At 39.4% G+C, this 57,671-nt stretch carries 52 protein-coding genes and 8 pseudogenes (1 of these 60 cut by a window edge); 36 read left to right on the top strand and 24 right to left on the bottom strand.

From position 1 onward, the window contains the following. The 9 genes and pseudogenes from purD to NSQ44_RS16535 form a co-directional block, all read left to right on the top strand. Window positions 1–26: the end of a phosphoribosylamine--glycine ligase gene (gene purD / locus NSQ44_RS16575; protein WP_340858289.1), read on the top strand. It extends 1,225 nt beyond the left edge of the window; 26 of the gene's 1,251 nt are visible here — the last part of the coding sequence; the start codon falls outside the window, past its left edge; its stop codon occupies window positions 24–26. A 372-nt stretch (window positions 27–398) separates the two neighbouring features. Then, the gene (locus NSQ44_RS16570; RefSeq protein WP_340857712.1) at window positions 399–2,138 is read left to right on the top strand and encodes an adenine deaminase C-terminal domain-containing protein; all 1,740 of its coding nucleotides are present in this window, start codon (window positions 399–401) and stop codon (window positions 2,136–2,138) included. A gap of 37 nt (window positions 2,139–2,175) precedes the next feature. Then, a complete protein-coding gene (locus NSQ44_RS16565) occupies window positions 2,176–3,213 on the top strand; it encodes a DUF3048 domain-containing protein (protein WP_340857710.1) in 1,038 nt (345 codons plus the stop codon). Between the two features lie 3 nt (window positions 3,214–3,216). Next, on the top strand, window positions 3,217–3,522 hold the full coding sequence (locus NSQ44_RS16560) for a YerC/YecD family TrpR-related protein (protein WP_063388817.1): 306 nt from the start codon (window positions 3,217–3,219) through the stop codon (window positions 3,520–3,522). Window positions 3,523–3,726: 204 nt separating this feature from the next. Then, the gene (locus NSQ44_RS16555) at window positions 3,727–4,413 is read left to right on the top strand and encodes a heptaprenylglyceryl phosphate synthase (protein WP_117017201.1); all 687 of its coding nucleotides are present in this window, start codon (window positions 3,727–3,729) and stop codon (window positions 4,411–4,413) included. Between the two features lie 27 nt (window positions 4,414–4,440). After that, window positions 4,441–5,124: pseudogene (locus NSQ44_RS16550) on the top strand (UvrD-helicase domain-containing protein); the annotation flags it as partial. 887 nt (window positions 5,125–6,011) lie between these two features. Further along, window positions 6,012–7,511, top strand: a pseudogene (locus NSQ44_RS16545) (3'-5' exonuclease); the annotation flags it as partial. 26 nt (window positions 7,512–7,537) lie between these two features. After that, complete coding sequence (ligA, locus tag NSQ44_RS16540; protein WP_327856604.1) at window positions 7,538–9,541, top strand: NAD-dependent DNA ligase LigA; 2,004 nt, start codon at window positions 7,538–7,540, stop codon at window positions 9,539–9,541. A gap of 15 nt (window positions 9,542–9,556) precedes the next feature. Then, window positions 9,557–10,708 (top strand): CamS family sex pheromone protein, encoded by a 1,152-nt coding sequence (locus NSQ44_RS16535; RefSeq protein ID WP_063388809.1) that lies wholly within the window; start codon window positions 9,557–9,559, stop codon window positions 10,706–10,708. A gap of 84 nt (window positions 10,709–10,792) precedes the next feature. On the opposite strand, the gene NSQ44_RS16530 is transcribed toward NSQ44_RS16535, so the two are convergent. Beyond that, entirely contained in the window at window positions 10,793–10,951 is a 159-nt protein-coding gene (locus tag NSQ44_RS16530) for a YjcZ family sporulation protein (protein WP_082829587.1), read from the bottom strand. A gap of 274 nt (window positions 10,952–11,225) precedes the next feature. Here NSQ44_RS16530 and gatC point away from each other — a divergent pair, with 274 nt between their 5' ends. The 4 genes from gatC (at window position 11,226) to NSQ44_RS16510 (ending at window position 15,628) form a co-directional block, all read left to right on the top strand. Then, on the top strand, window positions 11,226–11,516 hold the full coding sequence (gatC, locus tag NSQ44_RS16525; RefSeq protein WP_063388808.1) for an Asp-tRNA(Asn)/Glu-tRNA(Gln) amidotransferase subunit GatC: 291 nt from the start codon (window positions 11,226–11,228) through the stop codon (window positions 11,514–11,516). A 16-nt stretch (window positions 11,517–11,532) separates the two neighbouring features. Continuing rightward, the gene (gene gatA, locus NSQ44_RS16520; RefSeq protein WP_066250781.1) at window positions 11,533–12,990 is read left to right on the top strand and encodes an Asp-tRNA(Asn)/Glu-tRNA(Gln) amidotransferase subunit GatA; all 1,458 of its coding nucleotides are present in this window, start codon (window positions 11,533–11,535) and stop codon (window positions 12,988–12,990) included. Between the two features lie 13 nt (window positions 12,991–13,003). Beyond that, on the top strand, window positions 13,004–14,434 hold the full coding sequence (gatB, locus tag NSQ44_RS16515; protein ID WP_144597463.1) for an Asp-tRNA(Asn)/Glu-tRNA(Gln) amidotransferase subunit GatB: 1,431 nt from the start codon (window positions 13,004–13,006) through the stop codon (window positions 14,432–14,434). 264 nt (window positions 14,435–14,698) lie between these two features. Beyond that, a complete protein-coding gene (locus NSQ44_RS16510; RefSeq protein WP_339210475.1) occupies window positions 14,699–15,628 on the top strand; it encodes a diacylglycerol kinase in 930 nt (309 codons plus the stop codon). A gap of 196 nt (window positions 15,629–15,824) precedes the next feature. Here NSQ44_RS16510 and NSQ44_RS16505 read toward each other — a convergent pair whose 3' ends face one another. Next, a complete protein-coding gene (locus tag NSQ44_RS16505) occupies window positions 15,825–15,980 on the bottom strand; it encodes a Fur-regulated basic protein FbpA (protein WP_082829588.1) in 156 nt (51 codons plus the stop codon). A 180-nt stretch (window positions 15,981–16,160) separates the two neighbouring features. On the opposite strand from NSQ44_RS16505, the gene rlmD reads away from it, so the two are divergent. Next, on the top strand, window positions 16,161–17,537 hold the full coding sequence (gene rlmD, locus NSQ44_RS16500; RefSeq protein ID WP_340857709.1) for a 23S rRNA (uracil(1939)-C(5))-methyltransferase RlmD: 1,377 nt from the start codon (window positions 16,161–16,163) through the stop codon (window positions 17,535–17,537). A 25-nt stretch (window positions 17,538–17,562) separates the two neighbouring features. On the opposite strand, the gene NSQ44_RS16495 is transcribed toward rlmD, so the two are convergent. The 3 genes from NSQ44_RS16495 to NSQ44_RS16485 all read right to left on the bottom strand — a co-directional run bounded on the left by NSQ44_RS16495 (window position 17,563) and on the right by NSQ44_RS16485 (window position 20,055). After that, window positions 17,563–19,041: a recombinase family protein gene (locus NSQ44_RS16495; protein WP_340857708.1), complete on the bottom strand. Its 1,479-nt coding sequence runs from the start codon at window positions 19,039–19,041 to the stop codon at window positions 17,563–17,565. Further along, on the bottom strand, window positions 19,038–19,208 hold the full coding sequence (locus NSQ44_RS16490; RefSeq protein ID WP_340857707.1) for a hypothetical protein: 171 nt from the start codon (window positions 19,206–19,208) through the stop codon (window positions 19,038–19,040). Before NSQ44_RS16490 ends, NSQ44_RS16495 begins: the two co-directional genes overlap by 4 nt. Before the next feature lie 415 nt (window positions 19,209–19,623). After that, window positions 19,624–20,055: a hypothetical protein gene (locus NSQ44_RS16485; protein WP_340857705.1), complete on the bottom strand. Its 432-nt coding sequence runs from the start codon at window positions 20,053–20,055 to the stop codon at window positions 19,624–19,626. Window positions 20,056–20,258: 203 nt separating this feature from the next. Between NSQ44_RS16485 and NSQ44_RS16480 the strand changes: the two genes are divergently transcribed. Beyond that, on the top strand, window positions 20,259–21,926 hold the full coding sequence (locus tag NSQ44_RS16480; RefSeq protein ID WP_340857704.1) for an IS1634 family transposase: 1,668 nt from the start codon (window positions 20,259–20,261) through the stop codon (window positions 21,924–21,926). Here the strand turns inward: NSQ44_RS16480 and NSQ44_RS16475 are convergent. The 5 genes and pseudogenes from NSQ44_RS16475 to NSQ44_RS16455 all read right to left on the bottom strand — a co-directional run bounded on the left by NSQ44_RS16475 (window position 21,903) and on the right by NSQ44_RS16455 (window position 26,404). After that, window positions 21,903–23,084 (bottom strand): recombinase family protein, encoded by a 1,182-nt coding sequence (locus tag NSQ44_RS16475; RefSeq protein ID WP_340857703.1) that lies wholly within the window; start codon window positions 23,082–23,084, stop codon window positions 21,903–21,905. The genes NSQ44_RS16480 and NSQ44_RS16475 overlap by 24 nt on opposite strands. Next, complete coding sequence (locus tag NSQ44_RS16470; protein ID WP_340857702.1) at window positions 23,081–24,469, bottom strand: recombinase family protein; 1,389 nt, start codon at window positions 24,467–24,469, stop codon at window positions 23,081–23,083. The genes NSQ44_RS16475 and NSQ44_RS16470 overlap by 4 nt, the downstream gene beginning before the upstream one ends. Window positions 24,470–24,472: 3 nt before the next feature. Further along, window positions 24,473–24,661 (bottom strand): hypothetical protein, encoded by a 189-nt coding sequence (locus NSQ44_RS16465; protein ID WP_340857700.1) that lies wholly within the window; start codon window positions 24,659–24,661, stop codon window positions 24,473–24,475. Window positions 24,662–24,721: 60 nt separating this feature from the next. Then, complete coding sequence (locus tag NSQ44_RS16460) at window positions 24,722–24,868, bottom strand: hypothetical protein (RefSeq protein WP_160299137.1); 147 nt, start codon at window positions 24,866–24,868, stop codon at window positions 24,722–24,724. Between the two features lie 300 nt (window positions 24,869–25,168). After that, a pseudogene (locus tag NSQ44_RS16455) lies at window positions 25,169–26,404 on the bottom strand (IS256 family transposase). 168 nt (window positions 26,405–26,572) lie between these two features. On the opposite strand from NSQ44_RS16455, the gene NSQ44_RS16450 reads away from it, so the two are divergent. The 8 genes from NSQ44_RS16450 to NSQ44_RS16415 all read left to right on the top strand — a co-directional run bounded on the left by NSQ44_RS16450 (window position 26,573) and on the right by NSQ44_RS16415 (window position 33,088). After that, window positions 26,573–26,923 carry a DUF2200 domain-containing protein gene (locus tag NSQ44_RS16450; RefSeq protein ID WP_340857698.1) on the top strand — a complete coding sequence of 117 codons (351 nt, stop codon included), beginning with the start codon at window positions 26,573–26,575 and terminating at the stop codon, window positions 26,921–26,923. Window positions 26,924–27,106: 183 nt separating this feature from the next. Next, window positions 27,107–27,364 carry a hypothetical protein gene (locus tag NSQ44_RS16445; protein WP_340857697.1) on the top strand — a complete coding sequence of 86 codons (258 nt, stop codon included), beginning with the start codon at window positions 27,107–27,109 and terminating at the stop codon, window positions 27,362–27,364. 644 nt (window positions 27,365–28,008) lie between these two features. Then, a complete protein-coding gene (gene erm / locus NSQ44_RS16440; protein ID WP_340857696.1) occupies window positions 28,009–28,872 on the top strand; it encodes a 23S ribosomal RNA methyltransferase Erm in 864 nt (287 codons plus the stop codon). A 288-nt stretch (window positions 28,873–29,160) separates the two neighbouring features. Continuing rightward, the gene (locus NSQ44_RS16435) at window positions 29,161–30,276 is read left to right on the top strand and encodes a recombinase family protein (protein WP_445659513.1); all 1,116 of its coding nucleotides are present in this window, start codon (window positions 29,161–29,163) and stop codon (window positions 30,274–30,276) included. A gap of 141 nt (window positions 30,277–30,417) precedes the next feature. Next, a complete protein-coding gene (locus NSQ44_RS16430; RefSeq protein WP_027622094.1) occupies window positions 30,418–30,651 on the top strand; it encodes a single-stranded DNA-binding protein in 234 nt (77 codons plus the stop codon). 62 nt (window positions 30,652–30,713) lie between these two features. Continuing rightward, window positions 30,714–31,283 (top strand): hypothetical protein, encoded by a 570-nt coding sequence (locus tag NSQ44_RS16425; RefSeq protein ID WP_340857694.1) that lies wholly within the window; start codon window positions 30,714–30,716, stop codon window positions 31,281–31,283. A 22-nt stretch (window positions 31,284–31,305) separates the two neighbouring features. After that, window positions 31,306–32,373, top strand: coding sequence for a hypothetical protein (locus tag NSQ44_RS16420; RefSeq protein WP_340857693.1), 1,068 nt, complete (start codon window positions 31,306–31,308; stop codon window positions 32,371–32,373). A 19-nt stretch (window positions 32,374–32,392) separates the two neighbouring features. Further along, complete coding sequence (locus tag NSQ44_RS16415) at window positions 32,393–33,088, top strand: DUF6994 family protein (RefSeq protein WP_340857690.1); 696 nt, start codon at window positions 32,393–32,395, stop codon at window positions 33,086–33,088. A 151-nt stretch (window positions 33,089–33,239) separates the two neighbouring features. Here NSQ44_RS16415 and NSQ44_RS16410 read toward each other — a convergent pair whose 3' ends face one another. The 3 genes and pseudogenes from NSQ44_RS16410 to NSQ44_RS16405 all read right to left on the bottom strand — a co-directional run. Continuing rightward, entirely contained in the window at window positions 33,240–34,490 is a 1,251-nt protein-coding gene (locus tag NSQ44_RS16410; protein ID WP_340857688.1) for an IS4 family transposase, read from the bottom strand. 520 nt (window positions 34,491–35,010) lie between these two features. Then, window positions 35,011–35,106: a hypothetical protein gene (locus NSQ44_RS19100; RefSeq protein ID WP_445206689.1), complete on the bottom strand. Its 96-nt coding sequence runs from the start codon at window positions 35,104–35,106 to the stop codon at window positions 35,011–35,013. Between the two features lie 195 nt (window positions 35,107–35,301). Next, a pseudogene (locus NSQ44_RS16405) lies at window positions 35,302–35,544 on the bottom strand (IS3 family transposase); the annotation flags it as partial. Here NSQ44_RS16405 and NSQ44_RS16400 point away from each other — a divergent pair. The 5 genes and pseudogenes from NSQ44_RS16400 to NSQ44_RS16380 form a co-directional block, all read left to right on the top strand. Further along, window positions 35,539–35,898, top strand: a pseudogene (locus tag NSQ44_RS16400) (phosphomannomutase/phosphoglucomutase); the annotation flags it as partial. The pseudogenes NSQ44_RS16405 and NSQ44_RS16400 overlap by 6 nt on opposite strands. A 462-nt stretch (window positions 35,899–36,360) precedes the next feature. Further along, window positions 36,361–36,708: a DUF3147 family protein gene (locus NSQ44_RS16395; RefSeq protein ID WP_066250803.1), complete on the top strand. Its 348-nt coding sequence runs from the start codon at window positions 36,361–36,363 to the stop codon at window positions 36,706–36,708. Window positions 36,709–36,723: 15 nt separating this feature from the next. Then, window positions 36,724–37,107, top strand: a complete 384-nt coding sequence (locus NSQ44_RS16390) for a DUF3147 family protein (protein WP_066250805.1) — start codon at window positions 36,724–36,726, stop codon at window positions 37,105–37,107. A gap of 151 nt (window positions 37,108–37,258) precedes the next feature. Next, window positions 37,259–38,424, top strand: a protein-coding gene (locus NSQ44_RS16385; RefSeq protein ID WP_339197115.1) for an IS3 family transposase whose coding sequence is annotated in 2 segments (ribosomal slippage) — window positions 37,259–37,535 and window positions 37,535–38,424 — 1,167 coding nt in all. Because the reading frame shifts where the segments join, the coding sequence is not laid out codon by codon here. Window positions 38,425–38,464: 40 nt separating this feature from the next. Further along, a pseudogene (locus tag NSQ44_RS16380) lies at window positions 38,465–39,016 on the top strand (DDE-type integrase/transposase/recombinase); the annotation flags it as partial. 45 nt (window positions 39,017–39,061) lie between these two features. Here the strand turns inward: NSQ44_RS16380 and NSQ44_RS16375 are convergent. The 4 genes and pseudogenes from NSQ44_RS16375 to NSQ44_RS16360 all read right to left on the bottom strand — a co-directional run bounded on the left by NSQ44_RS16375 (window position 39,062) and on the right by NSQ44_RS16360 (window position 42,766). After that, window positions 39,062–39,475 (bottom strand): DUF4304 domain-containing protein, encoded by a 414-nt coding sequence (locus tag NSQ44_RS16375; RefSeq protein WP_339197112.1) that lies wholly within the window; start codon window positions 39,473–39,475, stop codon window positions 39,062–39,064. A 107-nt stretch (window positions 39,476–39,582) separates the two neighbouring features. Continuing rightward, a complete protein-coding gene (locus NSQ44_RS16370; RefSeq protein WP_328101957.1) occupies window positions 39,583–40,944 on the bottom strand; it encodes an IS4 family transposase in 1,362 nt (453 codons plus the stop codon). Window positions 40,945–41,166: 222 nt separating this feature from the next. After that, window positions 41,167–41,430, bottom strand: a complete 264-nt coding sequence (locus tag NSQ44_RS16365; RefSeq protein WP_340857685.1) for a hypothetical protein — start codon at window positions 41,428–41,430, stop codon at window positions 41,167–41,169. A 272-nt stretch (window positions 41,431–41,702) separates the two neighbouring features. Further along, window positions 41,703–42,766, bottom strand: a pseudogene (locus NSQ44_RS16360) (IS4 family transposase). 340 nt (window positions 42,767–43,106) lie between these two features. Between NSQ44_RS16360 and NSQ44_RS16355 the strand changes: the two are divergent. The 3 genes from NSQ44_RS16355 to NSQ44_RS16345 are packed head-to-tail and all read left to right on the top strand — an operon-like array spanning window position 43,107 to window position 45,089. Further along, complete coding sequence (locus tag NSQ44_RS16355) at window positions 43,107–43,457, top strand: lmo0954 family membrane protein (protein WP_340857684.1); 351 nt, start codon at window positions 43,107–43,109, stop codon at window positions 43,455–43,457. A 12-nt stretch (window positions 43,458–43,469) separates the two neighbouring features. Then, window positions 43,470–44,624, top strand: a complete 1,155-nt coding sequence (locus NSQ44_RS16350) for a radical SAM protein (protein WP_340857683.1) — start codon at window positions 43,470–43,472, stop codon at window positions 44,622–44,624. A 15-nt stretch (window positions 44,625–44,639) separates the two neighbouring features. Beyond that, entirely contained in the window at window positions 44,640–45,089 is a 450-nt protein-coding gene (locus NSQ44_RS16345; RefSeq protein WP_340857682.1) for an NUDIX domain-containing protein, read from the top strand. Between the two features lie 40 nt (window positions 45,090–45,129). On the opposite strand, the gene NSQ44_RS16340 is transcribed toward NSQ44_RS16345, so the two are convergent. Further along, window positions 45,130–45,564: an NUDIX hydrolase gene (locus NSQ44_RS16340; protein WP_340857681.1), complete on the bottom strand. Its 435-nt coding sequence runs from the start codon at window positions 45,562–45,564 to the stop codon at window positions 45,130–45,132. A gap of 406 nt (window positions 45,565–45,970) precedes the next feature. Here NSQ44_RS16340 and NSQ44_RS16335 point away from each other — a divergent pair, with 406 nt between their 5' ends. After that, window positions 45,971–46,210 (top strand): 3'-5' exonuclease, encoded by a 240-nt coding sequence (locus NSQ44_RS16335; protein WP_340857680.1) that lies wholly within the window; start codon window positions 45,971–45,973, stop codon window positions 46,208–46,210. 384 nt (window positions 46,211–46,594) lie between these two features. On the opposite strand, the gene NSQ44_RS16330 is transcribed toward NSQ44_RS16335, so the two are convergent. The 3 genes from NSQ44_RS16330 to NSQ44_RS16320 form a co-directional block, all read right to left on the bottom strand. After that, window positions 46,595–47,350, bottom strand: coding sequence for a hypothetical protein (locus tag NSQ44_RS16330; protein ID WP_340857678.1), 756 nt, complete (start codon window positions 47,348–47,350; stop codon window positions 46,595–46,597). Window positions 47,351–47,471: 121 nt separating this feature from the next. Continuing rightward, entirely contained in the window at window positions 47,472–48,284 is an 813-nt protein-coding gene (locus NSQ44_RS16325) for an ImmA/IrrE family metallo-endopeptidase (RefSeq protein WP_340857676.1), read from the bottom strand. Then, the gene (locus NSQ44_RS16320; protein ID WP_340857674.1) at window positions 48,274–48,684 is read right to left on the bottom strand and encodes a hypothetical protein; all 411 of its coding nucleotides are present in this window, start codon (window positions 48,682–48,684) and stop codon (window positions 48,274–48,276) included. Before NSQ44_RS16320 ends, NSQ44_RS16325 begins: the two co-directional genes overlap by 11 nt. 595 nt (window positions 48,685–49,279) lie before the next feature. On the opposite strand from NSQ44_RS16320, the gene NSQ44_RS16315 reads away from it, so the two are divergent. Then, entirely contained in the window at window positions 49,280–49,594 is a 315-nt protein-coding gene (locus tag NSQ44_RS16315; protein WP_339211674.1) for a hypothetical protein, read from the top strand. A gap of 53 nt (window positions 49,595–49,647) precedes the next feature. On the opposite strand, the pseudogene NSQ44_RS16310 reads toward NSQ44_RS16315, so the two are convergent. Beyond that, window positions 49,648–49,952, bottom strand: a pseudogene (locus NSQ44_RS16310) (transposase); the annotation flags it as partial. Window positions 49,953–50,047: 95 nt separating this feature from the next. Here NSQ44_RS16310 and NSQ44_RS16305 point away from each other — a divergent pair. Further along, complete coding sequence (locus NSQ44_RS16305) at window positions 50,048–50,521, top strand: hypothetical protein (protein ID WP_094244402.1); 474 nt, start codon at window positions 50,048–50,050, stop codon at window positions 50,519–50,521. A 234-nt stretch (window positions 50,522–50,755) separates the two neighbouring features. Beyond that, window positions 50,756–51,157 carry a hypothetical protein gene (locus NSQ44_RS16300; RefSeq protein ID WP_144598294.1) on the top strand — a complete coding sequence of 134 codons (402 nt, stop codon included), beginning with the start codon at window positions 50,756–50,758 and terminating at the stop codon, window positions 51,155–51,157. A gap of 1,879 nt (window positions 51,158–53,036) precedes the next feature. Here NSQ44_RS16300 and NSQ44_RS16295 read toward each other — a convergent pair. Both NSQ44_RS16295 and NSQ44_RS16290 read right to left on the bottom strand, forming a co-directional pair. Further along, window positions 53,037–54,263: an IS110 family transposase gene (locus NSQ44_RS16295; protein WP_340856590.1), complete on the bottom strand. Its 1,227-nt coding sequence runs from the start codon at window positions 54,261–54,263 to the stop codon at window positions 53,037–53,039. A 465-nt stretch (window positions 54,264–54,728) separates the two neighbouring features. Next, window positions 54,729–56,051, bottom strand: coding sequence for a short-chain fatty acid transporter (locus tag NSQ44_RS16290; RefSeq protein WP_340857673.1), 1,323 nt, complete (start codon window positions 56,049–56,051; stop codon window positions 54,729–54,731). 216 nt (window positions 56,052–56,267) lie between these two features. On the opposite strand from NSQ44_RS16290, the gene NSQ44_RS16285 reads away from it, so the two are divergent. Continuing rightward, window positions 56,268–57,146, top strand: coding sequence for a LysR family transcriptional regulator (locus NSQ44_RS16285; protein WP_340857672.1), 879 nt, complete (start codon window positions 56,268–56,270; stop codon window positions 57,144–57,146). Window positions 57,147–57,671 lie beyond the last annotated feature (525 nt).

Raw genomic sequence — 57,671 nt, 5'->3', positions numbered from 1 at the left:
AAGACATCGGCTATCGCGCACTATAACGAATTTGGCTTTCAATATTCCGAACCGATGAATACTAATAAATAAAAGACATATCTACCACATATTTTATAAACCTTTCCAATGGGACAGGAGGTTGTTCCTGTCCTTTTCATTTTATAAAGGAATGTAATCGGCATTTTTGACATAGCTTCTTCTTAAACAACTTCCTATCTTGACCGCTCATTATTAAAAATAAACCAGCGTTTCTTCTATTAGGAAACGATCAATCAAGAAAGCCTCTGCACCGTTATCCCAAGTTCAAAATTTTGTAAGAAACTTTAGTGCTTTAATATTTTTCATATGTTAATATATAAAGTAACAGAGTCACTATTTTGAGTAATTACTTTTAATTGAGGAGGACTGAGCAGATCATGCGATCTGGTGCTTTTTGGAAAGCCCATGAAATTCGTGAACATATAGATGTCGTTTCAAATAGATTAGCACCAACCTTGTGGCTGAAAAATGCAGTATTTTTACATCCATATTTAAACCAGTGGGTGAAGTCAAATATTTGGATTTATAAAGACCGCATTATTTATGTCGGCAATGAGGAGCCGGAAAAAACAGCAAATACGGAAATATTTGATTGCAAAGGACTTTATTTAGTTCCTGGCTATATTGAACCGCACGCCCATCCGTTTCAATTATATAATCCTCATTCGCTTGCACAACATGTATCGCAAACGGGAACTACAACACTAATATGCGATAACCTATTTTTGCTATTACAATTCCCAAAAAAGAAAGCGTTTTCTTTTGTTGAAGATATGCAATCTTCTCCAGTTCAGTTTTTTTGGTGGGCCCGCTATGACTTGCAAACGGAATGCAGAGAAGAAGATCAACTCATTCCGCCAGATATCGTGAAACAATGGATCGAGCATCCAGCCGTTATTCAAGGAGGAGAATTGACAGGCTGGCCAAAGCTTCTTTTAGGGGATGACTTGTTTTTACACTGGATTCATGAGACAAAAAAGGTCGGGAAGCGTGTAGAAGGCCATTTTCCAGGGGCTTCTCGAAAAACATTGACAAAAATGAAATTATTTGGTGTCGATTCCGATCACGAATCTATTAGCGGAGAAGAAGTATACAATCGATTGTTATGCGGATACAGCGTGCCGCTCCGCTATTCTTCAATACGGCCGGATTTGCCGAAATTGTTGGAAGAGCTGCTTGCATTTGGAGTTAATCGTTTTGACGAAATGTTTTTTACAACGGATGGTTCAACGCCTGCTTTTTATGAAAATGGAATGATTAATCAGACCATTCAAATAGCGCTGGAGGCCGGAATTCCAGAGTTTGAGGCTTATAAAATGGCAACGTACAATGTTGCTAGATATTATATGCTTGATTCAAAATTGGGAGTAATCGGTCCTGGTAGGTTAGCCTCCATCAATTTCCTGGAAGCGAAAAATAACCCGAACCCAGTGGCTGTTTTGGCGAAAGGGAAATGGATTCATAAGGACGGTCAGGTGTTTGATCATTTCCCTCAAGCAGACTGGAACAAATATGAAGTTGCACCGCTTGAAATTGATTGGGATTTGACAATGGATGATCTTCAATTTTCTATGCCGATGGGATTAAAAATGAGAAACACGGTTATTATTGAGCCGTATTCCATCACTATTGACAACTTCGTTGATGAACTTCCGCTAGATCATGACGAAAGCTTCCTCGCTGTCATCGATAAAAAAGGGAAATGGCGGATCAATACAATGTTAAAAGGCTTCGCAAAGGGGATAAAAGGCTTTGCAAGCACTTATTCAACGACTGGAGATGTGGTGTTGATAGGGAAAAACAAACAAGATATGATGCATGCATTTTCCAGATTGAAAGAAATTGGCGGGGGAATAGTATTAACGGAAAATGGCCAAGTGATTTATGAAATGCCTCTTAACATTAACGGCGCTGCGTCATCGAAAGAATTTAAAGAGGTCATTAAGGAAGAAAATGGTTTGGTCCAGATTATGAGAGAAAAGGGCTATAAATTTTTAGACCCGATTCACAGCCTGCTCTTTTTATCTTCCACACATTTACCATATATTCGGATTACACAGGAAGGAATTTATGATGTTATGAAAAAAACAATACTCTTTCCGACAATAATACGTTAAAATATAAAAGGGATAAATTAGTTAAGGTTGTGAATGAATGAAAAGGACATTGATTTTATTTACGATGCTTTTCTTTGTCTTTATAACAGCTTGCACGAATGAAAAAGAAAAAGAGAAAACAAATGACGAACCGTCATCATCTGAAAATCAGCCAATTGAAAAAGAAACAGCCGTAAGCCCTTTGACAGGAAATGCTGCGACCGGAAATATTGACAGCCGCCCAATTGCTGTCACGATTAACAACCATCCGAAAGCGAGGCCTCAATCAGGATTAAATAAAGCGGATATTGTTTACGAGGCTTTAGCTGAAGGCACGATCACGCGCTTTTTAGCCATTTATCAAAGCGAGAAGCCAAAAATTATCGGTCCAGTCAGAAGTGCTCGGGAATATTTTGTCGATTTGAGTAAAGGGTATGAAGCAATTTATATCAGCCACGGCTGGAGTCCCACTGCTAAAGAAATGCTGGAGTCAGAGCATCTAGACTATTTAAACGGTCTGTTTTATGATGGTACGCTGTTTTGGCGGGATTCAACCCGGAAAGCTCCTCATAACTCGTATATTTCTTTTGAAAATGTCGTAAAAGGAGCAAAAGAAAACGGGTATTCAATGACAAAGGAAGTTGCCCCGTTGCCTTTTCTTTCAGATGAAGAAATAAGCGGCATTTCTGGAGAAGAAATGTTAGAAGCTGTTGTTTCCTATGGTTCTAAACCGGAATGGCGCATTAAATATGTATTCGATCAGCAGCTAGGCCGCTATAAGCGGTATTCCGGGGACGAACTGACAGTCGATCGGGAAACGGAAGAACCTGTTCTTTTAGACAACATTTTTATTGTCCAAATGGATCATCGTTTCCTTGATGATTACGGCCGCAGAACAATTGATTTAAACTCTGGGGGCGAAGGGATTCTTTTGCAAAAAGGTATGATGAAAAGGGTCGATTGGAAAAATGTGAACGGACGCATCCTTCCTTATGAAAATGAAGAACAAGTAAAATTAGTTCCCGGCCATACTTGGATCAATATCGTGCCAGATTTGGATAAGGCTTTTCAAAATTCAGCTGAGAAAGGAGAATGATGCATGCAAATTGACAAGCTGCGGGGGAGAGAGTTAGACCAATTGTTCCGGGCTATCCTTTCTTTAAGAGATTTGGAGGAATGCTACCGTTTTTTTGATGACCTTTGCACCGTCAATGAAATCCAATCGCTTGCCCAACGGTTTGAAGTTGCAAGAATGCTTCAGGAAGGCTATACGTATCATAAAATTGAAACAGAAACAGGTGCATCGACAGCGACAATCTCCCGGGTAAAGCGGTGCTTGAATTACGGAAATGATGCTTATGCAATGGCGCTTGAAAGAATTAAAGATGACAACGCTTCGTCATAAATTGGGCTGCTGGGTGAAATCAGCAGCTCTTTTTTAGTTTAGAACTTTTAAAACTCTGAAAGGCTTCTTCAATTTAGCTTGAAAATCCCCTCCCATTAAAAAAACTCTTTCTAAACATCTACAGACTTTCATTGATTCACCATTTTTTTGTCCTATTATAATTTGATATAATAATGAAATGGTATATGAAATGGAGGATTATGTATGTATGATGTGAACGAGTGGAGACATGTGTTTAAGCTCGATCCGGATAAAGCCATTTCCGATGAACAGCTTGAAAAAATTTGTGAATCAAAAACGGACGCTGTTATCATTGGAGGAAGCGACAATGTAACGGAAGATAATGTTCTTTCTTTGCTTTCGCGGGTGCGGCGTTTTCTCGTTCCATGCGTGCTGGAAGTATCGAATTTAGAATCGATTGTTCCAGGATTTGATTTGTATTTTATTCCGACGGTTTTAAACAGCCGAAATACTACATGGATTACAGAGCTGCATCACCAAGCAATGAAAGAGTTTGGTGACATTATGAACTGGAATGATATTTTAATGGAAGGTTATTGCATTTTAAATGGAGAGTGCAAAGCGGCAAAATTGACCGAAGCAAAGACGGAGCTTGATTTGGATGATATTAAAGCGTATGCGAGAATGGCGGAGAACATGTTTCATCTTCCGCTCTTTTATTTAGAATATAGCGGAACGTACGGCAATGTTGAAGCAGTAAAAGCAGCGAAATCGGTTTTAACGAATACTAGGCTTATTTATGGGGGCGGCATTCAAAATGCTGCGCAAGCAAAAGAAATGGCCGAGCACGCTGACATCATCGTTGTCGGGAATGCCATTTATGAAAATTTACAATCAGCGCTTGAAACCGTCCGCGCTGTTAAAGGGTAAAGAAAGTGAAAATGAGGTGAGTGTTGAATGCATTTTTTGACTGAGCAGCTCCTCTCAGGTTTGAATGAACAGCAGCAAAAAGCGACGAAGCATACGGAAGGTCCTCTTTTAATCATGGCGGGTGCAGGCAGCGGCAAGACAAGGGTTCTCACCCACCGGATCGCTTATTTAATGGCAGAAAAAGGGGTAGCACCTTGGAATATTCTTGCTATTACCTTCACAAATAAAGCAGCGAGGGAAATGAAAGACCGGATTGAACAACTGCTTGGCCCTGGTGCTGAGGAAATATGGATTTCCACTTTTCACTCGATGTGCGTGCGAATCCTTCGCCGAGATATTGACCGGATCGGCGTCAATCGCAATTTTACGATATTGGATACATCAGACCAATTGTCTGTCATCAAAGGGATTTTAAAAGAACGAAACATTGATCCTAAAAAATATGATCCTCGAGCTATTCTCGGCACTATCAGCAGCGCGAAAAACGATCTCATTTCCCCGGAGGAATTTGCTCGTCAAGCAGGAGATGTGTGGGAGCAAATTGTCAGCGATATATATATCGACTACCAAAAAAAATTGTTGAAAAACCAAGCTCTTGATTTTGATGACCTCATTATGTCAACGATACTGCTTTTTCAACGTGTTCCAGAAGTACTCGAATATTATCAGCGGAAATTTCAATACATTCATGTTGATGAATATCAAGATAGTGCGACACGTTCCTAACTGAAAAGGTTAGGCACTAGCTTTGAAGCTAGGAGAACTGATGGTTCGAAGAGTCGAATGAGAGGGTAACGCCTCGAAAGGCTCTCCCTAATACTCCGAATAGCGACAAGATGGGTAAGCATCTTGTGGTTATAAGCTCGGTGAAGTCGGCTGAACGCTGCCGTAACAAGTAAGGTTGACGAAAGCTCTCCAGAGGTGGAGGGTGCAGCGGATAGGCCGGGGGTCTATAAAGCACTCATGGTGAGAATGTTGGTGCACAAAAACCAACTGACGAAAATCCGAATGTACGGCTCTAGAGGTATAGGTACCAGAAATGGTATCGCCACGGTTCGTGGTGCTGGTGAGGTGGAGTAAGAATTGTCTTTATGAAACACCTTACAGCGTTACAGGCGCTGTCCAGCCAGCAGGGCCAGAGGATTCACCTAAAAGTGCATATGTACAGATAGAACCATCGGAACGTGGAAAGCTGGCAACGTGGAGGTCTTACCCACCAATGAAACGGTGATGAGGAAAGGCGGAAAGCTATAACTCATCTTTATGCCAGTGAGAGCGGTGGCACAGTACCGAAGAAGTGATGGAAACATCATGGAGGGATAGCCACTAGTCAATCGGTTGCCATAGCTACATTCATCGTCTTATCAGGTTCGAGTATGACTAAGAGAAACGAAACCTACCATTTTATCATGAATGGTGGTGATTCGTTGACTGATAACAACCAACGTAGGAAGCAAACTTCGCAAATTGGTTGGAAACGATGAAATAGTAGCTTAGATGACAACCGATTGGTGGAACGCCGTATGAGGGGAAACTCTCACGTACGGTGTGAATGGGGGGAAAAGCTGGAGATAACTTCAAAGGCTTACCTATCCATATCAAACCGCGCACAATACACGCTTGTAAAGATGCTGGCATCCCGTTTTCAAAATATTTGTGTTGTCGGCGATTCGGATCAATCGATTTATCGCTGGCGAGGGGCGGACATCGGAAACATTTTATCGTTTGAAAAAGATTATCCGAACGCTAAAGTGATTTTGCTTGAACAAAATTATCGTTCTACCAAGCGTATTTTGCATGCGGCCAATGAAGTCATTAAAAATAATATGAACAGAAAGCCGAAAAATTTATGGACGGAAAACCCTGAGGGGAAAAAAATTATTTACTACCGGGCTGATCACGAAATTGGGGAGGCCCAGTTTGTCGCCAAGCAAATTCAAGAGCTCGTCCAATCAGGCAAAAGAAAACTTTCCGATATTGCTGTATTGTACCGTACAAATGCACAGTCCCGTGTCATAGAGGAAGTGCTGTTAAAATCGAATATTGATTATAAAATTGTCGGCGGCATAAAGTTCTATGACCGGAAAGAAATCAAGGATATTCTTGCATACATGCGTCTAGTGGCAAACCAGAATGATGATATTAGTTTGGTGCGAATCATCAATGTTCCGAAACGGGGCATCGGTGCATCAACCGTTGAAAAAATAATGAATTATGCAGCCCAGCAAGGTATCTCGATGTTTGCTGCTTTAGAAGAAATGGAACATATCGGGGTCAGCACTCGTGCTATGAAAGTGTTGACGGAATTCCGTGAATTGATCCAGCAGCTGTCACAAATGCAAGACTATGTGTCCGTTACTGAGCTTGTGGAAGAGATTCTTGACAGAACCGGCTACAGGGAGATGCTTAAGCAGGAAAAAACATTGGAAGCCCAAGGTCGTTTAGAGAACATTGATGAATTTTTATCTGTAACTCAAAACTTTGAAAAACAAAATGAGGACAAAAGCCTTGTCGCCTTTTTAACGGATTTGGCCTTGATTGCGGACATTGACCGCATTGATGAAGAGCAATCGGAGCAGAAAGATTCCGTGTTATTGATGACGATCCATTCGGCAAAAGGTTTAGAGTTTCCGGTTGTATTTATGATCGGGATGGAAGAAGGTGTATTTCCTCACAGCCGAGCTTTGATGGAAGAGGCGGAAATGGAGGAAGAGCGCCGGCTGGCATACGTCGGGATAACGCGGGCAGAGGAAGAATTGTATGTAACAAATGCGAAAATGAGGACCCTTTTTGGAAGAACAAACATGAACCCGGAATCTCGTTTTATTGAAGAGATGCCGAAAGAGGTTTTAGAAGACTTAAATGAAAAGAAATCTCCAAAGCCGAAACTAAATAGAACAATCGGAGCGAAATCAACGGGAGGAGATGTAAAGGCTTGGTCAGTAGGTGATAAAGCCGTGCACGGAAAATGGGGTGTCGGTGTTGTCGTCCGAGTGAAAGGCGATGGGGAGGATCAAGAACTTGACGTGGCATTTCCAAGTCCTGTCGGCATAAAACGGTTGCTTGCTAAATTTGCACCAATTGAAAAAGTACAGTAACTATTTGAAGGAAGGAATTGACACATATGGACAAACGTACGGCAGAAAACCGTGTAAAAGAATTGCACAAGCTTTTGAATCAATATAATTATGAATATCACGTTCTTGACAATCCGTCTGTTCCTGACGCAGAGTATGACCGCCTCATGAGAGAACTAATAGAACTTGAAGAAAAATATCCAGAGCTGAAAACCCCTGATTCTCCCTCCCAGCGGGTGGGGGGCGCTGTTTTAGATGCTTTCCGAAAAGTGGCGCACCGCGTGCCGATGCTAAGTTTGGCAAACGCTTTTAATGAGCAGGACTTGCGTGACTTTGACAGGCGAGTCCGCCAAGCAGTTGGGGATGTCGAATATGTAGTGGAGCTGAAAATTGACGGGCTTGCGGTTTCCCTTCGATATGAAAACGGCCTGTTTGTACAAGGATCAACACGAGGAGACGGCACGACGGGGGAAGATATCACGGAAAATTTAAAAACGATCCGCTCGATCCCTTTGAGACTAAAGAAAAATTTATCGATGGAAGTGCGCGGGGAAGCATTTATGCCGAAAGCATCATTTGAGAAATTAAATGAGGAGCGCATTGCAAAAGGGGAAGTTCCGTTTGCCAATCCGAGAAACGCTGCGGCTGGTTCCTTGCGCCAGCTAGACCCAAAAATTGCCGCGAAACGAAATTTAGATATTTTCGTCTATAACATAGCAGAGCTTGGCGATACCGGAGTGTCTTCTCATAGTGAAGCATTGGACTTGCTTGATGAACTCGGCTTTAAAACAAATCGTGAACGCAGAAAATGCAAAAACATCGACGAAGTGATCGAGCTGCTTGATCAATTGTTGGAAAAGCGCTCTCAGCTTCCGTATGATATTGACGGAGTTGTAATTAAGGTTGATAGTTTGCGTCAGCAGGAAGCGCTCGGGGCAACTGCGAAAAGCCCGAGATGGGCGATTGCCTATAAGTTTCCGGCAGAAGAGGTGGTGACGAAGCTGCTGGATATTGAACTCGCTGTCGGACGCACCGGCGTCATTACCCCAACAGCGATCTTAGAGCCTGTAAAGGTTGCCGGGACAACCGTCAAACGAGCTTCCCTTCATAATGAAGATTTGATTCGGGAAAAAGATATTAAGCTTGGGGACTTCGTCGTCGTGAAAAAAGCCGGGGACATCATTCCTGAAATTGTAAATGTTCTTGTTGACAGAAGAACAGGCAATGAACAGGATTTTCGGATGCCTTCGCACTGTCCTGAATGCAATAGCGAGCTGGTCCGGTTGGAAGGAGAAGTTGCGCTTAGATGCATTAATCCAAAATGTCCGGCGCAAATTCGCGAAGGGCTCATCCATTTTGTTTCCCGAAATGCGATGAATATTGAAGGACTAGGGGAGCGCGTCATCACCCAATTGTTTAAAGAAGGCTTGATTCAAGATGTAGCGGATTTATACAAATTAACAAAACCCCAATTGCTTCAGCTTGAACGGATGGGTGAAAAATCAACGGATAATTTGTTGCACGCGATTGAACGGTCGAAGGAAAATTCGCTGGAGCGCCTTTTATTCGGTTTAGGCATTCGCTATGTTGGGGAAAAAGCCGCCAAGATTTTAGCAGAGCATTTTGAAACAATGGATCGGCTGCAAAGCGCGACAAGAGAACAATTAATCAACATACCGGAAATCGGAGAAAAAATGGCTGATTCCATCGCTACTTTTTTTGAACAGCCTGAAGTAAAAGAATTGATTGAAGAATTAAAGTCGTTCGGCGTCAATATGACGTATAAAGGTCCGAAACGGACAAATTCAGATGAAGGGGATTCGTATTTTGCCGGTAAGACAATCGTTTTAACAGGGAAGCTTGCTGAAATGTCCCGCAATGAAGCAAAAGAACAAATTGAAGCAAGAGGCGGAAAAGTTACTGGCAGTGTGAGCAAAAAAACAGATCTTGTAATCGCTGGTGAAGATGCCGGCAGCAAGCTTGCAAAAGCTCGCGAATTAAACATAGAGGTTTGGGATGAGTCTCGTTTACTTGAAGAACTAAGGAAATAGGAGAGGGAAGGTACCTTGAAAAAACTTTTGATCATAGCGGCAGCGTGCATGGCTGTGCTCAGTGCATGCTCGCAGGACATTGGAGAACCGGAGCAAATTGTACAAGAGACGGAAGAATCAACGGAAGAAAAAGCAATTATTCCGAAATACAGAATTTCGGAAGATTATTATAAGATGCTCGTGCCTTTTAAAACGAGTGAAGCGCGAGGGCTTGTGGCAAGCAATCTCAATACAAGATTTGATGTTGATGAATTTGAAACTGGTCTTATGCGGATGGCCAGCGACAAGTTTCCAACGGATAAATATGTGTTTCAAGAAGGACAATATTTAGACAAAAAAACTGTCCAAAACTGGCTTAGCCGCAAGCTGGAAGGAAAAGATTTAGAAGAAGCGAAAAGGAAGGATAAATCTTTCAAAAATGAAGGTTTAAATCCGCCAGAAAGCTCCGAAAAAAGTCCCATTTATGTAACGCATATACTTGAACATAATTACCTTGTAAAAAAAGATGAAAAAACACTTGAGCTTGGCGGAGTGTCGATCGGTTTGGCCTTGAATTCTGTTTATTATTACCGCACGGAAGACGGCATCCAAAAAGAAAATAAAATAGACAAGGCCACCATTGAAAAGAAAGGGAAGGAAATCGCACAAGTGGTTGTGAAGAGGCTTCGAGATATAGAAGGATTAGAAAAAGTGCCGATTGTCGTTTCCCTTTACGAACAAGCGCCTAAATCTTCGATTGTTCCAGGGCACTTTTTTGCAAGAACAATCGTTGATGGCGGAAGCGAAAATATCGGAAAGTGGGAAAATATTAACGAAGAGTATTACTTTTTCCCATCTGAAGAGGGAACAAAGAAAAAACCGGATGATGCCAACACATTTAAACGTTTAAAAGGAGATATTGAAGACTTTTTCCCTAACTACACAGGCGTCATTGGGAAGGCTTTTTATCAAGACGGTGAAATGAAGCAAATGAAAATAGAAATACCGGTTCAGTTTTACGGAAAAACAGAGGTCATAGCCTTTACGCAATTTTTAACTGGGAAAGTTGTGGAATATTACAAAGACTATATTTCTCTGGAAGTGACCATCAACTCTTCAAGAGGTCCGGAAGCGCTCATCGTTAGAGAGCCAGGGCAGGACAAACCGACAGTTCATGTTTTTCAATAAGAAAACAGGTGATTTCAAAAAGGGGGGATTTTGAAATCACCTTTATATTGATCGTTTTTTGGCGGGCATTTGGTTAAACGGTGTTTACCACTTTACAAAAGCAGTACCGACAATGATCAACAAAATGAACAATACTACTATAAGGGCAAATCCGCCACCGTGTCCGAATCCACCACCGTACCCGAATCCGCCGTCATATCCTCCGTAACCGTAGCCTTGACAAGAACCGAATCCAAAACTCATGTTTTTCACCTCCGAATAATGTACCGTACAATATTTTTATATTCACGAATGAATAAAACGTTTGGACGAATGTACCTATATTTGAATTTTTGGTTGAAGTCCTTCGACGTTTTGAAAATTACATGTGAAAAGAAAATCATCTGTAAGAGGGGCTTTTTTTCAGCCTGCCCTCGTGCAATATTGTTTCAACATTTCGTGGGTGTTGCTTTATCTGGCTAAAATTTGATATTATCAGAGTATTGCAGTGTGTTCGAAAAAGTGGAGGTGAATTGGGATGTCACGCATTTCGAAAGAACAAGTAAAACATGTTGCTCATCTTGCCCGCTTGGCAATTACGGAAGAGGAAGCAGAGATGTTTACCAATCAGCTTGACGCGATTATAACGTTTGCTGAGCAGTTAAATGAATTGGATACGGAGAACGTTCAACCAACTTCCCACGTTTTGGATATGAAAAATGTCATGCGCGAAGATCAACCTGAGCCGGGTCTTCCACGGGAAGTTGCGTTGAAAAATGCTCCTGACCAAAAAGACGGACAATTCCGCGTACCAGCCATTCTTGAGTAAGGAGGACGAAGCGAACATGGCTCTGTTTGATCATAAAATATCTGAATTAAAACAAATGCTGCACCGAAAAGAAATTTCCGTCTCCGATCTTGTCGACGAGTCTTACAAGCGCATTCAAGAAGTCGACGGAAAGGTAGAAGCTTTCTTAACCCTCGATGAAGAACGAGCCCGGGAAAAAGCAAAACAACTGGATAATGAAATAGGAAAAAAAGATACATACGGTTTATTGTTTGGCATGCCGATAGGGATTAAAGATAACATTGTGACAAAGGATTTACGCACAACCTGTGCAAGCAAAATTCTTGAAAACTTTGACCCAATTTATGATGCAACGGTTATGCGCAAGCTGGAAGAAGCTGAAGCGATTACGATCGGCAAATTAAACATGGATGAGTTTGCGATGGGATCATCCACTGAAACGTCCGCATTTAAAAAGACGAAAAACCCATGGAATTTAGAAGCGGTTCCAGGCGGTTCCAGCGGCGGCAGCGCAGCGGCTGTCAGCGCAGGAGAAGTTCCGTTTGCACTAGGCTCTGATACAGGCGGCTCGATTCGCCAGCCGGCAGCATTCTGCGGGGTTGTTGGCTTGAAGCCTACATATGGACGAGTCTCCCGTTTCGGATTAGTCGCATTCGCGTCTTCATTAGATCAAATCGGACCGATAACAAGAACTGTTGAAGACAACGCTTACCTTCTTCAAGTCATTTCAGGTCTTGATCCAATGGATTCCACAAGTGCAAATGTGGAAGTTCCTGATTATATATCCGCTTTAACTGGAGATATTAAAGGGCTGAAAATTGCGGTTCCGAAAGAGTATTTAGGTGAAGGGGTAAGCCGTGAGTCGCGCGAGTCCGTACTGGCTGCTTTAAAAGTACTCGAAGGATTGGGCGCAGAATGGGAAGAAGTATCTTTGCCGCATTCCAAATACGGTATTGCTACATATTATTTGCTTGCCTCATCCGAAGCATCTGCGAATCTCGCCCGTTTTGACGGAGTCCGCTACGGCTATCGCTCCGACAACGCTGAAACCTTGATCGATATGTATAAACAAACACGCGCGGAAGGCTTTGGAAATGAGGTAAAACGCCGCATTATGCTCGGTACATTTGCATTAAGCTCTGGATATTATGATGCTTATTACAAAAAAGCGCAGCAAGTGCGCACGCTTATTAAAAAAGATTTTGAAGACGTTTTTGAAAAATATGACGTCATCATCGGACCGACAACCCCGACTCCAGCATTTAAAATCGGCGAAAAAATTGACGATCCACTCACGATGTATGCGAACGATATTTTAACAATCAATGTGAACCTTGCCGGAGTTCCTGCAATTTCCGTACCTTGCGGATTTGCCAACGGCCTGCCGCTGGGATTGCAAATCATCGGCAAGCATTTTGACGAGAGCACCGTTTATCGCGTTGCCCATGCATACGAACAAGCAACAGACTTCCATAAACAAAAACCGGAACTGTAAGGGGTGAGAACTAATGAACTTTGAAACGGTCATCGGACTTGAAGTACATGTGGAATTGAAAACGAAATCGAAAATCTTTTCCAGTGCACCAAACGCTTTCGGTGCTGAACCAAATACAAACACAACGGTCATTGACCTCGGATACCCGGGAGTTTTGCCCGTTTTAAATAAAGAAGCCGTTGAATTCGCAATGAAAGCTGCGATGGCATTGAACTGCGAAGTGGCTACTTATACAAAGTTTGACCGGAAAAACTATTTTTATCCGGACAACCCGAAAGCATATCAAATTTCCCAATATGATCAGCCAATCGGCCAAAACGGCTGGATTGAAATTGAAGTGAACGGAAAGAAAAAGAAAATCGGCATTACGCGCCTTCATTTAGAAGAAGATGCTGGTAAATTGACGCATACTGGCGACGGCTATTCTCTTGTAGACTTTAACCGTCAAGGAACACCGCTGATTGAAATTGTATCAGAGCCGGACATCCGCTCGCCTGAAGAAGCCTATGCATATTTGGAAAAATTAAAATCGATTATTCAATATACTGGCGTATCCGACTGTAAAATGGAAGAAGGATCTCTTCGCTGCGACGCAAACATTTCGCTCCGCCCGATCGGACAAAAAGAATTTGGCACAAAAACAGAATTGAAAAACTTAAACTCATTTAACTTTGTGCGCAAAGGGCTCGAATATGAAGAAAAACGTCAGGCGGAAGTGCTTTTATCCGGCGGCGTCATTCAACAAGAAACACGCCGTTTTGATGAGGCTACAGGGAAAACGATTTTAATGCGCGTTAAAGAAGGATCAGACGATTATCGTTATTTTCCTGAACCTGATTTAGTCACTCTTTACATTGATGATGAGTGGAAAGAAAGAGTCCGGTCATCGATTCCGGAGCTGCCGGATGCGCGCCAAAAACGATATGTTGAAGAGCTTGGACTCCCAGCGTATGATGCTAAAGTGCTGACCATGACGAAAGAAATGTCTGATTTCTTTGAAGCAACAGTTAAAGCTGGAGCTGATGCGAAACAAGCTTCTAACTGGCTGATGGGAGAAGTATCAGCATATTTAAATGCAGAGCAAAAAGAGTTGTCTGAAGTGGCGCTCACCCCGGAAAGTCTTGCAGGAATGATCAAGCTGATCGAAAATGGAACCATCTCCTCCAAAATCGCGAAAAAAGTGTTCAAAGAGCTGATTGAAAAAGGTGGAGACCCTGAAAAAATCGTGAAAGAAAAAGGGCTTGTTCAAATTTCTGATGAAGGTGCCATCTTAAAGCTTGTCATCGAAACATTGGATGAAAATGAGCAATCGGTTATCGACTTTAAAAACGGAAAAGATAAAGCGATTGGCTTTCTAGTCGGTCAAATTATGAAAAAAACGAAGGGACAAGCCAACCCGCAATTAGTAAACAAATTGTTATTACAAGAAATAAAGAAACGATAATTTTAATAGACGCTCAGCTTAGCAGCTGGGTGTTTTATTTATAGTAAAATGGGAATAAAACCCATCCGTGAATTTTTGAAGCTGGAGTTTGAAAAAAGTGTTTAAATGGCGAACAGTTTTATCAAAATAAAAATAGAATAAACGTTTATTGACAAAAGTAGTATAAATGAACACAAATGATAGAAAAAACTTGTTTGTTTTGGCAAAAAGGAATAATCTATTAATGATTCTATTTTTACAATAGAAATGTATAGGATGATGTGAATGAAACGCGCAAGAATCATTTATAACCCCACATCTGGTCGAGAGTCTTTCAAAAAACAGCTCCCTGAAGTTCTTGCTAAATTTGAAGAGGCCGGCTATGAAACATCGTGCCATGCTACTACCGGTGAAGGAGATGCCACAAATGCAGCGAAACAGGCTGCTGAACGCGGGTTTGACCTCATTATCGCTGCGGGTGGAGACGGTACGGTGAACGAAGTTGTGAACGGGCTAGCAGTCATGGAAAATCGTCCGACGCTCGGAATCATCCCCGTCGGAACTACAAACGATTTTGCCCGTGCAATCGGCATTCCCCGCGACAATATTTTGCACGCAGTCGATACGCTGCTGAACGGCGTAAAAAGGAAAATAGACATTGGAAAAGTGAATAACCAATATTTTATTAATATTGCCGGCGGCGGAAAATTAACAGAGCTTACTTATGACGTTCCAAGCAAATTAAAGACCGTTTTAGGACAGCTTGCTTATTATTTAAAGGGCATTGAAATGCTCCCTTCCATCCATCCGACAGAGGTGGAAATTGAATATGATGGCAAGCTGTTTCAAGGAGAGATCATGCTGTTTTTAATCAGCTTGACAAATTCGGTCGGAGGGTTTGAAAAGCTGGCTCCAGACTCAATTTTAAATGATGGCATGTTTGATTTACTGATTTTGAAAAAAGTCAGCCTCGCAGAGTTTATTCGCCTTGCCAGCTTGGCATTAAAAGGCGAGCATATTCACAGTGAAAATGTAATTTATACAAAAGCCAATCGGATAAAAGTAAAGACAGAAGACAAAATGCAGTTAAACTTGGACGGCGAATACGGAGGACTCCTACCTGCTGAATTTGAAAACCTGTATCAATATATTGAGATCATCATGTCGAAAGAAAAAGCAGAAAAAAACGCGCCAATTGAAAAGAGCAGCGAATAGGCTGCTCTTTACCGTTTTTGAATAGATGAAATGCGGCTCCCCGCGCTAATTTCAACGATTTATATGACTTGTCTGCAACATTTTGCTTAAAAAAACCACTGCAAAAGCTTTGCTGGCAGCTTGTTAAACAAAATGTAATGAAAGAAAGGTGCAGCTGTTTTTACAGCCTTGCTTTCAAGCTGGAAAAACGAAATTTTTATTTTCCATAATGGTAATGATCGCTTTCAATTTTATTGACAAGTTTTAACAACTCAATGACGTTCAATTCATATAATTGTTGTCCATCTTCCCCTTTGTAAACACCGTTGGCAATAAGCTGTTCGATGAGTGACTCTTTAAAACTTTGATCCATGTAAATTCACTCCTTCAGCTAATATAGACGATTTTTCATCAACCAATGTTACGTGCCGCCCTTTTATATTTTCATTACAATAGTATTTCCTATTATGACAATAATAAAATCACTTGGGTCATTTTTACGGTTGTGATACAATTTTTTCAGTTCATTCTGATCAAAAAGGAAGAAAACAACATGGAAGCACCAGTGAAGAAAAATGATTATTACGATGTATTGTTTGAAGATTTAACACATGACGGGGCAGGAGTAGCCAAAATCAACGGCTTTCCTTTATTTGTCCCGAATGCTTTGCCTGGAGAAAAGGGAACAGTCAAAGTTGTCAAAGTAAAAAAAGGCTATGGATACGGACGTCTCATGAAATTATCGGAAACAAGCCCCGATCGGACAGATGCGCCTTGTCCTATATACAAACAATGCGGAGGCTGCCAGCTTCAGCATGTAAGCTATGACGGCCAACTGCGCCATAAGCAAAAAATAGTAAAAGAAACGCTTGCCCGCATTGGAAAAGTGGATATAGAAAAAGTCACGGTTCATCCAACGATTGGAATGAGCGATCCTTGGAATTATCGAAATAAAGCACAGGTTCCAATCGGGGAGCGGGAAGGCGCCCTGATTGCAGGCTTTTATCAACAAAGAACGCACGAAATTATCGATATGGAGAGATGTCTCATTCAGCAGACAGAAAACGATCGAATTGTCCGAGAAGTTAAAGCGATATTGAACCGCTATCACATCCGGGCTTACAACGAACAAACCCATCAAGGATGGCTGCGCCATATCGTTGTCCGCTACGGGTATCAAACAAAGCAAGCGATGCTTGTTTTCGTTACCCGAACAGCTGATTTTCCACAAAAAAAGAAAATTTTAGCTGAAATTACCGCTAAATTTCCAAACATTCGATCGATTGTCCAAAACATAAACCCGAAACGGACAAACGTCATATTTGGCGAAGAAACAAAGCTGCTTTCGGGTTTGGAATATATATATGATTATATCGGATCAATTAAGTTTGCCATTTCCGCACGATCTTTTTACCAAGTGAACCCTGAACAGACGAAGGTGCTTTACGAAAAAGCGTTAGAATACGCCGAACTTACCGGAGAAGAAACGGTCATCGACGCCTATTGCGGGATCGGAACAATTTCACTCTTCCTTGCGCAAAAAGCTAAAAAAGTGTACGGCGTGGAAATTGTGCCCGATGCCATTGAAGATGCCAAACGAAATGCAAAACTAAACGGCATCGAGAACGTTGAATTTGCCGTCGGCCAAGCAGAGGAGATCATGCCCAAATGGCATGCACAAGGAATTCGCGCAGACGTCATCGTCGTGGATCCTCCTCGAAAAGGCTGCGATCATTCACTGCTTCAAACAATTATAGCAATGAAACCAAAAAAAGTCGTCTACGTCTCCTGCAACCCGGCGACATTAGCGCGTGACATTGCCATCCTGGAACAAGGCGGCTACGAAACAAAAGAAGTCCAGCCAGTCGACATGTTCCCGCATACGGCGCACGTTGAGTGTGTCTCGCAGATCGTTTTGAGAGAAAATTAAGCAGGAAACGCTTTTGTTTCCTGCTTTATTCAATTTTTGGAGCGGAGAATCGATAAAAAATTTTTGGAGTTCCATCCGCTTTAATTTCAATACGATCAATGAGACGATGCAGAATTTCCGGTGTTAATTCATCAAAGTTTAAAAATTGGGCCAATTCCTGTTTCAACTTTTGGATGTTCTCGACAACTTTATGGCTTGATAACAAAGATTCAAGTTCTTTTTTTGAAACGACAAGCTCATTGATTTCTTTGCTATTTGCCTCAATCATATCTTGATAATCCTCTTGGGTGATTTTTTCATCGGCGAGCAGCTCGATATATTTGCGTTTTCGTGCTTTTAAGGCGTCAATTTTCTTGTTTATTTTATCCAGTTTCTTTTGGACGGAAAGTTGAGATTGTTCTGCTTTTTCTTCGAGTTGTTTTAAATAATATTCCTTATCAATTTGCTGCATGAGAGACTGGATGTCATTAATGATCGTTTGTTTAAGCACTTCCTCTTTGATGACATGGCTGCTGCAAGCTTTTTTGCCGAATCTGGCATATCCACCGCACACATAACCTTTACGATTTGAGCGATACCACATGCCTTTGCCGCAATCAGCGCAATAGGCAATATTCGTAAATAGGTGCCGTTTTGGAGCAGGGATTGTTTTTGAACGTAATTTCATCTGATGTTGTACAGCTTCAAATACGTCTCTTGGAATAATCGGCTCATGAGCGTTTGGAATAATAATTAGCTCCTCATCAGACGCCTTTTTTCGTTTGGTGCTTGTAACACTCACAGTCGTTGTACGCCCTTGAACCAAATCGCCTGTATAGTGCGGGTTGGTTAAAATGAGTTTGATGGTGGAATCGTTCCATTTGTCGCCCGCATTCTTTTTTCCAGCCACTTCAGCTGGTGTTGGTATCCCTTCGTTATAGAGTCTTCTTGCTATTGAATCGCGTCCATAGCCTGCCAGATATTCATTAAAAATCCTGCGAACAATGTTTGGGGTTTCATCATCTCGAATGTGCAATTTTCCATCTTTGATTGTATATCCGTAAGGGGGCGTACTTCCTTTAAAAAGCCCTTTTTTAGCACGGGTCTTGAGAGTTTCTTTTACTCGTTCACTGGTGCGTTGAGCTTCTTGTTCATACATCCAAGCATAAAGACCGAACATGTGTGTATTTCCTTGTAAGGTGTTAATAGCTCCATCTAGCGTAATGATGTGAACCCCGTGATTTTCACAAAGATTTTTGATTTGATAAGATAGTTCTCCGTTTCTCGCTAAACGCGAAAGCTCTTTGGCTAGAATAACATCGATTTTTTTGTTCATTGCATCGTCAATTAATCGCTGCAGATTTTTGCGCTTTGCTGTAGTTCCTGATTCAACATCGATGTAAACTTCATACAAATCCCAGCCCTTATCTGCGATGTAGTTGTAGAACAATTCTTTTTGATACTGTAGAGAAGCTTGTTGTTCTAACTTATCAGAAGAAACTCGTACATAAACGCCACATCTCATTTCGCATTCAATCCTTCCTTGCTAAATTGAGATGTAGCAGTGTTCACCTTTTTAGCATTATTGACAATTTCGTCAATTTTATTATTAATAATGGATTTAATAAGTTCAGAAAAGGTTACTTTAGGGTCACTATAAATGCGTTCTATAGAATTTAATTGTTTCTTCATGATAGTTGGCTCCTTTCATTTAAAGGTAAGTCTAAAAATAAAAACCGCAGAGTACCCAGCCACATCCACATACATTAAGTGGCTTAGTAACCTCTGCGGTTTTCGCTTTTTGTCGGGTTACGGAGTCAGTATTTAATTTTTTGTTTGGAGATCTTTTTAAGGATTAATTTTGAATACATTATATCTTTGTTTTTTTATATTTTAAGGGCTTTTCTAAAAAAATTGGTGGTTTCATTTTTCGGTTTTTTACCCATCGAGCAAATTCATTACTCGGTTAATTGCCTGTCTAGGTATACCTAGACGGGCAGCTAACCGAGCTGTCCATATCAAAAAGCCTTGTGTATCAAGGCTTTTTGACGTGGTACCATGGAATGAGAATCAGAAGATAAAATTATTTTTCGGTTAGTCATTTAATTTAAACGTGTGATTTTTCGGTAAGTTGTTTAATTTCTTTTTCTAGCTCTACAAAGGGAGATAAACGGAAATCGATATCTACTCGTTTGCTTGCAAAATGTATGTCGACACGGTTAATAAACATTAGTGATAGTGTCCGTTTCTCAATATCACTGAACTGGTCGAAAGAGGTTAAATATTCAAAGCGTTGAAATACCTTGTCAATCTCATCGTTATTCAACAGTAAATCAATTTGTTCCATAGCGGAATGTAGTTGTGCAAGTTTTTTCTGCATTGTTTCTTTTGCAGAAGAAATATGTTTTAAAAACGCGCGTTTCTCATTGTTCCCCTCAATCATTCGCTCGTTGTATAATAGCAGCTCATTCTGTTTTTTTTGACGACTCTTCTTCTCTGCGCAAGGCTTTTTTCCAGCGAAGAAGCAGTTGTTGAGCATGGCTTCTCATCTTGTATAACTGTTGGGTCCATTGACCCGAGTTCGACAGTTTTGAGGTCATTTTAGGCAAATGGAAATGACCAAAATGCTGTTATATCAAGGGTTTCGTAATGCGGATCCTAGGAAAAAACGCCGAATTTCATAGGCACACGATTTATTAATTTTTCCTTTTAAAAATAAAGTTTATACGTTATAATATAGGCATGTACATACGACGAGTCACACGCAAAAACAAGGGTGGAACAACCGTTGCTTATCTCCAGCTTGCTCACAATGAATGGGATCCAAAGGCCAAATATGCGAAAGCGAAGGTGATTTATTCATTCGGGCGCGAAGATGAAGTGGATCGCGCCGTCTTGGAACGTCTGGCCAAAAGCATTTCGCGATTCCTTTCTCCTGAGCAGGCTTGGGAAGTCGAAACGTTGACAGGAGAAGCTTCCGATGACTTTCAATTCCAGTCATGCAAACACCTCGGCGGCGTCTGGCTCTTGGATCAGCTCTGGAGACAACTGGGGTTGGGAGAGATTCTCCACTCCTTGTTTACCTCCCGACATCACCAGATTTCGCTGGAACGGCTGATTTTTGCCATGGTGGCGAATCGCGCCCTTCATCCGTCAAGCAAGTTGGCGATGGAGGAGTGGGTGGAGAAAGACGTGTATATCCCTCACCTTCCTCAAGCCGCCAGCCACCAGTTGTACCGGGCGATGGATGAACTGCTGGCCGTGCAGCCGGAATTGGAACGTCAAGTGTTCCATGCTGTGGCCGATTTATTGAATTTGGAAGTCGACTTGATTTACTTCGATACGACTTCGTCGTACTTCGAAGTGGATCCCTCTGAAACACCGGAAGGAGAATCGCTTCGAAAACAAGGATTCTCGAAAGACAAACGCCCAGACTTGGTTCAAATCGTCATTGGGCTGGCTGTCACCCGGGAAGGAATCCCGATTCGCGCTTGGGTATGGCCTGGCAATACGATGGACATGACGGTCATCAAACAGGTGAAACAAGACTTGATTGGCTGGAAGCTTGGACGTGTGATCAGCGTCATGGACCGCGGCTTTTCCTCTGAAGAGAATTTGCGAATCTTGCAACAGGCCGGCGGACACTACATTGTCGGCGAAAAAATGCGATCCGGCAAAGCCGCCGTCGAAGAGGCCTTAAGTCGTCGCGGACGTTATCATGAAGTGGACGAGAATTTGCACATCAAAGAAATCATCGTCGGCGACGGAGAAGCGCGTCAGCGCTATGTTCTCGTGTACAATCCCAGCGAAGCCGAACGCCAACGCAAGGAGCGAGAAAAGCTGCTTGAATCGCTGAAAGAGGAGTTAGAAGGGCTTCGCCAACTCCCAAACGAAGCCCATCATAAGGCGACCTGCCGGTTGCGTTCCCATTCGTCCTACGGAAAATACTTGCGCCAGTTGAAGGACGGAACCCTTCGCATCGACAAGCAAGCGGTTCGTGACGCGGAAAAGTACGACGGCAAATATCTCATCCGGACATCCGATGACACCTTGTCTGCCGAAGATGTCGCCATCGGGTATAAGCAGCTGGTGGATATTGAGCAGGCCTTCCGAACATTGAAGTCTACATTGGAATTGCGGCCTATGTATCATCGCTTGGAAGACCGCATTCGGGCGCATGTGCTGCTCAGTTGGCTTGCTCTCTTGTTAGTTCGGATCGTGGAGATTCGAACCTATGAATCGTGGCCGAACGTAAGGGACGAATGCGAACGTCTCATGCTTGGACATTTTTCTTCAAAAAACGGTGACCTTTATCAACGAACCGAACTGACGGCCAAACAGGCTCAATTCTTTGCGGCTCTAGGGCTGGAGCCTCCTCCGAAGATTCTAGGCATTCATCCTCGCACCTAGATACACGCCCAACGTATGCCCAAATGCCTCTCGTCCCTTTGGTATCAAGGGATGAGAGGCATTTTGTTTGCCTAGTGACTGTCGAACTCGGGATTGAGTAGAGAAACGTGTAAATACAATTTCGTGAACAGCGTTCATGTCGATTTTTTGTCTACAGTTCGGACAGACATATTTCATATATTTTTTAGTTGATTGGCTAGGTGTATCAACCTTAGTTTTTAAGGAAACCTTGCAATTTTTACAATAAGCAATCCCCCGTAAATAAAATGGCGTATCAAATTGTTTCGTTTGTTTTTTGAGTTCCCTCATTTCATTGACGAGATGCCAAAGATGGGGCGGCACAATAGGTTCATATACATTTTCAATGAAAGTGATTTCTTCTTTTGGTTTACGGGAACTGGAATGAGCGCTTTTTCGGACGTTCCAAGTTAAATGGCCAGCATAGATATAACGATGTAAGATTGCATCGATTGTATTTTCATGCCATCCATTTCCCGACGGCGAAGGAACATTGCATTCGTTTAGAAGGTTTGCGATTTTTTCATTGCTATACCCCCAAGAAGATAGATAAAAAATGAGCAAAACAATAGGGGCATTTTCGTCAGGAATCAATGTTTTGTAACCGGTTTGTTCGTCAACAGTGACTTTTTTATAACCAAACGGTGTTCGGCTGCCCGGACGGATTTTTTTAGCTAGCAAACCATCTTGGGTATCTTTAGTCCGTTTGGATTTAATGATAGATTCCTGTCCGGCAAATAACAATTTCATTTCCGTAATCGTATTATGTGCGTCCCATTCGCCAGAAACTGTGGTGCAAAAGAACTTACAATTTGGTTTGAGAGACTTAATGGGGTTGTAAATTTGTGTTACAAAACTGTTGAATGTACGATCTATTCGGCTTTCTTCATAGAAGAACACAGCATCAGCTTCGTTATTGATAATATACATAAAAAGCTCCCGCATGCCCGGTCGATCCGTAGCGGTTTTTCGATAGGCGCTGACCGCGTCATCAATACACCAGTGAATAATTTCGTAACCTTCCGCTTTTGCCTTTATTTCAATCTCGCGCTTTTGAATCTCAATTGAATGGTTATCCAGTTGCTTATGACTGGAGCGGCGAATATAACCGACTCCTTTATTTAATTTGGGTATTGTCATGTTAAAACCTCCGATTTGAAAAATTCGTGGAAAAATAACTCACAAATTACATAATCATGGTGGACAATTAAATTTTTAATCATCATTTTTGCTAGTAAGCGGCGCTCATGATCTTCTAGATTTTCCCGCAGCATTACTTGAATGAGCCGCACCAATTCGTTAATCTCCCGTAGGCATTCATTTATTTTTTGTTCTTTTTGCACAATATTGTTCAATTTCGACTCTAATGCACGTATTTCTTCTAAAAGTTTTTGGGCTTCATTGCAAGGTTTGGATAGGTTGTATGTGGTGCATAGTTTGTATTCAATATGTCGAATGGCTTGCAAACAAGCTGTTTTATCCTGATCATTGGCTTTTTTTAATGAAGTGAGAAACGAAATGCATTTCTTTTCCAATTCGTTTGTATTAAGGTTGTTTAATGCTTCTGTTACAATTTCATCAATCACTTTGTTAAGTTGTTGAATTGAAATATCGACTAATTCATGGTTTCTGTTGCATAAAAAGTATCCTTCAGTTCCCACTGTGTTCATTTTCAATGACATTTCGCTGTTACAGATGAAGCATATAGGTCGAATGAATACATTGTCTTGCGTTTTCGCTTTAAGTTCATAATATTGCTTTTCTAATTGTTCCAATTTTTTATTTGCACTCTTGTATTCATCGAGTGTGATAATTGCAGGAACATGCGGCAAACGATGATATTCGTTCTGAGTCATATAGTAACCGGCGTAGAATGGTTGTTTTAATATCTTTAGCACATCTTCCACTTTTCGCTTCATTAATTTTTTATATTTGGTCAATAAGGACAGAAATTCTTCAAGGGTTTCAACATTTGCAGCTTCAGAAAATAGCTGTTTAACCAGTTCGCCGCGCTGTTCATTGATTGAATAAGAACGGCCATTCTCTGTTTTGGTAACATCGTATCCGAATATGCGATGGGGAGCTTGTTTTCTTGCGTCAGATGTGCGTTTATTAATCAGATGGCCCTCATGTTGGGCAAAAATAGCATATGCTCCTTCTAAAACAATATCTTTATTAAATTGTGGTGAATTAGAAGCTGTAAAAATCACATTTACGTCATGTTTGATTAGTTCTGAGATAATCGTTAAATACTCGTAGAAATCACGAGCTAAGCGATCACGTTGGTAAACAAGCAGTGTATCTACTTTGTCCTCTCGAACTAAATCAAGCAATTTGACCAGTTGTGGACGTTTGTGGAGAGGAAGCTTGGTCGCTGATATACCGTGATCGCAAAGGATTAGCACCTCATCGGGATTATATTGCTCTAAATAACGTTTTGCGGCATTGAGCTGCATTTCTTCACTCTGGTTCTCTGAACTAACACGCATATATAACACTTTTAATTGTGCTGGTGAGTTTGGCATGAATTAACCGCTCTCCTTCTCCACAATTTTTTTGTTTCCCATGCTTCTTGACAACAAGGAAGCCTGTAATAGAACATCTGTACTTATTTCATTTAAAAGAATCTTTTCGATTAAGCGTTCTAACCATAATCTCGACTCTTTCGGCAATTCCTCGCTAAACGTTACTTTCCCGATTTTTAAATCCGTTTTCATCAGAGATCCTCCCGTCAATTTTTGTTAACAATCATTGACGGGAGCATTCGGTTTTATACACTATTTCATATTTTTTGAGGCGTTATTTTCTTTTAAATGGAATTGTAGTTGTACACTGAGAGTTTTTTCTTTTGCATGTGGACGTTTCTTAATCATAATCCTTGTCTTATGCCCCGGAACTTTCAATTCAGTAAAAGATGGCTTCATTTGTCCTCCACCTCCAGATATAAAACTTTAAAAAGTTCTATGATCCTTTGGGAAAATCCATATTTTGTACAATTTTTCAGGCATTCTTCTTCAAGTCCAAATTATTGTGTAAATTCCCCTTTGATAGACAACATGGACCTGATGACTTGACGTATGGTAGGTAAGACCGGCAAGTCTCCCTGCCGGTCGCCTTCCCGGACAAATGATCATGTTGTCAAGGAACAGGCATGTCAAGGAGCTTTCGCGGCATATCCTCGCTTCGCTCCGGTATTCCACGTTCTCCTTGACACGGCGTAGAGGTTATCCCACTCTCTTGATCGCCGGAGCCTCCTGATTCACCGATCGGACTCCTTGCTCTTTCGTTTTCCGCCCCTGCCAATATTCAGCCATATCCAAGTATTTGCGCCCTGACATCCATTTTTCATCGATTTCGATCAACACGGCACCAACGAGGCGATACACCGATTCCCGGTTCGGAAAGATGCGGATGACCCGTTCTCTGCGGCGAATTTCTTCGTTCAGCCGTTCCACTCCGTTGGTCGTGCGCAGGCGCCGCCGGTAACGGTCCGGATAGTCCAATACGGCGGTGGCGTCTTCGAATCCCTCTTCGAGGATTTGCATGGCTTTTGGGGCTTTTTCTTCCCATTTGGCCAGCACTTGTTCCAATAACAGCCGGGCCGTTTGCTTATTTGGAGCATGAAGAATCCCACGAATCTCCTCGAGCAAGGCATCCTGCATATACTTTGGTGCGGCATCGAGGATATTGCGAATAAAATGTGTCTGGCATCGTTGCCATGTAGCGCCTTGGAAATGCTTTTCAATGGCTTGCACCAGCCCACCGTGCTGATCCGAGATGATCAAGTCCACTCCCCGGAGTCCCCGGTCTTTCAGCCATCCGAAGAACTCGCTCCAGCTGGACTCCGATTCACTGTTTCCGATTTGCAGGCCAAGAATTTCTCGATATCCTTCCTCATTCACTCCTGTAGCGATCAACACGGCTCTGGAGCGTACTCGTCCATCCTCCCGGACTTTCGTATAAATAGCATCTACTAGCACAAACGGATACACGTGTTCATGAAGGGAACGATAATTCCAGTCTTGGATAATCGGATCCAGTCCCTTGCACAGTGAGGAGACCGTGGATTTGGAAAACGAAGTGCCGCATAATTCCTCCGTGATTTGAGTGATTTTTCGGGTAGACACCCCGTTTACCACCATTTCCATTAGTGCCAGTACCAGTGCTTGTTCGCTCCGTTGATACCGTTGGAACAGTTCCGTAGAGAACTCCCCATCTCTTGTCCGTGGAACGCGCAAGGTCAACCGTCCCACCCGGGTCGTCAGCTGGCGTGGATACGAACCGTTTCGATAGCCTTTTCATTCTTCCGTTCGTTCATAACGGCGAGCTCCCAGCTGTTCTTCTACTTGTGCCTCGAGGATTTGATTGAGGACTTGTTCCAATAGCTTAGCTAATCCCTCATCTCTGGTGAATAACCCGTGCAAAAGTTCATCATTTAGGGTAATATGATATTGAGCCATGGTTGCATTCCTCCTTATGTTTGGTGTTTTTGGTCCACTGTTTATTCTACCAAAGGGGAAGCAACATGGCTCTTTTTCTATTTCCCTTTTTACACAATTATATGGACTTAACTAGATTTAAGGACAGTAGCAATATTTAAAATTACGGAGAATTAGGAGGGATGTATTATGACCACACATAGGATTTATAAAATGAGTTTTTCAAGAGTTTATCCAAACTATATAGCGAAAGCAGAGAAAAAAGGGCGTACTAAATCAGAAGTTGATGAAATTATCTGTTGGTTGACAGGATATACCCAAGATGAGTTAGAAACACAGTTAGAAAAACAGGTAGACTTTGAGACATTTTTTGCAGAAGCTCCCCGATTAAATCCTAACCGGGTTTTGATTAAAGGAGTAGTATGTGGTGTTCGAGTAGAGAATATTGAAGACCCGTTGATGCAGAACATTCGTTATCTGGATAAGTTAATAGATGAGTTAGCAAAGGGAAAACCCATGGAGAAAATTTTGCGGCAATAATAATTAAAAATGGAGTAAAACAAGAGCAATATTCTGTAAAGATTTGTAGGGGCTAAAATATTTTTCGGAAGTAGATATCAAATAAAATAAAAGGGAAAAAATTTAAAGACACATTATTTATATTATGTGTATCAAGATTACAACAATAATATTATTCAAGAATCATCAGTGACCGGAGCATTTTTGAAAAAGCCGAAGCAAATTCGCGGTAAATTTAGAAAAGGTAGTGGAGAGGTAATAGGGGTTAAGAATGCTAATTTATATAATTTAAAAAATATTGATGTAAGTTTTCCGATGGGATGTTTAACAACTGTTACAGGAGTTTCCGGTTCAGGAAAATCTACATTGGTGTTTGAAGTGCTAGCCGCAGCAAAGAATCCTAAACAAAATAAATGTAACATTGTGATTGGTATCGAGAAATTCGATCAAATATTTCTATAGGACAGGATCCTATTAATAGAATGAAACATTCTAATGTTGCTACTTATTCTGGAGTCTATACGGAGATCAGGAAGATATTTGGCGGTTTAGAAGAAGCTAAAAGAAAAGGACTATCTCCAAAACATAACAATATTTTAAAGTTGACAGTTTTTTGTATTACTGATATAATTTCACCTGTATTTAAATGTATTTAAAAAGTTAAGGAGGATTATTAAAAAAGTGACACATTCGATGAGACTACGTTTCCCAACTTTGAACTAATGAATTGAATATGTTCAAAGGCTCTGCTTGTGAACGGCAGAGTAATGGGAGTAGTCTGTCCTTTTTTAATAATCCTTATTGATAATTGCAATTGCTATTTGTGGCAATTGTTATTTAAGGTATTTTTGGTACTTTGATACTAATTCTTTAATATGTATTTTTTAAAAAAGGCAGACCTTTGTCTGCCTTTTTTATTTTTGTGAAAAACGGAGTTTTTATATGTATCTTTATTAAACCTGAAGGTTATTCTTATTGGGTTTCTGTGCACATTATCATCATTTGATCTAGTAAAAACTCATAAAAAATTAAGGATGGATTCTCTTCCCTTTACTCTGAATCACAAGCAGATTTGTGATTTTTTAATTCAGAGAGGAAGGGAAAATATGGCTAGAAAAAAACGTACTTATGGGAAAAACAAAATTACAAGAGGTGAACCACCAAATCATTTGGGTCAGCATTTAATGCATAATAAGAAGTTACTTTTTGAAATTGTAGATGAAGCAGAGATAGACCCAAATGATCTGGTTTTAGAATTAGGTGCTGGTAAAGGAGCGTTAACAGAAATACTAAGTCAAAGGGCGAAGAAAGTTATTGCAGTAGAATATGATTTAAAGTTTATAAAGATTTTAGAAAAGAAAATACCAAACAGTAAAAACACTATTATTATCAATCAAGATATATTAAAAATTACGTTGCCGAGGGAACATTTTGTAGTTGTTTCGAATATCCCATATGCCATCACAACACCAATTATGAAGAAACTCCTTAATAATCCATTAAATCATTTTCAAAAAGGTGTGATTGTAATGGAAAAAGGAGCAGCTAAGAGGTTCACATCAAATTATGTAAAAGATTCATATGTAATCGCTTGGAGAATGTGGTTTAATATCTGTTATGTAAGAGGAATTTCAAGAAAAAACTTTTCCCCACCTCCAAGAGTAGATTCTGCATTGGTTAAAATTAGTCGAAAACCAAATCCGATTGTGCCTTATAGTCACTATAAAATCTTTTGGGGATTAGTTGATTACATGTTTAAAAATCCTCAATTATCGGTTGATTATGCATTAAAGGGAATTTTCACAGCACAACAAATTAAGCGTTTGAAAAGAAGCCTTCGAATAAATAATGATTTGCCAGTTGCAGCACTAACTGAACAACAATGGGGCATTATATATGAAACGATGGTAAAGTATGTACCAAAATTTAGATGGCCAAGGATTAGAGAGGGTAAGTTAAATCATTATTGAAGGAAGGGGTTAACTTTATTAGTAATTGTATTATGGGTTGGTATTTAATCTGGAAAAATCTATTTCTAGAGCAAAATGGAAATAACAAAAACTTTGGCTGAATATCCTCAAATTACTCATGATGATCCCAAGTTGTGGGTCTGTGTTTTAACCATAACTGATTTGACTTGTTCACAAGTGAGACATTTTCTTATCAAAAATAAATTAGATGAACACTGCTACAAGACCTAATGTCTGCGGTTACTAGTCAAGGCACGTTGAGTGCGTGGTATTGATGTCAAGGGTTGAGTGGCATCCTTAGCGCAACAAGAGAGCCAGTCATTAAGCCAGAATGTAAAGCTTGGTTACCAATACCGATACCAACAGGGAGAGGTAATGGTCAATTGTTCTAGGTTTTTAGAATATACCAAAGATGAAAATAAGCGATTAGTAATTGTGCCGGAGGAAGCTGAAATAGTTAAAAGGATTTACCGAGAGTATCTTGAAGGCTCAAGCATGGATAAAATCAAAAAAGGACTTGAAGCTGATGGCATACTTACAGGTGCGGGGAAAAAAAGGTGGCATACCAGTACTATAAGGAAAATATTAAGCAATGAAAAATACATTGGTGATGCACTGCTCCAAAAAACTTATACGGTAGATTTTCTTACAAAAAAGAGGGTTGTAAATAACGGAATCGTACCTCAGTATTATGTAGAGAATAACCATGAAGCCATTATCCCGCGTGAAATTTTCATGCAGGTACAAGAAGAGTTAGTTCGTAGAAGTAGAGGACATATAAGTACTAGTGGAAAGAAAAGAAACTTTAGTTCAAATCATGTATTTTCGCAAATTATCTTCTGTGGAGAGTGTGGCGAAATATACCGTAGAGTTCATTGGAATAACCGAGGTAAAAAATCGATTGTTTGGAGATGCGTCAGTAGACTTGAGAATACAGGGTTAACTTGTCATTCCCGAACCGTGTTGGAGGATATGATAGGCCTTGCTACGGTTGATGCAATTAATAAACTAATAGGGCAAAAGGATGGCTTTTTAACTATCTTAAAGGAAAATATAGAAACAGTGATAAGTGAAACGGACAATAATATTGTTTCCGAGATAGATAAAAAGCTAGAGGAATTACAAAAAGACCTTTTGAGACTGGCCAATTCCAAAGAAGATTATAACGATATAGCCGATGAGATTTACAGGCTCAGAGAGGAAAGGCATAAGGCTTTAGCAGAAGAAGCAGGCAAAAAAGGTTCCAAGCAAAGATTAGAAGAGATGGAAAAATTCCTTAATGAACAATCCACCCTCTTTGAGGAATATGATGAGCAACTAGTAAGGAGACTTATAGAGAAAATAACGGTTTATGATGATAAACTAACTATTGAATTTAAATCTGGTGTAGAAGTAGATGTATAAACATAACCTTAATGAATGACCACCATTCAGGAGATATATTCTCTTGATTGGTGGTTTTCTTCTTATTGACTGGAATTGGTAAAAGGCATATAATCTTATTAACAATGTTGTTGATATTGTTATTGATAAGGAGATGACAACATGAGCGATGTTAATGAGCTACTAGAAGAAGCTATTAAGGAAACTGAAAACTTGAATGCAGGTGAAGTCTTTCTTGTTAAAGACCTGTTCAAGGGTTATGTATGGAATAGAATACCCAGAAAGGATCGACTTCTGCTTGGAACTTTATTTTTAAACTACGTAAATAAAATGGAAGGTAATATAAAGGCTATTGAAAAGACTTCATCTAATCAGCAGAGGTATCAGAAGGTTTGAGGATATAGCAAAACTATTATGAAGGGCAATAAAAAACTATAAATTATATTAGGGTGTATGGGGTGGATGCTTTGCTTAATTTAAGGCAATTAGTAGATGACTTTTTCTTGTTTGTTCAGTCTAAGAGTATAGAAATTTATAATGAGTTTAGCCTCCAGCATGAGCTGGGGATATTCCTACGTGAAAAGCTTCCGGACTATCGTATTCAATTTGAAAGAAATGTATCATACTTCACACCAGACAATAAAACTATAAAAAAAGAAATAGATATTACTATTTTTAATGAAGATAAATCAGAGAAGTATGCAATTGAACTTAAGTGCCCATTAAATGGTCAGTATCCAGAACAGATGTATTCGTTCGTGAAGGATATTAAATTTATGGAGGAGCTTAAGAACCGAGGATTTACTAAAACAGCTGCTGTTGCTCTTGTTTCAGATAGACCTTTTTATGAAGGACGCAACAATGAAGGAATATATAAGTTTTTTAGAGAAGAATATTCTGTTTACGGTAGTATTTTTAAGCCAACTGGTGTAAGAAAAAACGAAGATTACATTACTTTATCAGGCAGATATGATTTTATCTGGCAGGATTTAAGTGAGGGTCGTAAATATTACATAATAGAGATTTAAATTAAGGGGGATGAAATGGAGAATGAAGGACGATTATCCAACGGCAAAGGATTTGTACGATTATGAATATTACATGAAGAGCAGACCACACGTTGTTCTATTGGGCGCAGGTGCGAGTTGTGCAGCTATCCCAAATGGTGACAAGAATGGTAGGAAAATATCCGCAATGAATGGCTTTATTAAAAAGATTGGATTGACAGATATATTAGAAAAAATAACGCTACATACTTCTTCCGATAATTTAGAAGACATTTATATGGAGCTTGATGAGCGCAGTAAAACAGAACTCAATTGTATGGATGCCAAGCAAAAGTTGGAGGAAGCCATCCGTGATTACATGTTAGATTTTAAGTTGCCTGATAGACCTACAGTGTATGATTATCTGATTATGGGATTAACTTCAAAGGATTTGATTGCAACCTTTAATTGGGATCCACTACTGGTGCAGGCTTATGCTCGTGTAATGGCTTATACTACCAATTTGCCACAGTTGGCTTTTTTACATGGGAATGTTGCTGTAGGATATTGTATAGAGGATAATGTCATGGGTAATGAAGGGATGACGTGTAGATGTGGTAAACCTCTCGCTCCAACAAAACTCTTATTTCCAATAAAGAATAAAGATTATTCGAGTGATACAGCTATATCAAAGTCATGGCAATCATTGAATAATGCATTAGAGGTAGCATATATGGTTACCATTTTTGGATATAGCGCACCAAAGAGTGACGTAGCAGCTATAGAGATGTTGAAAAAAGCATGGGGTGCTGTGGAAGATAGAAATTTAGAAGAAATAGAAATAATTGATTTGCGTGAAGAGGATGAGGTCATTGAATCTTGGAGTGATTTTATTCATACGCATCATTACTCATATCATTCCAACTTTTTCACAACAACAATAGGGAGATGTCCTAGGAGAAGTTGTGAAGCAACGTTTGATAGATTGATGATGAATCGTTGGTTAGAACCAGATAAAGGGTTTAAACCAGATATGGATTTTAGTGATATAGATAAATTGACTTGTGATTTAATAATTGATGAGGAGAATAAAAAAGGAACAAAGAAACTTCTTATAAATCCATATGTATAAAGTAGGAGAAAAATCAGGTATGCTGGATATTAGTTATAATTATTTAAATGGGGTTAATTGTGGGGAATTTAGAGATAATTCGTTATCAGTATTCCCCGGTACTGAAGAAAAATGGATATGGAAAATAAATGGAAAGTCTTACGTTGACCCTGATTCAAGATGTAAAAAACTATATGAAGACCTAGCTTTATATTACAACGGTCTTAAATTGCCCAGTGGGAATTACATTGAAAGTATTAAAATCAAAGAACGTAATAAAGGCAGAAAAGACTGTTATTATGAACTAATAATCAACATAATTAAAAAAGGTAAGTCAGAGAAAACATTAATTGCTCAAATCGGATTAGGAGTAGATTACATCGGACCATCAATTTATTGGGCTTGTGAGGCAGGAATGACTTCAAGAGAAATAGGAACATTCTTACAAACTACAAGAACAATCGGGGGGCATATTGTATGGCCACGATGGATTGGAACACCAAAGAAAAATGGTAAGATTGGTTATGATTTTATCGAAGATTTTAAGTCTATTAACGTGTCTAGAGGTGGGGAGAAGGGTTTTTATGATAGAATAGATCTCACCTTGTTTGATTTGAAAGAATGGTATTTAGAACGTAAGTGTAAGTTACAAATTACTTACGACAAAAATAAGATATGGTTGGAGCAATTTGTTGATTTTAAGAACTTTATCAGTTTTTTTAAAATGGATCAGTAGCGTTGCATAAAAAAATTTAATGTTTGTCAAGCTCAATAAAAATTCCAGTTATTTCATGTAACTGAATATTCAGACATACAATCTTTCTAAGCAAGCTTAAAAGGACAATGACGTCTTAATCGGCAGTCCATCTCCACAATTTGGTAATATATTACAGAAACATTGGATCATAAACTAAATCGTCTAGGTGTTCCACCTCCCCTTCTTCAAATTGGTACACGATGGTTTCAAAATCTTTTTCCCAATCGTATTTTTTCCGACCGTTGGACGTTCGAATTGGCTTTTTAAAAAGGGAGCGAACAAAACAGTCAAAACCTTTAAAAAGCAGATTCTGTAAAGTTCGCTTGATCTCTAATAAAGGACCATCGTGATTCACTTTTAATTGGAGCATGGCCTGTAAGCAATAGGTGATTAGGGCGATCCAAATTTGATTGTAAACGGCATTTTGACTTTTTCCATAAAATCTTTTTATCTTAAGGTGCTGTTTCATCCATTTAAAGAAGGTCTCTATCTTCCAGCGATATCGGTATAAATCTGCAATCTCTTCCGCAGAAAGATCAAAGCAATTGGTTATGATGATCACGGGATTCCCTTCGCTGTCGACCGTTTCGATCAATCGGAGAGGATGAGTCATTTTGGTATGATTACGGTCATTTCCTAAAATGACAATCTGATCCCTATAAATCAAACGTTCTGGATTGGGAATCCGTTCCGATAAAACTTCAATCTCTGCGTTCTTTTTAAGCCGGGTAATGAATCGCACCCCTTCTCGGCATAAGCGGTCGAACTGTTTGTAATCGACATACCCTCGATCAAACAAGTAAATCGCATTTGGATCGATTTCAATGAGTTCGTCCATCTGTGTGCGATCGGCATGTTTCGCGGGTAAGATAATCCCTTGATCCGGAACAGTGATATCCTTCGTTACAACAACCTTTAAATGGAGTCGAACACCAGCCTTTGTCTTACGAAAAGTTGCCCATGGATATTGGCTCAAACTCATGCTCATCGTGGTAGAATCAATGACCAGAAGACGACCAATGTTTCGGATGATCGGGGCATTTTTCATTTGCCCTTGGATCTTTAAGACCAGATATTTAAATACTTTTTCAAACAGTTGAGGGGATAATTGGCCTAATTTGCGAGAAAGTTGCGAAGTACTAATTGCATCAAATTCCAGATATGTCTGCAACTCTTCCTTGTCTTTCAAATGTTTGGCCAATTTTGTTAAGCTTTCCAATTCATTTATCTGAGCGATGATACAAAGTTGTAAAAACTTATACACCGTTAATTTTTTAATATATTTGTCAACGTCAATCACATTAATTAGTTTTGAAAAAGTTATTGGATCGATCTCTTTCAATAGTTCATTTATTGTGGATTCTGTGGTATTCTTATCCATAATAGTTTCTCCTTATTCTTAGGATTTGGATAGGACTGCCAATCCTAATTATAAGGAGTTTTTTTATATCCAAAAAGATGAAATTTAACATAAATAAAATTGGGCTTGACAAATTAAAATTAACTTAATGCAATGCTACTGAAAATGGATTGTTTTGTATATACAGAAGAGAAAGAGATTAAAATTATAAATCTCTGTTCTTTTTGTAATCGGGGGAAAAACGAATACTTGTGTTCAAATGACGTAGAACATGCATCTATTCCAAAAGATAAGATAGCATATAGCATATTCGCATCCGCAAGCATGGATTTAATTAAGTTGAGAAATTCATTATTGTTATTGAAGTAAAATGCATTTTATTTTTTATGTAAAATTAGTGGATATGTTCCCGCTTACCGATAGTACAAAAAATGTTTTTGACGTGTTTCCGACTACCCACAATGTAAAAGACATCAAACCAACCGGCTCGTTGCATGTGGAGTGTGTTTCACGGCTAGTGTTAAAAAATGATTGAGCGTGTTTAAACTTTTACACACTCAATCGGCGCAAACTTGTAGTAAATTTTAACATTTTGGTTATTATCTACTTCTATCCGTTCAATAAACCGTAAAACCATTTCAGTAGTAAGGGTTTTGAAGGATAGAAATTCATCTACTTGCTTTCTGATGGTTGATAAGTCAGAGGTGACTGACTGTCAACCATTGCTTTTTTATCGTTGACTTTTCCATCTCTAGATGTTGTAACTTATCTTGTACCATAGAAACAAAGTCGTGGTAATCTTCCTTTGAAATATCTCCACCGATGAACTTTTTCAGGGCATTGTAGAAATCTGCTTGAAGGGATAGTCCCCTTTAATGATCTTCCAGTTTTCTTTATTAAGTCTTTCAAGGTCAGCAGAGTCCGTTATGGAGAAATCCATATCTTCCGGGTAAAGGGAACCTTCTGGTGTTCCATGTATTCTAACATGATTAAACCAATGAACATAATCATCTAATTCCAGTTTCAATTGGTCTAAAGTTTCGAAATATCTACCCTTAACAAATTCTGTTTTGAGGCGGGACGGCTATTGTGCATACTCTCCAACGATGACCGCAAGCTGTCGCAGCTATTTGCAGATGTCCCGCGGTATCACGCCACTCCGGAGAAGCGCGTGCCTTGCCCGGAGGAGCAGAAGGCGGAAGCCATCGCTGCGGTCAAACAGCGGTTTGCGAGCAGTCACGAGGTCGTGGACGTGGACGGTGCCCGCATTCAGTTCAAAGACGGCTGGGGGCTGGTACGTCCGTCGAACACGCAGCTAATCCTTGTTCTGCGCGCTGAAGCCGTGTCACCGGAGGCATTAGCCGACATCAAACAGAAGTTGGCTGACGCACTCGGCGAGCCACCGCTTAACTTGACTATCCCATGGTGAGGCGGGGCACAATTGGATTACGATTCGTATCGGCGCTGATCCGAACAACCCATGCTATTCGGATCAGCGCCGTTTTTCTTTCTTGACAGTTATAATTTAGAAGAGAAAACAAAAATGTTGTCATCATCAGTTGCCATACTTTTGAATGCTTGCATTACGTTGTTCATAAGATGGCTAAATGGATTTACTGTAAATTATATTACTACAAGGATGAAAACAACAAGTGTCGTGGTTGAAAGTAAGAAAGACTTTGAAACCATTAAGTTTTATTCAAATATTTGCCACAACTTTGGAAGTGTAAGCGTTACAATCAAAAAATTAAATAAAAGTTCACAAATGTTTGTACTATCATCGTTTACAATATATACGTGAAAATATTCACAAATAAATATACAAAAATAATATTTATTCCGCTAGATTGGTCGCCAAAGAAAGGATGAATCTATCTTGGAGATATTATCGATGAGTGGAATTGTTATTCGATTTTTATTAGGCGGAGGCGCGGTCGTCGCTTCTACCATTATCTCAAGAAAATTAGGATCAAAAGTCGGAGGAATTTTTGCGGCCTTTCCTGCTGTATTTTTCGCGGCATTATTGACACTTCGCTTAGATGTAAAAGGCGGTGAGCTAGTGGAAAAGTCGATTGTTCTATCCCAAGGGGCAGTTGTCGGGATGTTCATGAATATTATGTGTGCAATAGCGGTCGTTTATCTTTGCACTAAGCAAGGTTGGAAACGCGGGCTTGCACAATCGCTAGCTGGATGGTTTCTTGTTTCCATTGCTTATGCTTTTATTTCAAGATATTTCTAAGTTAAGGTGATTTTTATGGACGGACGTGATTTATTTTTCCGTTTTTTATTTGGTGGCTCTGCAGTTGTACTAAGTTATGAAGCGGCAAAACTGTTGCCATGGAAAGTTATCGGGGGGATTTTCGCGGCATTCCCAGCCGTTATGGTCGTTGCCGTGATGATGGTTGGCACGAAGAACGGATCTAAAGAAGCAGCAAAAACAGCGCAAGGATCAGTTTATGGAATGGTCGGTTGTTTTATTTGTGTATTAGCTGTGCTATTTTCCCTGCAATTTACACACAATTGGTGGGGAAGTTTTATTTTTGGTTTAATTACATGGTTTGCAAGTTCGTTATTCCTTGTATACATGCGAGATCATAAAAAGGAAAGCAGAGTATCAAGCATCAAGTCGCAACATTGATAAAGAGGCGCAGAGCAAAAAGCCAATGGAACCATGAGTAGCGAATATAGAAACCTGGCACGATACTGAAGTGACCCAGTAAAATGGGACAAGGAAAAAATACCTCCTGAATCGAATGTAACTTACTTCGATTTGTGGAGGTGTTTGTCTTATGGGGACAAGAGTTCATTATCCAGAGGAGATCAAGTGGAAAGCTATCGAGATGAAACGAGCAAGGTATACCAACCGAGAAATTATGGAGACGTTAGGGATTAAAAATAAGACGCAGATCAAGACATGGATGAGATGGTATAAACATGGTGAAACTCATCGGTTTTCTCAGCCTGTAGGGAAGCAATATGTATGGGGGAAAGGGGCACAGGAATTAAATGAAATGGAGCAGCTCAAAATGCAAAACCGTCAGCTAGAAGCACAATTGGAAATCCTAAAAAAGTACAAGGAACTCGAGAGAAGATGGTGCCAGAAGTAGTGGTCCAAGTTGTAAGAGAGTTAAAAGACAGATATCCTGTTACCCTTATCTGTTCTTGTTTAGGAATTCCAAGATCGACATATTATCGATGGGAAAAGAAATGGGAAGAGTTCATGATGGAATCAGAGTTAGAACGCTTGATTCAAGAAATTTGTGTAAAGAATCATTATCGTTATGGTCATCGCAAGGTAAGAGAAGTCCTACGGCTTAAATATGGAATCAAGTTGAATCGCAAAACCGTACAAAAAATCATGCAAAAACGGAATCTTCAATGCCGTGTGAAGAAAAAACGTCAAAATTGGATCAATGGAGAAAGTAAAATCATCGTACCGAATCGTTTAAACCGTGATTTTACGGCTTCTCAACCAAATGAAAAGTGGGTAACGGATATCACTTATTTGCCGTTTGGTACTTCGATGCTTTACTTGTCAACCATTATGGATTTATACAATCATGAGATTATTGCCTATCAAATCAGCGACCGACAGGATGTTCAGCTAGTGTTAAAGACACTAGAAATGGCCGTAAACGAGCGACAACCAAAACAAGTGTTATTCCATAGCGATCAAGGGGCGGTCTATACGTCTTATGCTTTTCAACATTTAGCCAAAGAAAAAGGCATTACCACGAGCATGTCCCGTAAAGGAAACTGCCATGATCATGCCGTAATAGAATCGTTTCATTCTTCATTAAAGGCTGAAACATTCTATTCACAAGAAAAACAAAATCTCACTAACTCTATTGTAAAACAAATGGTTCAGAATGACATCTATTATTATAATCAAATTCGAATTCAGGCCAAATTAAACTACCTGTCTCCTATTGAGTTCAGGAAACAGGCAGCATAAGTGTTTTTTCTGTGTCTCAAATAGGTGGGTCAGTCCATGCCCCGTGACGGTGTTTTACCAACACCTTATTGAGCATGGGGAAATCGAAAAACAACTTGTATCTTAGTTTACTATATATCGATTGTGCAAAAAATACAACCTCGTGGGGAAAGAAATTTTACCGATTCCTGAACGAAAACGGTTTGCGTACGATCGAGTCAATGAGTTATGGCAAGGGGATTTGTCCCATGGTCCAATGATACGAGAGAACGGAAAAGCGCAAAAAACATTTTTGATTGCCTACATCGATGACTGCTCGTGGGTCGTACCGTACGCCCAGTTTTTCTCTTCCGAAAAATTTGACGGGTTGCGGATCGTGACCAAAGAAGCGCTGCTTCGGTACGGGAAGCCGAAACGAATTTATTCGGACAACGGCAAAATTTATCGATCGGAGACACTACAATATGCTTGCGCAGAATTAGGGATCACGCTCATTCATACGAAGCCATATGATCCACAGAGCAAAGGGGAAAATCGAGTGATTTTTTAGACGGTGCAAACTCGGTTTTCCCCGTTGTTGGAGATGAAACCGGCTACGTCGCTTCAAGAGCTGAAAGTGGTTCTAAAATAGTGTGCTAATTTACAGTAATAGGGGAATCTAAAATAGACTTTTTATCCAATTAGGATCTGAGACATGTAGTAAGTTTTTGACTTTTGTTGCGACTATATCGTAATCTTCTTGATTCTTTGCAGTTTCATAGTCAAACCATTGGGCATCTGGGTCATTTAAATTTTCACTAAGCCTATATCGGTCATTTACATCATGTGCCGTTACTTTATTAGGAGGTATTTTTTCTCCCCAACTGGTTGTAACTCCATCTGCTGGACAAACAGCTAATTCTACTACAAAAGATCCACCATGACGATTAAATTGAAAAGTAATGAGGTCAATATTATCTTCATTTTGCCTTCTAAAGTGAGGAAACGACCCTTTAAAGCCATGTTCTCGTAAATATGGAACAACAATATTTTTTATTGAATTAGTCATATTTTGACGGGCGTTTGTAGTCATGTTAATGATTTCCCTCCATTTTCATTATATTATTCAAATGTCTTTTTAATAGAGGGATTCCTTAGTAGTTGGTAAAAGTTGTTTTTAGGAATCCCTTTTTTATTAACTCAACTTTCGCACACAGAAATATTTAAGCATTGCTTGATATAATTAGGTATAGTGGCCAACCATTTATTCATTTGATTTTTAAAGATGTCCATGTTCAAAGAAACCTCGGCTTCCGCCAAAGTTTGGAAAAGGTCAATAAGTGATTGAAGGGCAGTAATAAAATCTATGTCTTTTACATCTTCGCAAAGGATGTAAAAAAGGTTGCCAATCGTCTTAGGATCCTCCTCTTTTCGCATTTGCCAAGCAATGAGAATATATCGTGTAAAAACAATGGTTGTATGGCTAATTAACATGTCGTAGGAACGTCCCTGGAATTCTTTCTCTAAATTTAAAAGGGATTTATTGCATTTGAAGAAGACTTCAATGTCCCAACGCATGCCGTAAATACGAATGATCTCTTCATTTTCTAATGTTGTATCTGTGCTGAGAATGGCAAGCCATTCGCTCCGTTTATTACGGTTTCGTACAAATAGAATTTTTACTGGAATTCCATTGTCTAAAGTAGCATAAACGGATCCGAGAATGTCTTTTTTACCCATGTGAGGTTTTGCCAATTTGTAAAGTTGATTCAGTGTGAAACGTTCACCATTGTAAACGTATCGCTGCTTTAATTGCTTCACCATGCCAATGACAAATAACCCTTTGTTCGTAATCTTCTCAATTAAAGGCGCTTGTGTAAACCAGGAATCCATGAGAACATAGTCAGCTATAATCCCTTTTTCAAGCGCATGATCAAGTAAAGCTGAAGCCACGTCCGGTTTTGATTTCAGAGCTTCCTGGCGACGCTTATAGCCAGATGTTCGTTTATCAATATTGGTATTGATTTCTTGCAGGCGATTTTCCTTTTTCGGTGAACTTAGAAGAGCAAAATCAACGGGAATAAAAGTAAAACTATCGGTCCAGCCAAGGGTAAGCATTTGAAACCCTTTCAAGTACTGATGGGTAGAGTGATCAAAAACCTTAGCCAACAGTTCAACCGACTTACTACGGTTTCTTGAAAAGACAGAATCATCAATCACAAAAGCTGTGACACGATCTTTTGAAGTTAATGGTTGAAGCAGACGGATCATTTCACTGCTTAATGAAAGTAGAAACTTTCTCCAATGATAGGTTGGTGTATTTAAAAAGCGATAGACTGTATCCTTTCCAGGCAGATCCTGAGATCGTTTACTCATAAAAGCACGAAACCAGTTCTTATATTGGAAGACTAAAAGAAAAATCAGTTTGAAAACAGTAAGACAAGAATACCCGGAAAGTTTCGTAATATTCGCTTTTCTTAAATGATATCCAATATTTAATTCGGAAAATCCTTGTTTAATTTCTTTTGGTAATTGCGCAAAGTAGTCTTTATTCGTTATCATAGTGGTGACACCTTTCTTTTGGATTTGGTTTCATCACCAATATTTTACCAAAAGAATAGGTGTCTTTCTTTATGTTTTAAAAAATGTCAAATGATAATTTTGTACTTCCCAAAACCATTTACATCAAGCATTTAAACAAGATTTTGGACTGCGAAAGCTGAGTTTATTAAATATTTAATACTACTCATGAGATAAACCTATCTTTAGTTTGAAAACCTCTTATTACCACCAGAATGGGAAAAAAGATAAGGCAACAATCGCTGAGAGTGCTATTCCGGTGACAAATCCTGCAACAAATCCCCAGCCTGGATAGTAACCATATCCAAATCCACCTCTAAAAGCAGGAGTTTGGAAACCTCGAATATAAACATGAGTTGGAGTTACCCTTGTAATAATTCCGCGATATACTCGCCCATCATTTGTTCGAATGGAACATGGACGCCCAATTCCTCTCATACAACGATGATAATTCGGATGATATGCCAAAACCTTCACCTCACTCTAAAAAATCTATATTACTTTATGTATGGAATCACCCAATTGCTTGGACAAATGTTGATAAATCATTAGTTAGATTCAAGAGCTTTAGAAATTTATGAAGAAATATGAAATCATTAGCATTGCATAAATATAGTTAGAATTTTCTGTTAATTATTTTTTGTGAATTTGTGCCAAAAAGACAAAACCTAAAGAAAGGTGGCACTGCCCATTTGGTAAATATATACAGTTAAATCAGAGCGACAACGACAAAAGGGAGATTATGGACTGGCTCGCCCATCAAATTTTCGCAACCAAACATAAGCTGGTTTCCACAGAGCTCTCTTTAACCAACGAGTAATTCGAAGTAGGGATTTCTTACTTTTCATCTCCAATTGAATGAGAACATGTAAGCAATACGTGATAAGGGCTAAGAAAATTTGATTTTGAATAGCTTGAAAAAGAGTTCAATAGCCCAGCGAGATCGGTAAATATCACTTATCTCTTCTGGTTTTAAATCAAATCGGTTGGTGATGAAACGAAGTAAGTTCCCTTTTGTGTCCATAACTTCTAGTAGACGATAGACATTTTCAGTACGATTTTGTGTGGTACCAATGTAGACCATTTTATCGGATAGAACGTGACAATCATCAGGAAGTGAAAATGTATAGACTTCACGAATGACTGCGTTTTTCTTCAGTCTTGAAACGAAGAAATAGCCATCATCTGTCATCCGATCAAAACGTTCATAGTCCACATAACCGCGGTCAAACACATACATGGCTTCTTGATCATCCACTAGGACTTCGAGTTGATTTCGGTCATGTTCTTTTGCTGTCGTAATCACTGCTTTTTCAGGATAGACGGTGTCTTTATCCATGAAAACGAGCCGTAAGTGTAGCTTTACACCAGCTTTTGTTTTCCGGAATTTTGCCCATTTATAATGGGTCAAATTCAACGGGAGTGTACTTGAATCAATGATTTTCAGTGGCATATTCTTTCCGTTTTGATAATGGTGCCGTTGAATTTTCCAAACAAGATCCAAGAACAAATTTGCAAGAATTAGTGGGTGGATCTGATTGTTTTTTCGGGATAGCTGAGAGGCACTTATCGATTCAAATCCGAGTGCTTTTTGAAGATCTTCGTCTACAAGTGCATCACTCATTTCCTCTAAGCTCTTAAATTCGAGCAGCTGGGCTACCAATAAAAGTTTAATATAGGCTTCTGTTGTCAGCTTTTTTGTGTAATAGTCCTGTTTCAATTCTTTGACTTGTTCGCTAAGTTTTTGAATATTTATGGGTGAAACCCATTTACCAAATGATGAAATTAGTGTATTCTTGTCCATAATAGTTATCCTTTACGATTGGATTTGGACAGGAACCACCTGTACTTCCATTGTAAAGGATTTTTTTGTTTCGAAATCAATAAAAAATTGAACATTCTTAGTATTTTGAATCATCAGATTTAATTACTGCAATGCTAGTGATATGAAATATATAAAAACATTTATGAGAAATAACTATTTCACTAAACAATAGGGACTCCAATTTGTCCGAAGAAATTGGTTGTTATCTATCGTCTTATTTCGACTAAGCCCCAAGTCTTATTTCAAAATATTGCTGCAGGTCGTTATGAAGAGATTTTTGAATCGTTAATATTAGAAGTAAGAAAGGGAGGAGTTACTGATGAAAAAAGCATTAGTAATATTAGGGATATTAATAGCAGCGATTGTCTTTCTGGCTAATCTCGCACCGCTGATTGCATTAGCTATTACTATTGCAATAACGTATTTCGCCTATAAAGGATTTATCAAAGCTGAAAGCCAAGGAGCAAAAATATTTTGGGGAATCGTCGGAGTGATTGCTTTCATCTCATCGATTTCCAACTTACCTGCTTTAATTGGTATCGCTGCTTTATACATTTTATATGTCCTATATAAATCATGGAAAAAAGATGATTCCGACTTTACGTCAAAAGATGACGATCCATTTAAAAATTTTGAAAAAGAATGGATGGAAATAAATAAACATTATTAAGGAGGAAGAAAAATGTTAAAGACTCAACTTTCTTTAAGAGATTATGGCTATTTGAAAATCGAGCTGTTAGCCCAAGGTATTAATTATGATGATGAATTCTTACAAGCTTATTCTCAGAGGGATAATTTACTTGAAAAAAGAAGAGCATACGGAAATAGTGATGAAATTATCTTCTCAAAAGAGACAAAAGTACCACAAGAAATTATTTTGCCGGAAAATATTGTTGTTGCTGTCAATTATCGCTCCGATTCGAAATGGAAATTAACTTTTAATAATAATAACTTTTTTATTACAAACTCCGATGTTTCAATTCCTATTAAATTCCCACGTCGTCCAACCTTTTATAATAGTAAAATGTCTAATGGAACAAATGTATCTCGTTATGTAACGCTTTATGGAAATGCTACTGCTGCTATGTTTAGTCCTGGTACATGCTATTTATGGTCAAAAAAAGCAGAGTGTAAGTTTTGTTCTTTACAGCCTACTAGAGATGAACAAGCTGATCATGAAATGTACATAAAACCAGAAGATGCTAAAGAAGCTATTAAAATAGTATTAGAAGAAGATGGAGACCGAATAGAACACATTTTATTAAACGGAGGAACGATTAGCAATTACGATTTAGGCTTTAATAAACATATTGATATTTTAGAAGCAATTAGTGAATTAGAAATTAGTCCGCTTATCCAAAAACATTTAATTTCTATGCCTCCAAAGGATTTTAAGTTGTTTGAGAGACTTGCTAAAACAGGTGCAAATATTGCTATGGACCTAGAAATATATGACCCTAAATTATTTGAGGAAATTTGTCCCGGTAAAGCTTCTGATTATGGACGAGATAGATTCATGGAAGCATATAAAAGTGCTGTTGATTATTTAGGTAGAGGTAATGTTTATGCAGGGTTTGTAGCTGGTTTAGAACCTGCAGAATCGTTAATAGAAGGTATGTATGAATTAGGTGAGTTAGGTGTTGTCCCAGCGATAAATATTTTTCACTCTGATCCTAAATCGCAACTCGCAAATCACCCAAGACCTTCACAAGAATATATTGAAAAAATAGGACATCATATGTCAATTGTATATAAAAAGTACAATTTTGTACCTTTTTTAAAGAATACTGGTAGAAATTCTTTAGATACAGAAGCATATCTACAGTGTTATGCATAATGGAGGTAATGGTAGTTGAGCTACAAACTAAATATTACAGAAACTTGGGATGGTTTACCAATTACAAAAGAAAAACCTTATGGTATAACCATAGTAACTTTTAGGAGAGATGAAAGTTTAACAGAATATCTTGTACTACATAGAGTACATAGAAAAAAAAGTTCAGGTAATAGGTGGGCTTGGGGACCCCCTGCCGGAGCGAGATTACCGCAAGAGGATGTTTATGAATGTGCTTGCAGGGAACTTGAAGAAGAGACTGGCATAAAAGGGTTTCCTCAAGAAACGAATTTTCCAGTTAAAGAATGGAAGGTTTACTATTTAGAAGTAGATTATGATATATCTATTTCTTTATCAGAAGAACATGATGATTATAAGTGGGTTGATATTAACACAGTAGAAAAGATATGCTTACCAAGATTAGTTTTCGAACAAGTTGACTTCGTAAGAAAACTTAAAAATCTATAAATACATACGGCAAACAGCTAATAAATGCTGTTTGCCGTATTTAAAACCCATATATATCAAACGCTTTACCTTCTTTAAAATTATTTATCGCTCTTCGAACATAAGGAATGACATTATCTGGTAATTCATTTAGAGAATACCATTTAAGTTCATCGCATTTGTCTGGTTCCTTATTGACAATTTCCCCATGCCAATTAAATGCTGTCAAAAAGAAGTCAATTCTTTCTTCTTGTGATTTACGATGCATTACGCCAACAATATCTAAATCTTCATAAGGAATTTCAATACCCGCTTCTTCCAAAGCCTCTCTTTGTGCAGCTGTTATAAGATCCTCATCACCATCTAAGTGTCCAGCAACCACACTATATTTCCCATCTTCATAACCTGTATTATATCTTCTGAGTAAAAGAATATGATTGTCTTTAATTAAAAAAATATGTACAGCAGCAACTACTTTAAATCTTTCCTTAATCAATATTAATCACCTCTAAAAAATAGTATAACATTGAATATTTTTAGAAACAACGAAAGATAATCATTACTTGAAAGAATCAAAATACTCACCACTTTAACCCACCTCCAATTTTAATCCAAAAGTTATTCAATATAGAAAGGAGCAAATCTTACCTGTTAGTCGCTAAAATTCGATCTTTTTTAATAGATCATTGCAGTTGTTAGAGGATTTACACCATGAATAATATTTATAGAGGAGAATAGAAATCTATCAAGGAGAAATATTGAAATTATTTAAAATGTAATAAAACTATACAGTGATAATTCATTGTTTAAACTTTTACATTCTTTCCTAGATAAAATTGTAGATGAGTATAAGGATTTTCTAAATACCGATTAAATACAGAATTATTATGTATGATACATTTATGAACAAGTCATTAAGACAAAACCTTGATAATTTAGATGATAATGTTATTGTTACTACAGTTCATGGAGCAAAAGTATTAGAATGGGATTATGTTATTTTGCCTGCCATGGAAAAAAATCAATTTCCAAATTACGACGGTTTGTGCAATCGTAATAATTGTATATTCGGGGGTCATTGTATATTTAGTTTAAATGAATATAATGAAGTAGAATTTTTAGAAGAACTTAGTGTGTTTTAAGTTGCAGTAACAAGAGCAAAAAAAGAAGTGTTTTTTACTGCAAGTCAGCGAAGTCTTGTAAGAGAAGATTTTCAACCTGTAACAAATATTAGTTGTTTATTAAGGTTACCAAGAATCAACATAAAACAAACTAATGCAAAAGTAAGTGTTTAATTTGAACAGTTATAAACTATATTAAAGTTTCTAAGGTAAACACTACTACATCAATTATTGTCTGCGATTACCAGTCAAGCCATGTAGAGTGTGTGGCGAAGATGGTTTTGAGGGAAAATTAAGCAGAGGGAGCCGGAAATCCGTAAAGATTTTCGGAGCTCCATCTGCTTTTATTTCGATTTTAGTCAATGAAGAAAATTCAGGAATTGCCTCATGAAAGGACAGGAACTTTTAAAATTGTATTTTGATTATTTGTTGGCTAATCCATTCAACCAATTTTTGGTTGGAAATGGGTGTGTGAAAAGAGATTCCGTTCAAACTATATAGAATATTTCTTGATTGATCACGATTGCTTTTTTGAATCAAATCGAACAATTCTTCTTTACTTAAATCAGCTTGATGAAAAAGAGAAAGAATTAAGGATTCATAGGACATGAATTGATAAAGTTGAATAAAGTCAAAAGTATGATCGATATTAATTAATTCCATTAACCTTTCATTGTTTAAAAATGTCCTAAAAGGTCCATAAATTCCCTTTTCATCTTCACTGACGATATAAACAGGACCGAAATACAAGCTCAATAATGCAAGGGAAAAAATAGTGATAAAACGTTCGCCGGCATTTTTTCCATTGGCAATAATACAACCAATTAATGTTTCTAAAGCAGCTTCAGAATGAGAATCGATTTCTTTAATGGAATCACGTATTGTTTGATTTGTTCTTACAGCTTCTAAAGATATGTTTTTCAATATATTGAATGCAGCTTCTTTTGTGCCAATCATATCCCTTAATAATTCAAATATGATTTGTAAATCTGCTACGTATATTTCATGCTCTGTAGATAGAATTCGAAATAATTCATAATAGTATTTTTCAAATGCCTTTTCATCTGGTAAGTTTTTGGAGGCTTCTTCAAGAATGATGTCTGGAATGAGAATGACTTTAGATAGTTGAAATCCCTTTTGTATAATAAAAGGATTACACACAGCGTCCTTCCTTAGCTTTGACAGCATCATATTATCCATAATATACAGTGCTTGATTAGCGTATAGAGACTTTTTTAGGCTTTCCGAATGAATTTGGATAAAAGGTTTTATGGGACGGATCTTAGGATTTTCGATAGCCTTCATTTTCACTTTCGCCCGCTGACTCTTTTCGCCAATCTAGCACTAATTGATATAATTTTTTATATTTATTGATGATGGATTGATAATCTTCTTCATTTAGGTTATTTTCCGCTTTTGATATCAAGTTTTTATAATCGTCAATTTTAATTTTATTGCTGGCTGCAAATAATGTACGGTCTATTTCATCAGGCAGGTTATTTTTATAATCATAATCAATAATTTCTTTAGCTTCATCAATGGTAATGAATTGATTTTGAACCAGTTTTATTACGATTGCCTTATAAGGAACTTCAAAAACAGGAATTAAATGAACTGCAATATCGGCTAAACTAAGACTGTTATCCTTTTTTAAAGATGCATATTTCCGATTTAAAATATGATCATTAATTAGAATTTCACCTGCAAAAAGATTAGGTAATCTCTCCTTTTCATCAAAAATACTATCTACCATAACAAAATTTTCTTCTTTTTTCTTAACCCTATCTTTATCAAAATAAAAGTGGTAGAACTCATGCGCCCACATAAAGTTCTCATAAATTTTAGGCTGTGCTGTGTTGATTTGTATATAAAAATCCTTATTGTAATAAAAAACTAAACCGCCATAATCTGAATTTTTAATGGGAAATTCTAATACGCGTGCATTTTCATATAAATAAGTTTTAATGAATTCTAAAGGCTTAGGGGCAATAAGAGGATCACCGGAAGACTTTAACATCTCAATTTTTGATTTCACTTCAGGCAAATAATCTCGGTTAAAATTGACTACTTGTTCTATATTCTCTTTATTGATCACGATGTTCTCCCCCAAACATAACTGGTGAATGAGACAAAGGTTTGAGAACATCAATTAATTCTACAAATTCTCTAAAAACTTTCATACCTTCTTTAAATGCTTCATTCACTTCTCCATTTAAAGAAAGTGCAGCAAAATCCATAAAATTTTGTTCTTCAATTTTTTCATTGACACCTTTAGGCAAATCCATTTCTTTACGATGAAAATAAAACGGATCTTTAATTCTAAACAGCTTTAACATTTTCTCCTCAAATTGATCAACATTTCCTTCACCTTTAAGAAATCTATAAAAAGCACCTTTACTTATTCCTAATCGATCTATAACCCAGCTATGTTTTACACCTTTCGCATCTAAATATTTCCTTATATTTTCTCCAATGATTTTTTTGGTCTCGCTCATCATCACACCTCCAAGTCTTTTGGTATTCATTTTATATACTTCTATATATTATTATACGCAATACGCGTAAAAAAGTACATTATGTTAGATAAAATAGTACGTGTTTTGAATACTTTTATAAGATGAAGATGGAAACCATAAAAAGTCCGTACTTCAGCTAAAGCTTCTCCATTCTGAAATGTATTATGAACGTCAATCGCTAATAGTATGAATCGTCTAACTGGACAACGAAATTAAGGTCAAGCAGATAGACCGCTAAATGATGCTGCACAATAATCATAAGTGATCTGTTCTAGAAACTTTACATGAGTGGAGGGCATGCCGGCTAGTTGTACAGATTATCTGAATTCCCGGCTTAGAGGCATACCCGTAGAGGATCCATGTCAAGTGGATGCAGTAGTTCTAAAACCTATTGATTTCTGCTTTCATTTCGACTGGTCGACGATCCGATGAAGAAATTGTGACGTTAGTCTTTAAAGAACAAGAACACCTCGAGGTTTTGCTCTAACGCGCTTCCCAAGCTGTAGAAGCCCTGCCCCAGATCATTACCGACATAGTGGACTTTATTACCAATAACCTGCCTGAGATTATCGCAATGGGCATCGAGCTTACAGTTCAGCTCGCGGCAGGATTAATTAAAGCGATTCCGCAGCTCGTAGCCTCGCTGTCGCAGATTATCGCGGCCATTGTCAGTAGTTTGGGAAAGGCCGTGGGCGCTGTATTTGAAATCGGTAAGAACATCGTAACCGGTCTGTGGGAAGGCATCAAGTCTCTCGCTTCGTGGCTCGACGAAAAGGTATCCGGCTTCTTCTCCGGCATCGTGGACGGCGCCAAAAGCCTGCTTAGTATCAATTCGCCCTCGAAGGTATTTGCTGGTATCGGCCAAAACATGGGCGAGGGATCGGCGTAAGCTTTACCGAGGCCATGTCCAGAGTGGAGAAGGAAATGCGAAAAGCCATTCCCACCGATTAGAAGACCCCTCGAATGGACTCTATTATTCTCTCGCACTTTGGCACCTAAATTAATGAGTTTGTAGGGGGGCATTCTAAATTCATGAACTATAGGGTCTAGTTTTTTGCAAAGGGCTGAAACAGTGGATTTCGAGAATTTCTTGCCACATATTGTTCTGTAATTTTTTGTACTTTCCGAGTTGAAACACCGTTTACCACTATTTCCATCATTGCAAGCAATAATGCTTGTTTGCTACACTGATAGCGTTCAAAGAGATCGGTACTAAATTTGTCATTTCGATGGCGCGGTACGTGTAAGTGACAAAATATGAAATTTTGTGTAAAAGAATGGTAATATCTGGACATATGGGCTGGTGAATCCTCAAAAATAACATTTGAAAGGGGGTGCTCATATGAAAGCAAAGAGGTTAATCAGTTTATTGCTTGTGATGGTCGTAGTATTTTTCATGACAACAACCGCATTCGCCGCTTCGTCATCGAAAACATTCACCTCATCCTCTGGAACAATCGGTTCAATGAGTCTGTATCTTGACCCGGGTGAGAGTGGTTCCTCGTCTATTGCTACAATTAATGTCTCCGGATTACCGGCAGATGCGGTCATTACAAAGGTCGTTGCTGATTGTAACACGATGTCGTATTCTGGCGCAATCCTGTCAAACAGATTGTATATAACAACTAGTAACATTTCCGGATGGACATCGGCACCATGGGGATCTGGTAACAAAACAGAAATTTCTGCAGGATTGATTGGCACGCTTGCGAATGGCACATATCAACTTTACTATACGGGAACCAACGTCAGCAGTTTGTCTCCCGGTTATAAAACATATAAAAATATAAAGCTGACGGTGTACTACAACTACTAAACAACATCTTAAACCCGGATAGGTAAGTAGTGGTTATCTCCAGATATTTTCCAGCAAAGTATCTGGCGAAATCCTATGCAAAGGAGTGAATGGAAAATAAGTCGTATAAAACCATTAGATGTCAACTTAATCAATATATTGCTTGGAACAAAAATTGACAATAGGCTGCGGATGAATGGCTTTCCGTCCCCTGACTTTACCAGGTTCGATTTCTGCACGAAAACAGCCCCTGCCATGAGTGAAGAAGAATTCAGAGAGGCTATTATTGAACAGGCAAAAAAAGATGCCGCCAAAGGTATCTGTGGCGGTGAATCTGCGGGCTACAGAAATCTTATGAAAAGCTATATTTCCGTTGTGTCTCCAGATAGAAAAGGTATTATCGCAAAAGCATCCCAAAGTTTTGCCGGCAAAGGCCGAATATCCTTTGTGGAGTTCAAAGATGCAGGTAATAATGTCATTGCCCATTATTCACAAAATAATGGTTGGACAATGGTGATGACAAAAGCAGAAATGGCACGAACTAGTGAGTTTAGCGCAATATACGTTGAAGCATGGCGCGAGGCATATTATGGGAAAGGCAATACTATCGATGGTGCTGCCATCTCATCGGGAAGTACATTCAGCGTATCTGTTTAATCTCACCAGTTTCTATTCAATTTTCGAGCTGGGTGTCCGATAAGTCCCTAAAATGAAGCAAGTGGAGAAAAACAATGCGTTTCTCTCCACTTGCTTGTGCGCCCGGCATGGGTGTAATCTATAGGGTGAAAGTCCCGAGCTGCGAAGGCAGAAGTAGCAGTTAGCTTAACGCAAGGGTGTCCGTGGTGACGCGGAATCTGAAGGAAGCGAGCGGCAAACTTTAAGGTCTCTCGGAACACGAACTTCATATGAGGCTAGGTATCACTGGGTGAGTTTGCAAGACAAAACAAAGCCCTTTCTGCCGAAGGTGATACAGAGTAAATGAAGCAGATGGATGGAAGGAAAGATTACACTCTTACCCGGGGAGGTCTGGCGGATATGTGAAGTACGCTTCATAACCTACTTAGTGATAAGTAGCTGAACCGTCAGAAGTCAGCAGAGGTCATAGTATTAGTTGGTCTAGAACAACTAAGAAGGACCGAACAATTAAGAGAGAATAGCCCTTGGCATTCAGTGAGTCATGATGAACACAGAAAACGTAGTACCTCACTTGAGGGAGGAAGCGGTGAATCCCGTGGGAGACCTCTTGGAGGGTGGAGTGACCACTGGCATAAAGAGAACAGCTATTCACGGAAGTTATAAAGACTTGCGTCAATTATCTTAATTGAACCGCCGTATACGGAACCGTACGTACGGTGGTGTGAGAGGACGGGGGTTAATCGCTCCCTCCTACTCGATTTATATTTTTTCGATTTTTATCTGAAAGTAGCTTTTTGGAAATGGATTAGCAGTTTTCTACCGCGGTGGAACCTCACACCACTCACTAAAGTGGCGTGCTTCTCCATGTTTCTATGAGAATTTCCTGCTTCATCACCTCGCAGCCTATCTCTTCAGGCTTCGATCCACTTCTGCATTGATTGCGTAAAATAGCTTCGAGAATTCTCTACTGGCTGTACAATTTTTTTTAGAAAAATACTCTGTCAAACGATGACAAAAACAATTCCTGCTCCTATGAGTCAGGAGTTTCTTTGCTGTATTTTCTCCTTTTTGTGACAAAAAACGGATTTACCGAAACATAGCCCCTATATATAAAAGTTAGTAGTTTTTTTCGACATAGGGTGAAAAACCACGTCAGAAATGACAGACATCACACCACTGCTGGCGAGAAAACAAAGGAACAAATCCAAAAAACAATTTTGTGTTTTGGGAGGCAGATTATTGAAAAAAAAGCACATCGTTTAACTGATATGTCTTTTGCGAATAGGTTTCTATAAAATGCAATAGGCTTTCCCTGTTGCGATCCTCTCTTATTTTTCTTCTCCTCTATGAAAAAAGAGATGGTGATTTTTTCTGGTTTACGGTTTTTGAGTGATAGAACCGATCTTTTTATCTATTATTAACGTTTTCAATAGGAAATTGAAATTGGAATTATCCAATAGTTTAGAAGGAGAAGAAAATGATGAATGAGGAAAAAATGAAAATGATCGAGTTGGCTGTGAAAGATTTGGTTTTGTGATGCACAAATTCAGGACACAAAACGGTCTGCTTTAATTGGATTATGTCAAAAATTATTTGAATAAAGCTCATCGACCGGAATTCGATTCATCCTCAGTATCTAACGGGAGATAGTAACCTTCTGCACAGCACAGCAAGCACGGCAACATTTTTAAGGAAAAACAGCAAAGTGGGAGTATTTTTCACAAGAAAATATGCATCCAGTCCCATCATTAGACAAGAATGCTGGAACGATCATGTTCCTATCCCGAAAATTTAAGTCCATGAAAAAAGCACAAAAAATCCAGGGGGTGTTAACACCAGCAGATTGGTATTTGCTGGAATAAGTCATGTTTATGCACCTGATGGTTACTGTTTCGGTTAACTACGCTGTTTGATTTGACGGCTCTACCATGACCTTAAACCCTAGTGTTTCCAACTTCCGAATCGCTTGTCTGGCGACTTGATGGCGCTTGCGTTCTTCGTAGTAATGTGGACCAAGTTCGATGTAAGTCTGCTTCTTTTTGAGGAGATGGTAGACAATAGTCAGGATGCTATGAGCGACCGCAACCGCTGCACGATTGGCCCCCCGGCGTGCAGCAATACGGTGGTACTGGCTGGATAGATAGGTGTGTTTGGACCTAGCAGCGGCACGGGCGGCTTCCACCAGGGTGCTACGAAGCTTCTGGTTTCCCTTGCGGGTTTTCCCTGACTTTCGTTTTCCGGCACTTTCGTTATTCCCTGGGGCGACTCCTGCCCATGAACACAAGTGAGCTGCCGAAGGAAACTGTGTCATGTCAGGGCCAATCTCAGCCAAAATATGCTCCGCTGTGCGCCGACCAACGCCGGGGATCGTATCTAACCGCTCCAGGTCATCTTCAAAAGGGCGCATCCGCTCCTTGATTTCAGCATCCAGTTCTTCAATCAAGGCATCTAAGTGATCAATATGCTCAAGCTGGGTTTTAAGCATCAGGCGTTGATGAGGGCCGATGAGGCCCTTCAGGGCCTTTTTCAACTCCTCTTTCTTCCGTTTGAGACGGTGCTGAGCCAGTTCGGATAGCACATCGGGGTCAGTTTCACCATTAATTAAAGCCTCGATCATGGCTCGACCCGATTTGCCCAGCACATTGGTCGCCACCGAGGAGAGTTTGATGTTAGCCCCTTCCAGTACCTTCTGGATGCGGTTGATTTCGCGAGCCCGCTCTTCAATCAGGCTGCGACGATAACGGATGAGTTCCCTCAACTCCCGTTGCTGGCGGTCAGGGATGTAACTACCTTGTAGCAATCCATGGCGTAAGAGTCCAGCGATCCACTCGGCATCCTTTACATCTGTTTTGCGACCAGGCACATTTTTGATATGTTTGGCATTGACCACTAAAATCTTGATGTCTTCCATCTCCAACAGGTTATAAATTGGCTTCCAGTAGGAACCTGTACTTTCCATGGCCACGTGAGTGACGCCATGCGCCTTGATCCAGTCTACAAGCATAAGCAAGTCTTCAGTCATGGTAGAAAACGTGCGGATCTCTTGATGATCCGGAGTAATAATACAAGCGACGACGTTCTTCTTATGAACGTCTAATCCACAAACATGAGTATGGATAATGTCCATGTTCGTTCCCCCATGCCTAACATGTAATAAACACAGGCTGGCGGTGCAACGACCATACACGTCATTCTATCCCGCGTGCTTCCCCAGGGAGCAACAGTCTGTGGTGCACCAGGTCGTCGGGGTCTGTCTAATTAACGGGCTCATGGCACCAAGGTAAGACGACCTCGCTGGCCAGCCTAAGATTAAGTATACATGGACGAACTATTTTCATCATCTGCTGGTGCCGCTTTTGCGGCATGGGAGTCTAATTGGAACAATAAAAAGGGAACCATTTTCAAAACACCCGGGATACCGTCAATCCCGTCAAACGGAGAAGGAACAAAAAAAGGATTAAAAGCAAATGATAGTTTTTGATAAACTTAAAAAAACCCATCCCAAGAATGCTGGCGTCATAACAGTATTCTTGGGATTTGTTTGTAAAACATAGAATATTGGGAAAATTTTTGTTTTGGGACAACTGAAACTTTAAAACAGCAGAAATCCGATGGAGATCGGGATAAAACTGAAAATTAGAATCATGACGCAAAATCCCATAATATCTCGGATGTGGAGGCCTGCGATCGCTAAAATGGGTAGCGCCCAAAACGGCTGGATCATATTTGTCCAAGCATCTCCCCAGGCTACCCCCATTGCTGTTTTGGCCGGATCTGCTCCCAATTCCATTGCTGCCTGAATCATAATCGGTCCTTGAACCGCCCATTGCCCGCCCCCGGATGGAACAAAGGTATTGATTAAGCCAGCGCTAAGAAAGGAGAGGTAAGGCAAGGTTTGTTCGGTCGAAACACTGACGAACCATAATGCGATTTGCTCAGACAATCCTGAATGAATCATCATTCCCATAATTCCAGCATAAAAGGGAAACTGGATGATAATCCCACTGGCGTTTTTAACGCCGTTCGCTACCGTATCCAGAAACCTTTTCGGTGTTTGATGAAGCAAAATTCCAAGGAAAAGGAAAATAAAATTGACGATATTAATGTTTAGGTTAAATCCGTTTACAACAAAATGATAAACAATAAATGCAATTCCCATAATGCCGATGATCAGGGATATTGTCCGACTGTTTTCCAATTTTTCTGCTGGTGTCATAGGTGTCACATGTTCTACTGCTGCTGCTTCTTCATTTGGAATCACCCATTTCGTTCGATCTTCGAGCTGGCTCTCTGCATTTTTTAACAAATAACGGTTAAACAGTGGCAAGGCGATCAAAAGGGTAATAACAATAAATAAATTTGTCGGGCTAAAAAGGGTTTTCGTCACTGGGATCACGCCCATGGATTCCTCCAAAAAGTGGCCCGGAGTTGCAATGGTAAGCGGGATCGAACCGGAAAATCCCCCGTGCCAAATGAGGAATCCGCTGTATGCACTGGCAATTAAAATACGGTAGTCGACGGATGGAACATGTTTGGCAACATGTATGGCAAACAGAGCACCGATCACCAGCCCGAAACCGTAATTAATCAGGCAGGCGATTAATGAAACAATGGTTACAAGCATGACGGCATGGACAGGGGTGCGTGCAAAGGTGCTTACTTTCGCCAAAAACCTTTTAATGACGGGAGTGTTTGCTAATATATAGCCGGTTACAACCACAAGGGTCATCTGCATGGTAAATTCCAGTAAATCCCAAAAACCTAAACCCCAATGGGTGACCATGTCCACTGGACTGTTGTCTGTAAAGAAAACACCTAATAAATATACTAAAAACGTTAAAATAATGGCGAACAGCAAGGCATCAGGCAAATAACGCTGCACCACCCGGTTGAAAAAGGATGTAAGTGTCTTCAATGGTTTCTCCTCCCTTTAGCAAATAATAAATTCTGTTTGTTTTTTCCGCCGGTTCCGTTAACAAATAAGAACAAGTAAATGAGTGCATGATGGAACCGCTTTCAAATTCTTTTTTTTGCATCCGCTTACATAAAAGTTTACACAGGGACAAACGTTAAAGTAAAATAAATAAAATGAATCTTATTTATTACATTTGGGAATAAAAAGGGGGATTCGATGGAACTTCGGGACATTCAATCCTTTATTGAGGTGGCCAATCATCAGAGTTTTACAAAGGCTGCGGAGCACTCCTATTTATCCCAGCCGTCATTAAGTAAAGCCGTGAAAAAGCTGGAAGAGGAACTTCATATGGAACTATTGGAACGGTCCACGAGGCATATTCAATTGACGGATGCAGGAAAAGTTGTTTATCAACAGGGAAAAAAGTTAATGAGTATTTTGGAAGAAACTAAAATGCTGCTGGATGAACTGGCAAACGTCGCCATTGGAGAAATTAAAATCGGCATTCCTCCCCTTATTGGAACGTTGTTTTTCCCTTCCATTGCCGGAAACTTCCATCAACAATACCCGAATGTCAAATTGGAGTTGGTGGAGGTTGGCGCAAGGGTGGTAGAGCAGCTGGTGGAAGAGGGGGAAATTGATGTCGGCATTGTGGTTCTGCCGGTGGATGAATCCATTTTTCACATTTCTTCTTTTTTTACGGATGAATTCGTCCTTTTTATCCACAAGGATCATTCTCTGGCCCGCAAACAAAGGGTGTCCGTCAAAGAATTGGAGAAGGAAAGCTTTATATTATTTGCAAAAAACTTTACGTTGCATGAATTTATTATTAACACCTGCAAAAATTCTGGTTTTACCCCGAATATCGCCTATGAAAGTTCCCAATGGGATTTAATTTTGGAGCTTGTTTCATCAAAAATGGGGATCACATTGCTGCCGAAAGTGATAGGCGGAAAACAAAATAATCCGGATATTGTTATTATTCCCTTGAAAGAAAAGGTTCTTTGGCATCTTGGTATTATCACGAAAAAGGGTCGGTACCGCTCCTTTGCTTTGAAAAAATTGCTGGAGATGCTTACGGAACAAGAGAAGTGATATCTATACATTCCATTTCAAGTAACATTGTATTTCAATGAATAAATAAACCGTTTCCTAATGATGGAAAGTACCTTGGGACGGAAATTCTTGACTACAGTCTTTCATTTTTTGTACAAAAGATATAATAAACATATAAATTGGTGGTGAATGAAAAAGTTATCCGTACGACGAACATTGATAACCGTCTTTAAACGATTCTCTGTCAGGGGGACCAGCCGATTCAGCGGAACTAACTGTATCCACTCTGAGCCGCCAACTCAAGAGCGGATTACTTTTTTTAAAAAAGACAGTATTGGTCCAATCCACCCCCAGAGGAAATAGCGAGCATGAGAGATTCAAATAATGTCAAGTCATTCCCTTTCCTTCAGGGAGTCACCCTTGAGTTTTTCGTTTCTAGCAACTGCGTAAGAGGCATTCACACCATAATTAGGCCCCACACATAGATATACTAAAGGAGTTTATTTAAAAATGAAAACAGGGTAACCTCATTCAATAATTTTATGGTACCCCGTTTAAGGATAG

The sequence above is a fragment of the Aeribacillus sp. FSL M8-0254 genome (assembly GCF_038008845.1).
In the GTDB taxonomy this organism is placed as follows: domain Bacteria; phylum Bacillota; class Bacilli; order Bacillales; family Aeribacillaceae; genus Aeribacillus; species Aeribacillus composti.
This window is presented reverse-complemented; position numbering and strand designations above follow the sequence as displayed.

Bases quoted from the DNA above. Each gene is read 5' to 3' on its own strand.
- NSQ44_RS16570 (WP_340857712.1), top strand. From the start codon at position 399: ATGCGATCTGGTGCTTTTTGGAAAGCCCATGAAATTCGTGAACATATA.
- NSQ44_RS16565 (WP_340857710.1), top strand. From the start codon at position 2,176: ATGAAAAGGACATTGATTTTATTTACGATGCTTTTCTTTGTCTTTATA.
- NSQ44_RS16560 (WP_063388817.1), top strand. From the start codon at position 3,217: ATGCAAATTGACAAGCTGCGGGGGAGAGAGTTAGACCAATTGTTCCGG.
- NSQ44_RS16555 (WP_117017201.1), top strand. From the start codon at position 3,727: ATGTATGATGTGAACGAGTGGAGACATGTGTTTAAGCTCGATCCGGAT.
- ligA (WP_327856604.1), top strand. From the start codon at position 7,538: ATGGACAAACGTACGGCAGAAAACCGTGTAAAAGAATTGCACAAGCTT.
- NSQ44_RS16530 (WP_082829587.1), bottom strand. From the start codon at position 10,951: ATGAGTTTTGGATTCGGTTCTTGTCAAGGCTACGGTTACGGAGGATAT.
- gatC (WP_063388808.1), top strand. From the start codon at position 11,226: ATGTCACGCATTTCGAAAGAACAAGTAAAACATGTTGCTCATCTTGCC.
- gatA (WP_066250781.1), top strand. From the start codon at position 11,533: ATGGCTCTGTTTGATCATAAAATATCTGAATTAAAACAAATGCTGCAC.
- gatB (WP_144597463.1), top strand. From the start codon at position 13,004: ATGAACTTTGAAACGGTCATCGGACTTGAAGTACATGTGGAATTGAAA.
- NSQ44_RS16510 (WP_339210475.1), top strand. From the start codon at position 14,699: ATGAAACGCGCAAGAATCATTTATAACCCCACATCTGGTCGAGAGTCT.
- NSQ44_RS16505 (WP_082829588.1), bottom strand. From the start codon at position 15,980: ATGGATCAAAGTTTTAAAGAGTCACTCATCGAACAGCTTATTGCCAAC.
- rlmD (WP_340857709.1), top strand. From the start codon at position 16,161: ATGGAAGCACCAGTGAAGAAAAATGATTATTACGATGTATTGTTTGAA.
- NSQ44_RS16495 (WP_340857708.1), bottom strand. From the start codon at position 19,041: ATGAGATGTGGCGTTTATGTACGAGTTTCTTCTGATAAGTTAGAACAA.
- NSQ44_RS16490 (WP_340857707.1), bottom strand. From the start codon at position 19,208: ATGAAGAAACAATTAAATTCTATAGAACGCATTTATAGTGACCCTAAA.
- NSQ44_RS16485 (WP_340857705.1), bottom strand. From the start codon at position 20,055: ATGCTCAACAACTGCTTCTTCGCTGGAAAAAAGCCTTGCGCAGAGAAG.
- NSQ44_RS16480 (WP_340857704.1), top strand. From the start codon at position 20,259: ATGTACATACGACGAGTCACACGCAAAAACAAGGGTGGAACAACCGTT.
- NSQ44_RS16475 (WP_340857703.1), bottom strand. From the start codon at position 23,084: ATGACAATACCCAAATTAAATAAAGGAGTCGGTTATATTCGCCGCTCC.
- NSQ44_RS16470 (WP_340857702.1), bottom strand. From the start codon at position 24,469: ATGCCAAACTCACCAGCACAATTAAAAGTGTTATATATGCGTGTTAGT.
- NSQ44_RS16465 (WP_340857700.1), bottom strand. From the start codon at position 24,661: ATGAAAACGGATTTAAAAATCGGGAAAGTAACGTTTAGCGAGGAATTG.
- NSQ44_RS16460 (WP_160299137.1), bottom strand. From the start codon at position 24,868: ATGAAGCCATCTTTTACTGAATTGAAAGTTCCGGGGCATAAGACAAGG.
- NSQ44_RS16450 (WP_340857698.1), top strand. From the start codon at position 26,573: ATGACCACACATAGGATTTATAAAATGAGTTTTTCAAGAGTTTATCCA.
- erm (WP_340857696.1), top strand. From the start codon at position 28,009: ATGGCTAGAAAAAAACGTACTTATGGGAAAAACAAAATTACAAGAGGT.
- NSQ44_RS16430 (WP_027622094.1), top strand. From the start codon at position 30,418: ATGAGCGATGTTAATGAGCTACTAGAAGAAGCTATTAAGGAAACTGAA.
- NSQ44_RS16420 (WP_340857693.1), top strand. From the start codon at position 31,306: ATGAAGGACGATTATCCAACGGCAAAGGATTTGTACGATTATGAATAT.
- NSQ44_RS16415 (WP_340857690.1), top strand. From the start codon at position 32,393: ATGCTGGATATTAGTTATAATTATTTAAATGGGGTTAATTGTGGGGAA.
- NSQ44_RS16410 (WP_340857688.1), bottom strand. From the start codon at position 34,490: ATGGATAAGAATACCACAGAATCCACAATAAATGAACTATTGAAAGAG.
- NSQ44_RS19100 (WP_445206689.1), bottom strand. From the start codon at position 35,106: ATGGTTTTACGGTTTATTGAACGGATAGAAGTAGATAATAACCAAAAT.
- NSQ44_RS16395 (WP_066250803.1), top strand. From the start codon at position 36,361: ATGAGTGGAATTGTTATTCGATTTTTATTAGGCGGAGGCGCGGTCGTC.
- NSQ44_RS16390 (WP_066250805.1), top strand. From the start codon at position 36,724: ATGGACGGACGTGATTTATTTTTCCGTTTTTTATTTGGTGGCTCTGCA.
- NSQ44_RS16375 (WP_339197112.1), bottom strand. From the start codon at position 39,475: ATGACTACAAACGCCCGTCAAAATATGACTAATTCAATAAAAAATATT.
- NSQ44_RS16370 (WP_328101957.1), bottom strand. From the start codon at position 40,944: ATGATAACGAATAAAGACTACTTTGCGCAATTACCAAAAGAAATTAAA.
- NSQ44_RS16355 (WP_340857684.1), top strand. From the start codon at position 43,107: ATGAAAAAAGCATTAGTAATATTAGGGATATTAATAGCAGCGATTGTC.
- NSQ44_RS16350 (WP_340857683.1), top strand. From the start codon at position 43,470: ATGTTAAAGACTCAACTTTCTTTAAGAGATTATGGCTATTTGAAAATC.
- NSQ44_RS16335 (WP_340857680.1), top strand. From the start codon at position 45,971: ATGAACAAGTCATTAAGACAAAACCTTGATAATTTAGATGATAATGTT.
- NSQ44_RS16320 (WP_340857674.1), bottom strand. From the start codon at position 48,684: ATGAGCGAGACCAAAAAAATCATTGGAGAAAATATAAGGAAATATTTA.
- NSQ44_RS16315 (WP_339211674.1), top strand. From the start codon at position 49,280: ATGGGCATCGAGCTTACAGTTCAGCTCGCGGCAGGATTAATTAAAGCG.
- NSQ44_RS16305 (WP_094244402.1), top strand. From the start codon at position 50,048: ATGAAAGCAAAGAGGTTAATCAGTTTATTGCTTGTGATGGTCGTAGTA.
- NSQ44_RS16300 (WP_144598294.1), top strand. From the start codon at position 50,756: ATGAGTGAAGAAGAATTCAGAGAGGCTATTATTGAACAGGCAAAAAAA.
- NSQ44_RS16295 (WP_340856590.1), bottom strand. From the start codon at position 54,263: ATGGACATTATCCATACTCATGTTTGTGGATTAGACGTTCATAAGAAG.
- NSQ44_RS16285 (WP_340857672.1), top strand. From the start codon at position 56,268: ATGGAACTTCGGGACATTCAATCCTTTATTGAGGTGGCCAATCATCAG.